Here is a 57264-nt window from a genome sequence, read left to right on the forward strand (position 1 = left end):
AAGTGACCCGTTTCTCTTCCAGGTCGGCGGCGGAGGCAAACGCCTTCTTGCTCATGAGCCATCACTCCTAAAATTCAATAATGACAAACCGATTCGCCATTGATCAATGACGCCATCTTATCGAGAAAATTCACCATTGACAAATCCATTCGTTTAGGTAAAAACCCTAGGACGTACCCGACCCTGGGTGCCCAGATGACAATCTACGCATGAAAAACCTCAAACACAACCCGTCGCGCGAGCCGGTCGAGGACTCGGAGGAGCGGACCTCGCGCGGCATCCAGAGCGTGGAAGTGGGCGGCCAGTTGCTCAAGGCACTGGCCAACACGGGGCGTCGCATGGCGCTGAAAGACTTGGCCCGCGCGGCCGAAATGACTCCGGCCAAAGCCCATCCTTACCTCGTGAGCTTTGGCAAGCTCGGCCTCATCGAGCAGGACCCGGTCAGCGGGCACTATGGCCTGGGGCCTCTGTCCATGCAACTGGGCTTGATCAGCTTGCAGCAGGTGGACCCGGTGCGGCTGGCGATCGCCGAATTGCCCGGACTCGCCCAACGCGTGGGCTGCACGGTGTCGGCGGCCGTCTGGGGGGCGCAAGGGCCGGTGATCATCCGGGTGGAAGAAGGCCCCACGCCCGTCTATGTGGCCATGCGCCACGGCATCCCGGCCTCGCTGCGGCACACCGGCACGGGCAAAATCTTCGCGGCCTACCGCCACCCGGCCGAAGTGGCCGCCGCCCTGGAACGCGAAGGGCTGCCCGCGGCGCTGGAGGAGCCGGCCTTCGCCGCCGAATTGGCCGACATCCGTCGGGGCGGCTTGTCGCGCGTGCGCGACGAACTGCTGCCCGGCATCAGCGCGATGGCCGTACCGGTGTTCGATGGGTTTGGCCGCTTGGCCCTGGCCATTGCCGCGATCGGCCCGAGCGCGTGGCTCGATCTGTCGGACGACAGCGCCCAGGCACGCGCCTTGCGGGAAACCGGGCAAAGCCTCTCGCAACGGTTGGGGGCCGCCAGCCCGCGACCGGGATGATGCGCCCGGGGCTCAGACGCCCCGAAATACCGGCTCGCGCCGCTGGGCAAACGCCGCCCTGCCCTCGGCAAAATCCGCGCTGGCTTGGGTCAATGCTTCGCGCCGGCGCCATTCGTCCAGCCGCGCCTCGCCCCAGGCGATTTCCTGCAAGGTCTGTTTCATGCCTTGCAAGGCCAGCGGCGCCAGGCGAACCAGACGCTCGGTCAGCGCCATCACCCGCGCGTCCAGCGCCTCGGGGGGCACCAGTTCATCCAGATAGCCGATCTCCAGCAAAGTCTGGTCATCGAGTTCCTCGGCCAGCAGAAACAGCCTTCGCGCCGCGCCCAGCCCCAGGCGCGCCACGAAACGGCGCAAACCGCTCGGGTAGTAGTGCAAGCCGAGGGCGGCGGCGGGCATGCGCAAGCGCATGCCTTGCACCCCGATGCGGAAGTCGCACGCCATGGCCAGGTCGGTGGCACCCCCATAGACACTGCCCGCAAGCGCGCAAACCGTGACCACGCGCAGGCGCGCCAAGGCATCAGGCACCTGTTCGAAAGCCAGGGTGCCTCCCGCATGTCCGCCGCGAAACTGCCCCAGGTGGTAGCCAGCGCTGAACACGGGCGAAGGCGGTGTGGTGCGGGCACGCAACACCAGCACGCGGACCGCCGGGTCCGCCTCCACGGCTTCGAAATGACGCAACAGGGCGAGCAAATCCTCATCGTGCAGGCGGTTGCGATGGACGGGGCGGTTCAAGGTGATGGTGGCCAGCGGACCAGCCACATCCAGCAGCGGCTCGCCAGACGGAGGCAAGGAGGAAGCAGGCAGCGATGACATGGGTGGCGATAGGGGGGTTCAGCGGTGTCCGGGCGGCCGGGTGAGCGCAAAGATCTTAACGCCCCATCCCCCAATCTTCAGCCCATGACCGCGCCAAATCAGGACGGCAGCAAGCAGCACATGCAAGCGCCGACGGCGGGGCGATATTAGCTTGGAGTCCCAATGTACCGTGCGCTGACCAAAGGCCTACTTGGCCATCGCTGACACCAACCTGACGTAAGCCCGGGTCAAGCGGGTAATATTCCGCCCTATGCCGGCCGCTCAACCCCCTTCTGCCCCCGCCCTGGCCTGGACCGATGCCTCCCCGGCGGTCAACGCGTCCTTTCTCGAAGGCCTCATCGGCTACAACGCCCGGCGTGCCGCGCTGGCCGTCATCGGCGTGTTTCTGGAACGCATGGCGCCTTTCGATCTTCGGGTCGTGGACTTTTCGGTGCTCACGCTGATCGCGCACAACCCCGGCATCACCTCGCGCCAGCTCAGCGCGGCGTTGGCCATTCTGCCCCCGAATCTGGTGGGGCTGGTGCGCCAGCTCGAAGAGCGCGGCCTCATCGAGAAACACCCACACCCGCACGACCGTCGGGCCCAGGGTCTGTACGTGACCGAAGCCGGCCGTTCGCTCCAAAGCGAAGCCCAGGCGGTGGTGGCCTCGCTTGAAACCGAAGCCATCACCCACCTCACCGAGGACGAGCGCCAGACCCTCATCCGCCTGCTGCGCAAGGTCTATCACTCCCAGCCCTGAGTGCCTTGTCGGCGGGCCGCTGCACCACGCCCAGTCCTATCTCCCCGGCTTTGCCAGAGCCAACGCCACCCCTTGAAACCCGCGGCGGCGCCCCCATTTCTCGTTTTTTGAAGCCCATCCATTCCACACCCAGCCATGCAACACGAGCAAGATCCGACCTACGCCAAGCCCGAACCGAACACTGCCGCCCCCTCGCCCGAAGAGGCTGAAGCGGCCGCAGCGGCCCAGGCGGCGGAGGCCTCCGCCAGCGTGGCCGACGAGCTCGCCGCCCTCAAGGCCCAGAACGCCGAGCTGGCCGAGCAATACCTGCGCGCCAAAGCCGAAGTGGAAAACATGCGCCGCCGCACCGAGGAAGAAATGGCCAAGGTGCGCAAGTTTGCCGTCGAAGGGCTGGCCGAAAGCCTGCTGCCCGTGCTCGACAGCCTCGAAGCCGGCCTGGCCGTGCAGGAAGCCACGCTGGAGCAAATCCGCGAAGGCGCCGAGGCCACGCTCAAGCAATTGCAAAGCGCCCTCAGCCGCCACAAGGTGCTGCCGATCGTGCCGGCCCCTGGCGACAAATTCGACCCCCACCAGCACCAGGCCATCAGCATGGTGCCTGCCGAGCAGGAGCCTCACACCATCGTCGCGGTGCTGCAAAAAGGCTACCTCATCAGCGAGCGCGTGCTGCGTCCGGCGTTGGTGACCGTCGCCGCCCCCAAGTGAGGCCATCCCCTTGAAAACCCGGCCGGCAGCCACACATCGGTATCAGTTCAACTTTTTTCAGATTTCCAAGAATTCTCAGGAGTAACACATGGGCAAGATCATCGGCATCGACCTGGGCACCACCAACTCGTGCGTGGCCGTCATGGAGGGCAACACCACCCGCGTCATCGAAAACAGCGAAGGCGCACGCACCACGCCGTCCATCATCGCTTATCAGGAAGACGGCGAAATCCTGGTGGGCGCCAGCGCCAAGCGCCAAGCCGTCACCAACCCCAAGAACACGCTGTACGCCGTCAAGCGCCTCATCGGCCGCAAGTTCACCGAAAAAGAAGTGCAGAAGGACATCGACCTGATGCCCTACAAGATCGTGGCCGCCGACAACGGCGACGCCTGGGTGGAAGTGCGCGGCCAAAAGCTCGCCCCGCCGCAGGTCAGCGCCGAAGTGCTGCGCAAAATGAAGAAGACCGCCGAGGATTACCTGGGCGAGCCGGTGACGGAGGCCGTCATCACCGTGCCGGCCTACTTCAACGACGCGCAGCGCCAAGCCACCAAGGACGCCGGCCGCATCGCCGGGCTGGAAGTCAAGCGCATCATCAACGAGCCGACCGCCGCGGCCCTGGCCTTTGGGCTGGACAAGGCCGGCAAGGGCGACCGCAAAATCGCCGTCTATGACCTGGGCGGCGGCACGTTCGACATCTCCATCATCGAAATCGCCGACGTCGATGGCGAAAAACAGTTCGAGGTGCTCTCCACCAACGGCGACACCTTCCTGGGCGGCGAAGATTTCGACCAGCGCATCATCGACTACATCATCGCCGAGTTCAAGAAAGAGCAAGGCGTGGACCTGACCAAGGACGTGCTGGCCCTGCAGCGACTGAAGGAAGCCGCCGAAAAGGCCAAGATCGAGCTGTCCAACAGCTCGCAGACCGACATCAACCTGCCCTACATCACCGCCGACGCCTCGGGCCCGAAGCACCTCAACATCAAGCTGACGCGCGCCAAGCTCGAAGCCCTGGTGGAAGACCTGATCGAGCGCACCATCGCGCCCTGCCGCACCGCTATCAAGGACGCGGGCATCTCCGTCAGCGACATCGACGACGTCATCCTCGTCGGCGGCATGACGCGCATGCCCAAGGTGCAGGAAAAGGTCAAGGAATTCTTCGGCAAGGAGCCGCGCAAAGACGTCAACCCCGACGAGGCCGTGGCCGTGGGCGCAGCCATCCAGGGCTCGGTGCTATCGGGTGACCGCAAGGACGTGCTGCTGCTCGACGTCACCCCGCTGTCGCTGGGCATCGAGACCATGGGCGGCGTGATGACCAAGATGATCAGCAAGAACACCACCATCCCGACCAAATACAGCCAGGTGTTCTCCACCGCCGACGACAACCAGCCCGCCGTGACCATCAAGGTCTATCAGGGCGAGCGCGAGATGGCCGCCGGCAACAAGCTGCTGGGCGAGTTCAACCTCGAAGGCATCCCTCCGGCACCGCGCGGCATCCCCCAAATCGAGGTGACCTTCGACATCGACGCCAACGGCATCCTGCACGTCAGCGCCAAGGACAAGGGCACCGGCAAGGAAAACAAGATCACCATCAAGGCCAACTCGGGCTTGACCGAGGAGGAAATCCAGCGCATGGTCAAAGACGCTGAGCTCAACGCCGCCGAGGACAAGAAGAAGGTCGAGCTGGTGCAGGCCCGCAACCAGGCCGACGCGCTGGTCAGCTCGGTGCGCAAGAGCCTCAAGGAATACGGCGACAAGCTCGACGCGGCCGAGAAAGACAAGATCGAAGCCGCCATCAAGGCGGTGGAAGACGCGGTCAAGGGCGACGACAAGGCCCTGATCGAAGCCAAGACCAACGAGCTCATGAGCGCCAGCCAGAAGCTCGGTGAGAAAATGTACGCCGACATGCAGGCCAGCCAGGCCGCAGCCGGAGCTGCCGGGGCCGATGCCGCGCAGCCCACCGGCGGCAGCCGCGCAGCCGATGACGACGTGGTGGACGCCGAGGTCAAGGAAGTCAAGCGCGACTGATGCCACGCCGCAGGCGCCGGCAGCCGGCGCCCGGCCCCTCCACCGCCGCGTCAGGGCACCGTGGTGACCTGGCGCGGCGTTTGCACTCCAACCGAGCACTGGTACCGATATGGCCAAACGAGACTTTTACGAGATCCTGGGCGTCGCCAGAAACGCCAGCGAGGACGAGATCAAAAAAGCCTATCGCAAGCTGGCGATGAAGTATCACCCTGACCGCAATCAGGGCGACAAGGCCAAGGAAGCCGAGGAAAAGTTCAAGGAAGCCAAGGAGGCTTACGAAATGCTGAGCGACCCGCAGAAGCGGGCCGCTTACGACCAATACGGCCATGCCGGGGTGGACCCGAACCTGCGCGGCGGCCCCGGCGGGCCCGAGGGTTTCGGCGGCTTCGCCGATGCCTTTGGCGACATCTTTGGCGACATTTTCGGGGGGCAGCGCGCCGGCCGTGGCCGGCAGGTCTATCGCGGCAGCGACCTGTCGTACGCCATGGAAATCACACTGGAAGAAGCCGCCAACGGCAAGGACGCGCAGATCCGCATCCCCAGTTGGGAAGACTGCGACACCTGCCACGGCAGCGGCGCCAAGCCCGGCACCAGCGTCAAAACCTGCCCCACCTGCAACGGCAACGGCGTGGTGCAGATGCGCCAAGGCTTCTTCAGCGTGCAGCAGACTTGCCCGCACTGCCACGGCAGCGGCAAGATCATCCCCGAGCCTTGCACCACCTGCAACGGCCAGGGCAAGCTCAAAAAGCACAAGACGCTGGAAATCAAGATCCCGGCAGGCATCGACGACGGCATGCGCATCCGCTCGGCCGGCAACGGCGAGCCCGGGCGCAACGGCGGGCCGGCCGGCGACCTGTATATCGAAATCCGCATCCGCAAGCACGACATCTTCGAGCGCGACGGCGACGACCTGCATTGCCAGGTGCCGGTGAGCATCACCACCGCCGCCCTGGGCGGGGAAATCGCCGTGCCCACCCTGCAAGGCAAGGCCACCATCGAAATCCCCGAAGGCACGCAGCACGGCAAAACCTTCCGCCTGCGCGGCCGCGGCATCAAGGGCATCCGCTCCAGCTACCCCGGCGACTTGTACTGCCACATCGTGGTGGAAACGCCGGTCAAGCTGACCGAGCACCAGCGCAAGCTCCTGCGCGAGCTCGATGAGTCGTTCCAGCGCGGCGGGCACCGCCACAGCCCGAACGACAAGGGCTGGTTCGAGAAGGCCAAGGCGTTTTTTTCGTGACAAGCTGTGGTGAAATGAACGCATGAGCGTTCAGATCACCTTTCTCGGCGGCGCCGGTACCGTGACCGGCTCCAAGTTCCTCGTGCAGCACGAGGGCCAGCGTCTGCTGGTCGATTGCGGTCTGTTCCAGGGCTACAAACAGCTGCGGCTGCGCAACCGCACGCCGCTGCCGTTCGAGCCCAACCATCTGCAGGCCGTCATCCTCACCCACGCCCACCTGGACCACAGCGGCTACTTGCCGTTGCTGGTCAAGGAAGGCTTCAAGGGCAAGGCCTGGTGCACCCCCGGCACCCGCGACCTGTGCCAAATTCTGCTGCCCGACAGCGGGCATTTGCAAGAAGAAGACGCGGCCTTCGCCAACCGGCACGGCTTTTCCAAGCACACCCCCGCCCTGCCGCTGTACACCGAGGAAGACGCGCTGCGCAGCCTCAAGCAACTCAAGGCCGTGGCGCCGCTGCGCGAATTCGAGCCGATTCGGGGCTGGAAGGCCCGCTTCTACGGCGCCGGCCACATCCTGGGGGCGTCGAGCGTGGCGCTGGAAGTCGGCGGCAAGCGGCTGCTGTTCTCGGGCGACCTGGGCCGCCCCGACGACCTCATCATGCTGCCGCCCGACCCGCCACCCGGCGCCGACGCGGTGATCGTCGAGTCCACCTACGGTGACCGCGAACACCCCCGCGACAACCTGATCGACGAGCTCGCCCCCCTGCTGGACAAGGTGGCCGCCCGCGGAGGCACGGCGGTGGTGCCGGTGTTTGCGGTGGGCCGGGCGCAGGCGTTGCTGCACGCCATCGCAGAACTGAAAAAACAGCGGCGCCTGCCTCCATCGCTGCCCGTGTACTTGGACAGTCCCATGGCCATCCACAGCACCGAAGCCTTCACGCGCCACCTGGGCGAACACCGGCTGAATGCCGCCGAGTGCAACGCCATGGCCAACGTCGCGAAAATGGTGCGCACGCCCGACGAGTCCAAGGCGATTGCCGCGCACCATGGCCCCAAAGTCATTCTGGCGGCCAGCGGCATGGCCACGGGCGGCCGGGTGTTGCACCATCTGGTGCAATACTTGGGGGATCACCGCCACATGGTCATCCTGACCGGCTACCAGGCGCCGGGCACGCGCGGCGCCACACTGGCCAAAGGCAGCGGCACGGTCCGCATCCACGGGCAAGACGTGGCCATCAAAGCCGAAGTGGCCCAGCTGCTGTCCTCCTCGGCCCATGCCGACGCAGGCCAGCTCATGCAATGGCTGCGCGCCATCCCGGGGCAGCCACACCGGGCCTTCGTGGTCCACGGCGACCCGGAGGCCGCCGACTGCCTGCGCCGCCGCATCGAAAACGAACTGCGCTGGCACGCCATGGTGCCGGAGCACGGCTCCACCTGGGCGGTGTGAAACTCAGCCGGCCCGCTTTGGGCCACAACGCCCCTGCAGAAAACGCCACAGGCGCTCGTCTTCGCTGAAGGCCACGTTGAAGCGTATCCAGGGGCTGGGCTGCAGGTCGGTGGTGAACAGGTGGCCGGGGCCGAGCAGGATGTCGTGCTCCGTGGCCTGATAGGCCAGTTCGGTGGCGTTGTCCACGCGCGGGTGCCGCGCCCACAGGAACATGCCGGCCTTGGGTTCGCAGAACAGCTCGAAGCCGTGCGCCTCCAGCTTTTCGGCCACGACCTGCTGGGCACGCGCCAGCCGCTCGCGCAGGCCACGCAGGTGCTTGCGCCAGCGCCCGTCGATCAATGCGCCATAGGTCAACCTTTCGGCAAATTCCGACGACGTGAGGCCCGAAATCATCTTGAGCTGGGCCAGGTCTTCGAGCACATCTGGGTGCGCCGCCACATAGCCCACGCGCAGGTTGGGCGACACCGTCTTGGAAAAGCTGCTAATGTACACCACCCGCTGGAGCTGGTCCAGGCTGGCGAGCGAGGGGCGCGGCTCCGGGTCCAGGTCGGCATAGATGTCGTTTTCCACCACGGTGAACTGGTGGCGCTCGGCCAGTTGCACCACGCGATGCAGATGCGCCAGGCTGACCACCGAGCCGGTGGGACTTTGCAGCCGTGGCTGGGTGAAGAACACCTTGGGCGCGTGCATGCGCGCCAGGTCTTCCAGCGCGGCCAGGTCGTAGCCGTTGGGCGTGCGCGGCACCCCCACCAGCCGCGCCCCCAGAAAACGCAGCGAAAACAACAGGTTCGGATAGCCCGGCTCGTCCACCAGCACCGTGTCGCCGGGCTGCACCAATCGCCGCGCCACCATGTCCATGGCCTGGCTGGAGCCGTTGGTCAGCAACACCTGCTCGGCATTGAGGGCGATTTCTTGCTCGGCCAGCATGTCGCGCACCAGCAGGCGCAGGGGCAACAACCCCTTGGGCTCGCCATAGCCGCCCAGGTCCACCGGGTCCGACGCCAGGCTGCGCAGGCTGCGACGCAACCCTTCTTCAAACAGCCAATCACCGGGCAGCCAGCCGCAGCCGGGTTTCAGGTCCAGGTTGCGGTTCTCGAACACGCGGCGCAGGTACCACATCGAATCGAAATGGTAATCCGCGCCGGCACGCCCGGCCACGCTGGCGGTCACCTCGCGGCGGCGCACGAAAAACCCCGAATGCGGGCGCGAAACGAAATAGCCCAGCGCCACCAGCCGGTCGTAGGCATCCACCACGGTGTACACGCTCACCCCGTGGGCATGCGCGAACTGGCGAATCGACGGGGCCTTGGCCCCCGGCCGCAACGCGCCCGACTCGATCAGGCCCCGGAACCCTTCCACGATCTGAGTGACGAGCGGGGTGGCATCTTGCGGGTCGAGCGTGAACATGTCAGGATGAGGGTTGTACTGTATCGGTCGGCCAGGCTGCACAGTGTGTCGGCCGCTGCCGCCTGTCTGTATATGTTAACGAGGTGCCTCCACCGCCTACAGTGCAGACTCGGCCCCGCGCACCCGCGCCTGGGCGCCCCATTTTCAGGAGCCTGACCATGCACCGCGACCCCCAACTCACCGAAGCCAAGACCAACGCCACGCTGATGGCCCGCCGCCGCGCCGCCCTGCCCGCCGGCCTGGGCCAGACTTACGAGGTCTTTGCCGACCATGCCGAAGGCGCCGAGATCTGGGACGTCGAAGGCCGCCGCTACATCGACTTTGCCGGCGGCATCGCCGTGCTCAACACCGGCCACCGCCACCCCAAGATCGTCGAGGCCGTCAAAGCCCAGCTCGACAAGGTGCACCACACCTGCTTCCAGGTGCTGGCCTACGAGCCCTATGTCGAGCTGGCCGAGCGCCTCATCGCCAAGGCGCCGGGCCACTTCGCCAAGAAAGCCTTCTTCCTGTCCACCGGGGCCGAGGCGGTGGAAAACGCCATCAAAATCGCGCGCGCCGCCACTCAGCGGCAAGCAGTGATTGCCTTCGGCGGTGGCTTCCACGGCCGTACCTTGCTGGGCATGGCGCTGACCGGCAAGGTGGCGCCGTACAAGGCGGGCTTTGGCCCCTTCCCGGCCGAGATCTACCACGCCGAATACCCCAACCCGCTGCACGGCATCAGCGTGGCCGACGCCCTGCGCTCGGTGGAGCACATCTTCAAATACGACGTGGAGCCGCAGCGCGTGGCCGCCATCATCCTGGAGCCGGTGCAAGGCGAAGGCGGCTTCTACGTGGCCCCGCGCGAATTCGCCCAGGCGCTGCGCACGCTGTGCGACCAGCACGGCATCGTGCTGATCGCCGACGAGGTGCAAACCGGCGCCGGCCGCACCGGCACCTGGCTGGCCTGCGAACAGTGGGGCGTGGCGCCCGACCTCATCACCATGGCCAAGAGCATGGCGGGGGGCTTCCCCCTGTCCGCGGTCATTGGCAAGGCCGAGATCATGGACAAGCCCCTGCCCGGCGGCCTGGGCGGCACCTACGCCGGCAACCCGCTGGCCTGTGCCGCCGCGCTGGCCGTGCTGGACGTGTTCGAGGAAGACAACCTGCTGGAGCGCTCCCGCGCCGTGGGCGAGCGCCTGACAGCCGGCTTGCGCGCCCTGGCGCAACAGCACCCCGAGATTCAGGACGTGCGCGGCCTGGGCGCGATGGTGGCCATCGAGCTGTTCGACAGCGGCGACCACAGCAAGCCCGCCGCTGAACTCACCAAGCGCATGTGCGCCGAAGCGCTCAAGCGCGGGCTGGTGCTGCTGTCGTGCGGCGTGTATGCCAACGTCATCCGCATCCTGGTGCCCCTGACCGCCAGCGATGCGCTGCTGGACGAGGGCCTGGCCATCATGGGCGAATCGCTGAAGGCGGCCAAGGGTTGACGGACGGGGCCATGCGCCCCTCAAGCCAGCGCAATGATCTGATTCAACACCCCGCAAACCTCCTGAAAAGCGGCCGCTGGCAGCCGCTTCATGGGGTGGGGGCTGGCTTGGCGTACCCGCCAATCAAAAGACTTGGGTTGGTGACACAGCACATAGCTGGTTTTACCGGCTTTCGGGCCACCGGCTTGCCCCGCCACCACCGCAAAGGGGTTGTCGGCGTTGTAGGCGGCGGTGGTCATGGGCAGCCCGATCACCAATGACGTACGCTCATTGAATGCCTTGGGCGACAGCACCAGGAAGGGATGCACATCACGCATTTCGCGCCCGGCCTGGGGGTTGCAATCTATCCAGATGATGTCTTGCCTGTCCGGGACCCATGGCGGCGCCGCGGCTCGGCGCGTCACCACTTTTCAGCCCCCACCGGGGCAGTGCGCATGGCTTCGCCGCCATGCCGCACCGGGTCAAACCGCTGCAAACGCGCCTCCAGCGACAATCTATCCGCGGGCAGAGGCTCAATCACCACCCTGCCCTGCTCCACACGGATGCGCACCTGCTGGTCGGCATGCAAATGCGCCGCCTTGGCGACCGCCTGCGGCAGGCGCACCCCCAAACTGTTCCCCCAGTGCTTGATCGACAAAACCGCTTCAGACATGACTGACCCTTTTGTTTATACAAAGTATAAACACTTACCGGATGTCGGTCAAATCCTTGTGCGGCCAGCCGCGAAAAACGCAGGCCACCAGTGGTCAATGGCTACCGCCGGCCCCCACCGCCTGTGCTTCGGCTTCTTGCGCCAAATACACCCAGTCCACAATGTCGTCGCTGGGTGTGTAGCCGGCCACCAGCTGCTGCAGCATCAGGCGGATCAGGCCCACATCGTTCGCATTCAGCGCCAGCTCCAGTGCGCGGAGTTTGCCCTCCAATTCGGCCCAGGGGATGAAATCCTCGTGGGCTTTCATGATGCGGGGGTGGGCCGTGGGCTGGGGATTGTCGCCAATCAGCAGCTCCTCGTAGAGCTTTTCGCCGGGGCGCAGTCCGGTGATGGCAATCTCGATGTCGCCTTCCGGGTTCTGCTCGTCTTTCACCGTCAGGCCCGAGAGTTCGACCATGCGCCGCGCCAGGTCCATGATCTTCACGGGCTGGCCCATGTCGAGCACGAACACATCACCGCCCTTGGCCATGGCGCCGGCCTGGATCACCAGTTGCGCCGCTTCCGGGATGGTCATGAAGTAGCGCGTGACTTCCGGGTGCGTGAGGGTGATAGGTCCACCATCGCGGATCTGCTGGCGGAATTTGGGCACCACCGAGCCGGATGAACCCAACACGTTGCCAAAGCGAACCATGCTGAACCTCGTGCTGCCCGTCACGCACATGCCGGCCTGGGTGGCGGCAAGGGCCTGCAGCGCCATTTCGGCCAGGCGTTTGCTGGCGCCCATCACGTTGGTGGGGCGCACGGCCTTGTCCGTGCTGATGAGCACAAAGTCGCTCACGCCGTTTTCTGCGGCGGCCTGGGCGGTGCGCAGCGTGCCCAACACGTTGTTCTTGATGCCCGCTGCCGGGTTGTGCTCCACCAGCGGCACGTGCTTGTAGGCGGCGGCGTGGTACACCGTGTCCGGGTGCCAGGTGGACATGATCTCGCGCATTCGGTCGTCGTCCTGCACCGAGGCCAGCAGGGGCACCAGCACCGGTGGCATGGCACCGTCCAGCCCAGCCAGCTTCTCTTCAAGTTCCTGGTGAATCGCGTACAGGGCAAATTCGCTCTGCTCAATCAGCAGCAGCTTGGCGGGGCCCACCGCCAGAATCTGGCGGCACAGCTCGCTGCCAATGGAGCCGCCCGCTCCGGTCACCAGCACCACTTTGCCGGTGATGTTTTTGGCCAGCAGGATGTGGTTGGGTGCCACCGGCTCGCGGCCGAGCAGGTCGTCGATATCCAGCTCGTGCAAGTCCGAAATGCTCACCTTGCCCTGGGCCAGGTCGGTCACGCTGGGCAAGGTGCGCACCGCTACGTGTGCGTTGCGAATCTGGCTCAGGATCTCGTTACGGCGGCGGCGCGAGACACTGGGCGTGGCCAACAACACAGTGCGCACGCCCTGCGTCTCAACCAGCCCCCGCAAGTCCATCGGGCTGTGTATCGGCAAACCATCCAGTACATGCCCATGCAGGCGATCGTCGTCATCCAAAAAGGCCACGACCCGCATCTCATGGCCGTGGGCCATCGCCTGTGCCAATTGCCGGCCTGCTTGTCCCGCACCGTAGATCACCGCCTTGGGCAAGTTCATTCGCTGAAAAATGTTCTGGTACAGGCCGCCCAACCAATAGCGCGCCAGCGCGCGCGAGGCGCCTACTGCCAACAGCAGAAGCAAGGGTTGGATGATGCCCACACTACGCGGCACACCAGGCAGCCCTATGGCCGTCACCACCGACGCATACAGCAGACCATACAGGGCAAAGGCCCGCAGCACCATCTGCATCGCCGCCGTGCCCGAGTAACGGAAGATCACCCGGTAAAACCCATGCGTGATGAACAGCGGCAAGGCGATGAGCCACGAGGCTGCTATCGCCCACATGGGCTGGAATAAGCCTTCGCCTGATAAACGCACCCACTCATCCAGACGCAGGTAAAACGCGATCCAAACGGTGATGACGATCAAGCAGGCATCCACGGCCAGCACGAACGCGCGCTTGGCAGGGCGTGGCAGGGCCAGCAAGGGAAGCGCCAGTTTTGTCAGCGGCATGTATTAGCTCCTCACGCGCTGATCGTCGGGCAACCAAGAGTCGGGCCTGCCGCCCCCCAACCACAAAACCGCCAACACCAACGGCAAATAGGCAGCCACCACAAACGCCACCGACCCGGCCGGCCATTGCACACACGCCCAGGCCCAAGGCGCGAGCCACAGCCCATTGATTGCAGCCACGAGCAAGGTCACCGCGCGATGCCCCGCCTTGCGGCCACCCTGCCACCGCCGGGACAAGCGTTGGTAGGCATGGCTGCGATGCGCTTCATACCAACGCTCCCCGCGCAGCATGCGGGTGAGTAGGGTAACGGTTGCATCGGTCACAAAAACAGCCGCCAGCACCAGCCAGGCCGCGTAACTCAACCAACCGGCTTGAACGGAAAGCAGCGCCAGCGCGAACACCATGAACGCCAGCCAGGTGCTGCCCACATCGCCCATGAAGATTTTGGCGGGCGGCCAATTAAGCAGCAAAAAGCCAACCGTTGCTGCTGCCACGCACAGCATCCACATCCAAACGGGACTGTGAACCGCCTGCGGCTCGGCCCACAGCACCAGCACCGCACCGGCCAGCAACATGAAGATAGCCTGCATCCCGGCAATGCCGTCGATACCGTCCATGAAATTGAACAGGTTGATCCACCACACGCCAGCCAGCAGCAACAGCCCAAACAGCACCCAGCCAGTCACCTGAAACGCCAGCCCATCGCTCAAGGCTAATCCTGGCAATTCACCCAGCGCAATCAGCCCCCCTGCGCAAACCACCACCTGCACGCCGAAGCGCACCCGAGCGGGCAGGTGCGCCATATCGTCGCGCAACCCCACGGCAGCCAGCACGGCAGCGAGCCCGAGCAACAACCCACCGACCATCCAGCCAGAGAGCAGCACCAAGGCGATACCGGCAAGGCTGCCAGCCACCACAATGCCCAGACCGCCGCCATTCGGGGTTGGGCAGTCATGCGATGAGCGGTGATTGGGCATTTGCACTAGGCGCAGCGCCTCGGCACGGCGAAGCACCCACGCCGCCACGCCCCAGGCCAGCAGGGCGGTCGTCGCGAGCAAGACCAACAGGGTCACCCACAGGCTCATCGCGGCAAATCCTCCGCTACCAGCGCAAAACCCCTGGGCTTGAAGCCAAAATCCCGTGCTGCCTCTGCGTGGTCGAACACCAGGTCCCGGTTCATGCGCTCGGCCATGGCCGCCGACCAGTGCCGATAACGCGGCAAGCGCCGCAGCACGGCTACCGCCAGGCGGAAGGCCCACAGCGGCACAGTCACCAAACGCGCCGGGCGGCCCAGCGCCGCAAACACGCGCGCCACCATCTCGCGGTAAGCCAGCGTTTCGCCACCCGATAGGTTATAGGCCCGGTTAGCCGCCCCGGGTGTCTGCAAAGCGGCCACGCAAGCCGCCGCCACATCCTCGGCATGGATGGGTTGGCGCAGGCCCTGTGCGGAACCGAGCAATGGAAAAAAACCAAAGCGGCGGATAAAGCGCGCCATCTCGCTGATGTTCTTGTCCCGCCCCTGGCCATAAATCAGCGTGGGCCGCAAAACCACCCACTCGATACCTCGGCCCTCAGCCCACGCCTGCACTCGCGCCTCCGCATCAATCAGCTTTGCCGCGATGGCGTTCTCTGCCGTATCGCCAGAGCCGACTTTCGTGAAACGGCTGGTGGAAGACAGCGCCACCACCCGCCGCGCGCCACTGGCCTCGATGAGGGAAAAATAATCCGGCAACACCCAGATGGGGGCAACGCAAATCCAGTGACTGATGGTGCTCGCAATGTCGGTGCCTATGGTGCCAGGCGCAGCTAGCTGCCTCCAGTCGACAGCGCCACCTTGATTCTCCACCCGTTTTTCACGACTGAAGGCGACAGCACCCCACCCCATCTCCTCCAGCTGCGCTAGGAGATAGCCACCAACGAGACTACTTGCCCCCAGGACGCCGACCTTCTGATCAGGCACGCACGCCTCCTCTGAGCGCACCCTTTATTTGCGCCAATGCCAACCGCGCAGCGAAGTACGTGGACACCAAGCCAAAGCGCAACCAGACACCCAATACAACCAGCCACCAAAGCGGACCCGGGTACTGCTTTCTGAAGAACTTGTTGTAGAAGCGAAGCATGCCGTGGTGCTTGTGCCACTCCACAAAAAACGGTCTACTCCGGCTACAAGCTCCCCACACGTGGATCACCCTGGCATCCGGGACGAAGACCACACGCCAATTGTTCAGCCGAAACCGCATGCACCAGTCCAGGTCCTCGCAGTGCAGAAAATAGCCTTCGTCCCACAGCCCTACATCCTCTACGGCCTCGCGCTTCACCAACATGCAGGCACCAGAAATGGCCTCCACGGGGGTGGGTGCAAGCGGTAGCGGCTCCTTGTGAAGCAAAAAATCAGAGAACAGGGAGGGAAACCACTTGCCCAGGTGCGACAAGCCGAAGGCCCGCATGAATGCACGCCTGGGCGTGGGAAAGACTCGGCGCCCACCCGGCTGCTCAGAGCCATCCGGGTTACACAGCAGCCCACCCACCATACCGATTGAAGAGTCGCTTTCCAGCACCTCCATCATGCGCCGCAAGCTACCCTCGGCAAGCACGCTGTCTGGGTTGAGGAACAACAGGGTGCTGGCATTGGAAGCGCGTGCCCCCATATTGCAAGCGGCAGCAAACCCCAGGTTCTGACCATTTCGAATAATGGTGACGCACGCATCGCTGATTGAGGCGGACAAATGGGCAAGGCTGTCGTCGTGCGAATCGTTGTCTACAACAAACACATGGCAAGCGCCTTCGGCTAAAACAGACTGCACGCAGTCGGCGAGCAGATTGCCAGCGTTGTAGTTGACAATGACTACGTCAGTGCTCACGTCGCGTACCATCCATCTGGTGTTCGAGGTGTTGTTTTGGAGTCATCAACTGGACGGCGTCACACAGATATCCGAACAAAGAAGCGGGCACTTTGGGGTCTTTCCAGACCACGCGATCGAAGTAGGCGTTGAACTCTCGCAGGTAGTTGATATGTTCCAGGGCAACGTCACCGGAAAGGTCGGCGACACACCGACCACCCTGCTTCCATATGCTTTTGAGCTGATCGAGCTGCACAGGGAAATCTGCCAGACCGAACGTGTGGACCGAAGCTGTCTTTGTGGCCGAAGAGCGCCAGCGCTCCAGGTGCTGGCGCAAGACCGCGTTGGTCTTGCGAAGCTGGCTGACATGGTTGCTTCTGGTGACCGAGCGACTGTGGATTCGTTGTTGGTACAAGGGTTGGGCCAGGTAATACAGCTTGTGAGCCTGTGCGATGCGCAGCGCGAGATCCCAGTCCTGAACGCCCGAATGCTTGTCGTCACAACCTCCCGCAGCCTGATAGACACTGCGACGTATGACCTTCAAATGCGATGCGACCATTCCATCCAGGAGGTCATCGGGGATCTGGTCTTGTGACTTGAACTTCAGCCGCTCGTATCCCCCGTAGCGGGCGACACGGAGGGTTTGACCCGTTTCATCGACGTCGATACGGTCAGTGAACAGATAGTCCACGTCAGGCTTGGACTGCAGTGTCGTCCAAACCAATTCCAGAGCGCCTGGAACGAGCGCATCATCGCAGTCGAGAAAGGCCACAAACTCGCCGCTGGCCATCTCAACGGCCAGATTCTGGACTCTGCTGATACCTACGTTACAAGGTTCTTTGTGAACAATCAGTCGGGGATGCTTGTCGCGCAGCTCATCCATCAGCAGCGAGACACGCGGGTCAGGTGAGCCGTCGTCAATACAAATGATCTCGAAGGCTACCTGCCCCTGTTCGGCCAAGGAGCCCAGGCAAGTCCGCAGATAACTGAAGTGGCCGTAGACTGGCACCACCACGCTAATCATCGGACGCTCCTGCAACGGCCTAAGAGAAGACAACGCTTCAAGAATAGCGCACGCCTCCTGCCGGGCCTGAAGGCTGGGGTCTTCGGCAGGCGCAGGCTCAAGTGAGACTTTTTCCGGATCGGAAGAGGCGGCCTGTCGGCTCGCAATTTCGGCCCGGTAGCTGGGGTTTGAGCGATAGCACTGCTCGAACCATGAAACGACCGATTCGAAGAAAAGGGGTTCTCGGTGCGCTACCTTTTCGTTGATTTTCAGTCCGGCTTGAAGCCAGGCCAGCCCCATGTTGACATAGGAGCGCCGCATGCTCGTTTCGTGTTGCCGGTAGATCGCCCAGTGGCCTTCAAGGTAAGCGATACGCGCTCCCGCGAGGGACAGGTGGGTCCAGAACAACCAGTCTTCCTTGGCTCGGGCGTGGGTGTCAAAGCGGAGCTCAGGTGTCAGCACGGTGCGACGGAACAAGCCGGCGTGAATGGGGATCACGAAACCGCGTTCCCAACGGTAAAGAAAATCCTGCTCACTTATTTCGAAGCGCGCAATGGCCTCCTCAGTCTTGGTGAACATTCCACGTGCTTCATCACACAACAGGTAGTTGCAGACGGAGACGTCCAGCTCCGGATTGATCTCGAGCTGAGCAACCTGGGCATCCAGCTTGCCAGGCGCGATGAGGTCGTCTGCGTCCAGAAACTGCACGTACTTGCCTCGTGCCAATGCAATGCCGGTGTTGCGCGCTCCGGAAAGCCCCTGATTAACCTGCCGATGGACACGGACGACGCCCGGAGCCAGCATTTCCGCGCGGGCCAGCTGGTCAGCGATGCTCGGATCGGTGCTGCCGTCATCCACCACCAGGATTTCCATCGGGCAGGTCCCTGCCGACAGCGCCGACATCACGCTTTGCTCCAGGTAGTGTCCCTGATTGAAGCAGGGGATGATGACCGTCACCAGGGGCGATGCACCCTCGTTGTACGTACCTGCCGCAGGGTCTGGTCTACCGGCGGGTGGCAGGTAATTGGGCAGCTCAGCCACCCCCTTCACAAAGCCAGACCATCCGTGGCGCTCTTGGATCAGCTTTTGCAGCTTGCTCGCGCGTAGGAGTGATTGGGCCGGATCGGAGGCGACTTGCTGCAAGGCCTGCTCATAGTCGGCCACACTGGGTTGCTCGGGCAGCGGATAACCGGTGGTCTCGTCGATGAGCTCAATGACACCGCCCACCGTGGGCGCAATCACCGGAATCCCCAGTGCCCCCACTTCCAGCAGGATATTGGGCATTCCTTCCCAGCGGGAAGTGAACACGAAGGCGTCAAACTCGTAGCGTTCCAGCCACTCGAGCGGCGACGTGAAAGGGCCTTCGTAGCTCAGGTTGGGCATTTCAGGCAAGGCCGCCTGATCATTCAGCACCACCTGCCCAAACACCCGGAAGTCGGCAAACTGGCAGCGACGCACGAGCTCCAGGAACAGGTCGACACGCTTTTCGGCGTCCAGACGACCGGCCCACAGAACCTGAGGCCGTCGCCTCGGTTGCGAGCTATCAACAGGAATCGTTTGGGACTGGCGCCTTTGCAGAGCGCCCACAGGGGATTCCGGCGAACCGTCGAGCAACACACGGCACGGCTGATAGAGAACAGCCATGCGTGCCGTCTCGGAGGCCGACAAGGCGTATTCCCGCGCTGCATCCTTCAGAAAACGCTGGTTGTCTGACAGAAGCCCTGCCAGGTGGGGCATACCTTTCTTGAGAAAGTAGGCGGCATAGCCGATCTTTGTGCGATGGTCAGGAGCGAACTGAAAAGCAAAGATGCTGGCGAACAGACGGGTGTATCGTTCCAGTTGCGACCCGTGGGCCAAGATCAGATGCCAGGCCACTTCGCTGTTGATGTTGTGGAAGGTGTGCGGTTGACCGGCCCTCAGCAAGTTGTGTAGCAAAGTCTGCTTGCGTTCGTAGCCAGATGGTACGGACAGGTACCTGTCCAGGACCACCAGCAACACCCCAGGCGGCAACGGCATACGGTCGCTGACCAGATCTTTGTCCGTGACCAGAAGAACCACGGATTGATCGGGACGAAGCTCCAACGCGGCTCGGCACAGGTGTAGTGCGGCCCATTCAGCCCCCCCGGTCGTCAGAAAGGGCAAGGCTATCCAGAGGCGGGGTGCACCATGCCGCTCTGCATGAGCTGCCATGTCCTGCAGGATGGCTGCCAGTGCGAGTTCAAGGTCATGGTCTCGAGCGGCGTTGTCGCCGCGTTTGCCGGGACGCAGCACAGCACCGAGGGATTTGAGGGAGATGTCCGCTGATTTGCCCGAAGTCAGGTCTGACAGGACTGGCTGCAGTCGAGCACGCAAGCGCCATTTGGTCTCTTGCGACAAGGGCAGTCGGTGATAAATCGCCTTAGCAAGTGACAGCAAAGACGTCCTGGACGGCTTCTTCATGAGCGGTGTCGCGTGAAGCGCTGGCGCAGCGCTGCGAAAACAGCGCCAAACTCGCCGCGAAACAGACGGCCCAGGGCACGAAGTCCTCGTGTCAGGCGCCAAGATCGAGAGGCCAAAATGACCGAAATCTGCGTTGACAACGTCTCCACCCGCCCATGCAATTCCGCGTTCTCACTTCTTGTCGCACCCAGATCGCGCTCGGCCACCTCAGCACGGGATTTAAGCCATAGATTGTCCTTCTCCGCTGAGCTCAACTTATCCTGAAGCGTTGGATGCCCCTTGTAAAAAAAGGACCAAGGCGCAGGCCCACTCTCGACACTTTCAAAACGCAGACAGTTCTCGATAGGATCAATACTCGAGAGATGTCGCTGCAACTTATCATTCCAAGTCGCACGCCGCTCCAAATTTGAGGTGTGATCAGCCAGTTTCGGATTTCGAAGAAACTCATCCAGCCCCTGCGACACCTGTAGCGCACGTGATTTTTGATCGTAAAACGAATTCGAACTGCGTAACCAACAAGGGATGCCCGCCAATTGCAACCAAAGTGTCACGTGATAGGAGCACGAATAGCCAAGCGCCAAATCTAATTTAATTTGCTTATTACTAGATGATTGATCGAACAAGAGGCCAACCAAATCGATTGTGCGATACTCGTGGAACGGAAAAAGATAATCCAACCGCTTGATGGTTTCGCTGGAATCAAACACATCTTGGCGGGAATCTCTGAACGCCTGAAAAACAGTGACTTCGTGCCTAGCGGCATCTTGAGAAGCTACGCTCGCCAACTCTCGGCCTAAGCCATCCGCCAAAGAGGTGTTGGCAGTGTAATCAGATGAATTGAGATGGAGCGCCAGCCCCTGACCTTGCCGAATCGACAGTCGATCACTCAAACCTTCAAGCGCCTCGGTCGCATCATCAAATGAAAAATCTGCGTCATAACCGCGCTCTGCAAGCAACCGTAGGCTCACCTCGTCACGAACCCCAAACAGCTTGGGGTGAAATGCCTTGATATGCTCTAAAACACGGGCCTCAAAAGGCGAGGTGATTTGCTGACCAGAAACCCAATAATTAATCTTTTGATCGAGTCTAAGAAAATGTTCAACTACAGATAAAACAAAGTCTCCCCACATTGAATTCAGAAAACCACCGCCGTAAAGACCAAGTCCTGCGACATTGCGAATTTCGGCAACCCGTGTCAGTTGTGGATCAGTGTCGACAAGAATTAAGGGGTAGCTCGAGACGAAAATAACCGCGTCAGTTTTGTAAGCTTCAGGCACAAACGAGGGGAAAGCTTGGCTGTTGATGGCATTTGCGGCCATGACAGAAACGGTCGCAAATCTACCTGTCTTTTTGATTGCTCTTAACGCATTGATGTGTTGAAGAACATCGCCGAAGTTGCCATAGCCGAAATCACCCCCTATGGAAATGATCTTTTGGGCATCTCCAGCAAGAATTTTCTGACTGGCGTCATCAGCATAAAAATAAAGGCTACTCATAGATTGACCTCCCTCAACATGCAAAGCCAGTTCAAATACATCGCTAACGCGTTGCCGAAACTTGGCTTCGCCATGCCGATCCGCGATCAATTGTCGCCCACGCTCGACTATTTCCACCGTGCGATCCCAGTCGCCATAGAGACGTCGTACCGCATCGACATACGCTTCGACCAGTGCGTTTTCATCAACCAGATCAGGCACCAGAAAACCGGTCTCACCCTCGATGACAGCCTCGCCAATGCCCCCGACATCTGGGGCGATCACGGGTAAACCAGCCCCCAAAACCTCGAGAATCACATTGGGGAGACCATCGAAAGCACTGGTGTAGATGAACGCATCGAAACGATCTATGGGCAGCGTTTGAAACCCGTCATAACTTCCGCGATAGATCACACCAGGAACATCGAACAAACGTTGCTGGTGGTAGTTATTTTCGATTTGCCCGTACACTTCGATAACAATTTCAGGGCAATCCTGACGTAGCGCTGTGGCGATTTTTCCAAGCAAATCAGGTCTCTTTTGAGCTGAAACTCTTGATGCCCAAAGCAAGCGCTTGTTGGGCAAGCGTTTGATTGACGGATGCTCTTGAGATGCGCAAAGAGCGTAAATGGTTTGATATTTTTCTTTGTGCGCACCCAATCGAGCCCAATCGGCCGCGACGATGCTGCCGCAGTCACTGATCAAAAGGTGAATATTGTTCAACTGGCGACGCAGAAAGGCGACAGCCCAAGGGCTATTGACGCGCTCATTGCGCCAGGCATACGAATCATCACAAAAGCGGTAATAGACGACCTTGTATGTTGAAGACAAGACAGAGCCAAAGCTATCCATTAAACGATGGGAAAAAGGGCTGGCCTTGATGTGCAAGCGCGCGCCTTCGGCTGCAACAGCCAAAAGCGCTCTTGCGATCATGGCGTCCCTTCCGGCATCGTCAAGCATGGGAAATGCATTAAATACATCAACAAAAACGGAGCCTTTGGGTAGCAAGCTCGCCCATTCATGCCTGCTCGCCGCCTGACCACTCAATACCAATAGTCGCCGGCAAGCGCCAAACTTCCATAACTCACCCAGGACTTGCAGGATGTATTTCTCTGCGCCACCCGGTTTAAGCCAGGGTAACAGCAAAACATCGGAAAAAGGCTGATCGCCAACTAACTGGTAGAACCTCTCCAGCTGGAATCCCCAGTGTTGAGAGTCCCAAGGCACAGGACAATAATTGCTTGCGGCTTCAATTCGGATGGGCTCGACTTCGGGATCTAATTGAGCTGCTTCAGTGACGTAGCCAACCAAAGTCTCCGATGCCAACATCTCATGCACAAATTTCCTTTCGTAAATCGCCTGCCTTTCACGCATAAACTTTTGCCAATCAGGGTTTCTCTTGCGCGCATCAGCCATGGCTGCAACAAAGGTTTTCGGTTCAAACAGGGCAGAGTGGGGAACCATTCTTGCCGATACCGCATTAGCCTGCTTTAACAGACTGTTGCTTCGTTGTCGATAAAATATAATGGTATTTTGTGCAACCAGGAATTCGAACCCAGAAGCAAACAGGCGGACATTGAAATCCCAATCCTCATAGGCAAAGCCTGTGGTAACTTTTAGGTCGCGATAGGACAGATGTTGAAACACATCTCGCTTGATAAAAATTCTGGAAACATAAGGGTGATGATAAGCAAAGTCAGCAGCGGTCAACCACTGATCGCTCACATAACGCGCGACATGGTATGATTCACCAAAGGCAACCAAGAAGTCGATAAACACAGCGATCTTTGAGTGTGGGTGATTTCGGGCGGTCTTGACGAGTTCAACGATTGAATTTCTGGATACTAGGTCATCCCCGTCGGAAGTCCAGACGAATTCGCCTTCAGCAAGATCAATTCCTGCATTACGTGCAAGCCCCAAAGATCCTACATCGATGGTAGTGGTTTTTATTTGTTCAAAAGCTTTTAGCGGGGTTCGATGAAAGACTTCCAGGGTGTCTTGATCTGGTCTGTCGAAGACAGCAATCAATTCGACATTGATTCCGGCATTTTTTGCCTCATTGGCGCAAGCGTCCAGTGAAAGCAAAGTTGGACGCAAATAGAGTGCTTCACGGTGCATGTTGAGCACCACACTGACATCAATCTTTCTCATTTACATGCAACCTCAAAAGGCATTTTGAACATAAACCACATCGGATTATCTGTATCAGCTAACACATCGAACACCATGGCCAATTCGTCCGCAAAGATAATCACGTTGTCACTGCGATCCCACTGGCTCACCTGATTGATGCGGAGCGCGACTGAATAGGACTGACCGCCACGCAAGAGCATTGTTGAGCTGAAAACAAAACGCACGGTTTGTCCTGCTTCGAAATTCAGACTCTTTCTGTATGTGTTAAAAAAACTCTCGCCAGTGAGTTCTTGTCCAAATTGATCTTTGATGAGGAATCCGAGACTCAGGTTATTTATCTGCCTGTGAATTTCGATCTCGAACTCCAGTGAAAATCTTTCGCCTTGATGGAGGTGATCTGTTACCTGCCCTTGTTGGTTTTTCAGCAACTTTGAACGGACGGAGACAACAGTCCCGTCAACAAGGTCTGCCGATATAGGTTGCTCTGCTTTTTCACTCCTGTGATCGAGCTCAGGCACATCTTGTTGGGTCGTAGTCGGCAGGCTGGTCGATTCTTCAGCAGCCACTACCTGTTTCATCGACTGCAAAACAATTCGGTTGTGCTCAATGAACACATCATTCATATAAGCGTTCGTCACGTCCGTGACGTTGCCCTGCATCTTCACCCGACCTTGCTCCAGCCAGATGGCCTCATCGCAGAGCGCGCGCACAGCGTCTATCGAGTGGCTGACGAACAAAACAGAGCAACCGCTTTCCATGAGCTGCCGCATGCGTGCCATGCTTTTGTGCTGAAACCAGGCATCACCCACGCTCAACGCTTCATCCACAATCAACAGATCGGGTTCTACGTTGACTGCTACGGAAAAGGCCAAGCGAGCAAACATGCCGCTGGAGTAGGTTTTTACTGGCTGGTAAACAAAATCTCCAATGTCTGCAAAGGCAAGAATATCGGCAAGTTTTGCATCAACTTCTTCTCGGCTGAGCCCGAGGATCTGGCCATTCAGGTAAATGTTTTCAATACCGGTGAACTCCGGGTTGAATCCGGACCCCAGTTCTAGAAGTGCTGCTACTCTGCCGCGCACTTCTACTGTGCCATCGCTAGGCGTCAGCGTCCCACAAATGATCTGGAGCAGAGTGGACTTGCCGGCCCCATTTTTTCCCAGAATGCCAACGACCTTGCCCTTGGGTACGGTGAAGGAAATATCCTGCAGGGCAACAAATTCTCTGTAGAACCTTCTACCTGTGCGAGCCAGCAGCATTTGCAGCAGTCTTCGGTGAGGTTTGTCGTAGATATAGTATCTTTTTGCCAGCCCCTTGACCGTAAGCGCAACTTCAGAGGACATCGGCAAACCCCTTGCGCGTTTTCTGGAACCAGGCAAAACCAAGCCAGGCGACGACGGCGGCTCCCGCTGTCCAGCGGGCCCAGGCGTTCCAGTCAATCAACTTTCCCCAGATCATGACGTTGCGGGTCTCCTCGACAATGTAGGTCAGCGGATTCATGTACATGAAGGCGTGGTATTGATCCGGCAGCGCTGCCACCGGATAAAATATGGGTGACATAAACATCAGTGCCATCGTGATCACTCCGATGATCTGGCCAACGTCGCGCAGGTAAACCCCCAGGGAGGCCAGAATCCAGGCCAGGCCCAACGTCATGAGGATCAATGGCACCAGCACGACGGGCAGTTGAATCACCGTCCAGGTGGGCAGACCAAAGAATATTGCGTAAAAAAGCAGCCATACCAGCAGGCTCACCAGCATGTGAAAGGCCGCTGCCCCAAAAGCCACGATGGGTAAGACCTCCAGCGGGAAGATCACTTTCTTGACATAATTGGCGTTGTTCAGGATCAGGCTGGGGGCCCGGTTGAGCACTTCCGAAAACAGGTTGTAGACCAGCAGTCCGGTGAACAGCACCAGAGCGAACTCCACCTTGGAATCCGAGCCGCCAAGCCAGCGTGCCCGGAAGACGACGCTGAACACAAAGGTGTACACGACCAGCAAGAAGACCGGGTTGAAGAAGGACCACAGCAAGCCCATGACCGAACCTCTGTAGCGGCCAACCACTTCTCGCTTGATGAGATTGAAGATCAGGCTCCGGTTGGTGTGAAAGGACCTCAGCAAGGCTGTCGGCCGCAAAGACTGTGCTGCGTGGGGGTTCATGAATAACCTCGTGGGTTGCGATCCTGCCAGCGCCAGTGGTCTTGACACATGGCGGCCAAGTCACGCTCGGCTTTCCAGCCCAATAGCTGAATCGCCAGGCGCGGGTCGGCATAACAAGCCGCCACATCGCCCGGTCTGCGCGGGCCGATGCGATAAGGGACAGGCTTGCCGCTGGCGGCTTCGAAAGCTTTGACGACATCGAGCACGCTGTAGCCCACGCCAGTGCCCAGGTTCACGGCTATGCACTGTGGTCGATCAAGCGCTTCAAGCGCTTTGAGGTGACCCGCCGCCAGATCGACCACATGGATGTAGTCGCGCACGCCAGTGCCATCCGGCGTGGGGTAGTCGTTGCCCCAGACGTTGAGAAATTCCCGCCGACCCACGGCCACTTGGGCCACATAGGGCATGAGGTTGTTGGGCGTGCCTTGTGGGTCTTCGCCGATCAGCCCGCTCTCGTGCGCGCCCACCGGGTTGAAGTAGCGCAGAATGGCCATGCGCCAATCGGGATGGGCGCGATACACATCCCGCAGCATATCTTCGATCACCAGCTTGCTGCGCCCATAGGGGTTGGTGGCCGATAGCGGGTGGTCTTCTGTTAGTGGCAAGCGTTGAGGCTCGCCATAGACGGTGGCGGAAGAGCTGAAGACCAGGGTAGAGACACCGCAGTTGTGCATGGCTGCAAGAAGGCGGTGGGTGCCGACGACATTGTTGTCGTAGTAGAGAAGCGGTTTTTCAACAGACTCGCCAACCGCCTTCAACCCGGCGAAATGAATGACGGCCTGACACTGGTGTTGCCGCAAGGCCGACTCGATGGCCGCCTGGTCGCGAATATCGCCCTGCACCAGCATGGGCTTGCGCCCAGTGATCTGTTCGACCCGATTGAGCACTTCGGGGTGGCTGTTGCTGAAGTTGTCGAAAACAACAACTTCGTGGCCGGCATGAAGCAGTTGGACGCAGGTGTGGGATCCGATGTAACCGGCACCGCCCGTTACAAAAATATTCATACCCACTCCCGACTTGGATCTCCGATAGCGCAGCTATCGCCATCTGTGTATTCGTTTCGAAGTTGACTCACCAACTCGCCTCCACTCATGCAATCATTCGCCACAGCTAATCAACTGTACGACCTGACAGGACAACCGTGAAGTCGTATTATGGCATTGAGCCCCCCACACTCCCCCACCACCCATACCCTGAACACCGCCAGCGCCGGCCGCTCGGCCACCTGCGGCTGCACCAGGTAGTACGCCCGCTGCGCTTTCAAGGGCTGCGGGCACGCCACCACCAACACGCCACTGGCCAGCTCCGCCTGCACCAGCAGGGTGGGCATCAGCGCCACGCCCAGGCCGGCCATGGCGGCGGCGGCTTGCATGGAAAAGAGTTCGTACCGGGGGCCAGCCATGGCGCGGGGGGCGTCCACGCCTTGGGCGTCGAACCACTGGCGCCAGGCCTCGGGCCGGGTGGACTGTTGCAGCAGCGGCCATTCGGCCAGCGCGGCCGGCTCGACGGGCTGGCCCCGGGGCAGCAGGCGCGGGCTGCACACCGGCAGCACGTCTTCGTCCATCAGGTGGGTGGCCTGGGTGCCGGCCCATTGCTGCAACTGCTGCGGGGTGCCGGCCCACAGGGCGGCGTCGATACCGGTGTCGGTGAACAGAAAGGGGCGGGTGCGGGTTTCCAGATGCACCAGCAAGTCGGGGTGTTGCGCGGCCAGCCGGGGCAGGCGGGGGATGAGCCAACGGGTGGCAAAGGTGGGCACGGTGGCCAGCGTGAGGCTATCGCCCTGGCCGCGGCGGCCCATCAAGTCCACGGCGTCGCGCTCCAGGGCATCGAGCCGTTGGCGCACCTGGCGGGCATAGTCGGCCCCGGCGGGGGTGAGCGCCATGCCGTGCTGGGTGCGCTTGAACAGCGGCACGCCCAGAAATGCCTCCAGCGCCGCCACCTGGCGCGAGACGGCGCCCTGCGTCAGGTTCAGCTCTTGCGCGGCGCGGGTGAAGCTCTGGTGGCGGGCGGCAGCTTCGAAGCAGTTCAGGGCTTGGGTGGAGGGAAGCTTGCGCCTCATGGCTTGCCTCATCGGTGGCGAGAGTCAACGCCCACAGACTAGCACGGCATTCATCAAAAAAACTCATATCTGAAGGAAAATTTTTCGTTTGCCAATCAGCTGGCCGGGCCTTAGCATGGCTGTGTCCGTCAATTTTTCATATGCAAGGCACACCCATGGCATCAAAAGCACGCTTTTCCTGGTCCGACCCTTTCCTGCTGGACGATCAACTCACCGACGACGAGCGCCAGGTGCGCGACGCCGCCCACGCCTACTGCCAGGAGCGCCTGCTGCCCCGCGTGCAGGAAGCCTTCCGCCACGAGAAGACCGACCGGGCCATCTTCAACGAGATGGGTGAACTGGGCCTGCTGGGCCCGACCATCCCCGAACAGTACGGCGGCGCGGGCCTGAACTATGTCTGCTATGGCCTGGTGGCGCGCGAGGTGGAGCGGGTGGACAGCGGCTACCGCAGCATGATGAGCGTGCAAAGCTCGCTGGTGATGGTGCCGATCTACGAATTCGGCACCGAGGCGCAAAAGCAGAAATACCTGCCCAAGCTGGCCACGGGCGAATGGGTGGGCTGCTTTGGCCTGACGGAGCCCAACCACGGCTCTGACCCCGGCAGCATGATCACCCGGGCCAGGAAGGTGCCGGGCGGCTATGCCTTGAGCGGCGCCAAGATGTGGATCACCAACTCGCCCATCGCAGATGTGTTCGTCGTCTGGGCCAAGGACGATGAGGGGCAGATTCGCGGCTTCATTCTGGAAAAGGGTTGGAAGGGCCTGAGCGCCCCGGCCGTGCACGGCAAGGTGGGCCTGCGGGCGTCCATCACCGGCGAAATCGTGATGGACGAGGTGTTCTGCCCCGAAGAAAACGCCTTCCCCGAGATTCGCGGCCTCAAAGGCCCCTTCACCTGCCTCAACAGCGCGCGCTACGGCATCGCGTGGGGAGCACTGGGCGCGGCGGAGGACTGCTACCTCCGCGCCCGCCAGTATGTGCTGGACCGCCAGCAGTTTGGCCGCCCGTTGGCCGCCAACCAGCTCATCCAGAAAAAGCTGGCCGACATGCTGACCGAAATCAGCCTGGGCCTGCAAGGCTGCCTGCGCCTGGGGCGGCTGAAGGATGAGGGCAAGGCCGCGGTGGAAATCACCTCCATCCTCAAGCGCAACAGCTGCGGCAAGGCGCTGGACATTGCCCGCATGGCCCGCGACATGATGGGCGGCAACGGCATCAGCGACGAATTCGGCGTGGCCCGCCACCTGGTGAACCTGGAGGTGGTCAACACCTACGAAGGCACGCACGACATCCACGCCCTCATCCTGGGCCGCGCCATCACCGGCATTGCCGCGTTCTCGAACTGATTTGCTGCCCATCCATGGCCTTGCCCGACTTTCGCCCCCCTGCCCCACCCCCGCGCCCGCTGGAAGGCGTGAAGGTGCTGGACCTGTCGCGCGTGCTGGCCGGCCCCTGGGCCGGGCAGATCCTGGCCGACTACGGCGCCGACGTGCTGAAGGTGGAGCGCCCCGGCAGCGGCGACGACACCCGCGCCTGGGGCCCACCGTGGTGGGGCGAAGGCGACAACCGCGTGGCCGCCTACTTCCTCTGCGCCAACCGGGGCAAGCGCTCGGTGGCCATCGACATCGCCAGCCCCGAAGGCATCCAGCAGGTGCGCGAACTGGCCCGCGAGGCCGATGTGCTGATCGAGAACTACAAGGTCGGCCAACTGGCCAAGTATGGGCTGGACGCCCCCAGCCTGCAGGCCCTCAACCCGGCTCTGATCTACTGCTCCATCACCGGCTACGGGCAGACCGGGCCGCTGGCGCACAAGGCGGGGTACGACTTCGCCATCCAGGCCGAAGGCGGGTTGATGAGCATCACCGGCAACCCCGGCGAGGAGCCGCAGAAGGTGGGCGTGGCCGTGACCGACCTGATGACCGGGGTGTACGCGGCCACGGCCATCCTGGCCGCGCTGCACGAGCGCCAGCGCACCGGCAAGGGCCGGGTGATCGACGCGGCGCTGTTCGACGTGCAGGTGGCCATGCTGGCCAACCAGGCCAGCAACCAATTGATCGGCCAGACGCGCCCCACCCGCATGGGCAACGCTCACCCCAACATCGTGCCCTACCAGGTGTTCCCCACCCGCGACGGGCACATGGTGCTGGCCGTGGGCAACGATGGGCAGTTCACCCGCTTCTGCGAGGTGGCCGGCCACCCCGCCGTGGCCCGCGACGCGCGCTTTGCCACCAACCCCGCCCGCGTGGAGCACCGCCAGACGCTGGTGCCCCTGATCACCGGCTGGACGCTGGCGCGCGACACCGCCGACTGGGTGCGCCTGCTCGACCAGGCTGGCGTGCCCTGCGCCCCCATCCTGGAGGTGGCGCAAGTGATGGAACACCCCCACGTGGCCGCGCGTGGCATGACGCTGCCCGCCCACCACGGCCACCCACCCATGGTGGCCCACCCCGTGCTGTTCGACGGCCAACGCCCCACCGCCCAACGCCCCCCGCCTGCTTTGGGCAAGGACGCGGCGGTGTGGTTGGAAGCTGCGCGGCCCCGCGGTTGACCCCCTCTCTGGCGATTCCACTCGGCAAGCCGTATCATCGTCTGTACCGGTTCGGGAGGCTGCACAGTCCTTTCTGTTGCAGCCTTATCTGTACATGGCCCGCTGAGGCTGCCCGCCATTACAGTCAGTTTCACCCATTCAACAACCAACGAGACAACCGACCATGGACATGAAGGCTTCCCCCCTGGCCCTGCTCAAAGACCCAACACTGCTCAAAACCGATGCCTTGATCAACGGCCAGTGGGCCGCTGGCGGCAGCCGCTTTGCCGTGCACGACCCCGCCACCGGCCAGCACTTGGCCGACGTGGCCAACCTGGGCCCAGCGGATGCCGAAGCCGCCATTGCGGCCGCCGACGCCGCCTGGGGCGCCTGGAAAGCCAAGACCGCCAAGGAGCGCAGCAACATCCTGCGCAAGTGGTACGAGTTGCTGATGGCCAATCAGGACGACCTGGGCCGCCTGATGACGGCCGAGCAAGGCAAGCCCCTGCCTGAAGCCAAGGGCGAAGTGGCCTATGGCGCCAGCTTCGTGGAGTGGTTTGCCGAGGAGGCCAAGCGCGTCAATGGCGAGACGCTGCCGCAGTTCGACAACAACCGCCGGCTGCTGGTGCTCAAGCAGCCCATCGGCGTGTGCGCCGCCATCACGCCGTGGAACTTCCCGCTGGCCATGATCACCCGCAAGGTGGCCCCTGCCCTGGCCGCCGGTTGCCCCGTGGTCATCAAGCCCGCCGAGCAGACGCCCCTGACGGCCTTGGCCGCTGCTGAGCTGGCCTTGCGTGCCGGCATTCCGGCCGGCGTGCTCAACGTCATCACCGCCGACAGCGCCAACTCCGTGGCCGTGGGCAAGGTGTTGTGCGCCAGCCCCGTGGTGCGGCATTTGAGCTTCACCGGCTCCACCGAAGTGGGCCGCATCCTGATGGCCCAGTGCGCGCCCACGATCAAAAAGCTCTCGCTAGAACTGGGTGGCAATGCCCCCTTCATCGTGTTCGACGATGCCGACATCGACTCGGCCGTGGAAGGGGCTTTTGCCAGCAAATACCGCAACGCCGGCCAGACCTGCGTGTGCTCCAACCGTATTTACGTGCAAGCCGGGGTGTACGAGGAGTTCGTGCAGAAATTCGCCGCCAAAGTGGCCACAGCCAAAGTGGGCAACGGCTTTGAGGAGGGGGTCAACCAAGGGCCGCTGATCGAAGAGACGGCACTGCAAAAGGTGGAGCGCCACGTGCAAGACGCCGTGGCCAAGGGCGGCCGCGTGCTGGTCGGCGGTCACCGCTTGCAAGGCCAGTTCTTTGCCCCCACCGTGGTGGCCGACGCCCATGCCGACATGCTCTGCGCCCGTGAGGAGACCTTCGGTCCCTTCGCGCCGGTGTTCAAGTTTGAGACCGAGGCCGAGGCCATCGCCGCGGCCAATGACACCGAGTTCGGCCTGGCGAGCTACTTTTACAGCCGTGACGTGGGCCGGATCTTCCGTGTCAGCGAAGCGCTGGAATACGGCATGGTCGGCGTGAACGTGGGCATACTGGCCACTGAGCACGTGCCCTTCGGCGGGGTGAAGCAGTCTGGCCTCGGCCGCGAAGGCAGCCACTATGGCATGGACGATTACGTGGAAATCAAATACGTCTGCGTGGGCGACGTGCTGAAGTAAATCCTATCCAGGCACCCGCCGCCTGCAACGATGCCAAGGGCTCCGTCATGCGGAGCCCTTTGTCTTTACACTCAGCCGCAACGCCATACCATCCCCACCTCCATGCCGCTGCTGTTGAACCGCTTGCTCCTTGGACTTTGGGCTTTCGTGGGCTGCTGCCTGCCCGGCCTGGCTGCGGCCTCACCGCCCGCCGAACGCCCTGTGACCGCGCTGGTGCTCTCGGGCGGTGGGGCGCGGGGCTTTGCCCACGTGGGTGTACTCAAAGCCCTGGAAGAAGCCCGTGTGCCGGTGGACATGGTGGTGGGCACCTCCATGGGCGCCATCATCGGCGGCCTGTATGCCAGCGGCATGAGCCCGGCCGAACTGGAGCGGGAAATTCTGGCGGTGGACTGGAACGCGCTGTTCTCTGCAAGGGTGCCGCGGCCCACGCTGTCGCAGCGGCAGAAGGAGGAGGACTTCAACTTCTCCGCCGTGCTGCAGTTGGGCTTTCGCGATGGCCAATTCGTGCTGCCCAGCGGGGCCGTCTCCAGCCGTTCGCTGGAGCTGCTGCTGCGCCGCTACACCCTGCATACGCGCGACCTGGCCGACTTCGACGAACTGCCGATCCCGTTTCGGGCCGTGGCCACCGACATGGTCAGCGGCGAAGCGGTGCTGCTACGCCAGGGCGATCTGGCCGCGGCGTTGCGGGCCAGCATGTCCGTGCCCGGGGTGTTTGCCCCGCTGGAGTGGGAAGGCCGGCTGCTGGGCGATGGGGGGCTGGTAAACAACCTGCCGGTGGATGTGGCGCGGCAGATGGGCGCCGACCGCATCATCGCCGTCAACATCGGCACCCCGCTGGCCAACCGTGACAGCCTCGACAGCGTGATTGGCATCACGCTGCAGATGATCAACATCCTGACGGAACAGAACGTGCAGCGGGCCACTGCCCTGCTCACCCACGACGATCTGCTGCTGCAGCCCCAACTGGGCAACCTCACTTCGGCCAGCTTCGACCAGGCCGAGGAACTGGTGCGCCTGGGCCTGCGCTATGGGGAAAGCGTGGCGGCCTCACTGGAGCGCTTCGCGCTGCCCGCCGACGACTACCAGGCTTGGCAGGCCCAGCGGCGCCTGCGCCATGCCGCTTTGCTGGACAGTCTGCCACAATCGCTGGCTTTCGTGCAGATTGAAGGCGCCCCCCCCCAACAGGCCCAAAGGCTGCAACGGCGCTTGGACGTACAGCCTGGCACGCCCCTGGCCGCCGACGCCGTGGAATCCGACATCAAACGCCTGCTGGCGCTGGATGAAACCCGCCGCATCGACTACCGGCTGCAACGCGAGCCGGCCTCCGGACAAGAAGGGTTGATCTACACCCTCAGCGACAACCCGGCCGGCCTGCATCAGTTTCGCATCGGGCTGGACTTGAGAACCGACTTCCAGGGGCTGGGCGACTTCAACCTGCGCTTGAGCCACACCCGGCGCGACCTCACCACACTCGGTGCGCAACTGCGCAGCCGCTTGGAGCTGGGCGCCACCGTGAGCGCGGGCACCGAATGGTTCCAGCCCCTGGGCCACGACCGCCAGTGGTTCAGCAGCCTCTATGCCGAGCACGAACTGCGCAAGATCGAATGGTTCGACAGCGACGGCGATCCCTTTGCGCTGTTTCGCCGGCGCACCAGCCGCATTGGCCTGGATTTGGGCTGGCACCTCGGGCGCACCAACCATGCCGGCGACCTTCGCATCGGCGTGCTGGGGGCGCGCCGGCAGTCGCTGCCCGATTATGTGAACGACACGGCAGGCTTTTCGCTGACCCCCATCCATTGGACAGAAGCCGCCATGCGGCTGGCCTGGGTGGCGGACCAGCTCGACCGGGCCCACTTCCCCACCAGCGGCTACCGCTACACGCTCGACCTGCAGCAAGGCCACTACCGGGTGCTGGCGCAAAAAACCGATTTCGTGCGCTGGAACCTCACCGCCCAGCAGGTATACAGCCACGGCCCCCACACCTGGAACGCCTACATGCGGCTGGCCAGTTCGAGTGCCGTGGCAGCAGGCGCCGTGGATGAATATGCCCTGGGCGGGTTCCACAACCTTTCGGGCTACCGACTGGGCCAACTGGCAGGCAACCGGCTGGCGCTGCTGCGGCTGGGCTACTACCAGCGGCTGCCGTACCAGCCAGGACTGGTGCGCAGCCTGTTTGCGGGCGGCAGCCTGGAAGCCGGCACCGCCTGGACGGACGGCGCGCTGGCGCCACCCGGATCGGCGCAGCGCCGTTGGCGCCTGGGCTCCAGCCTCTACATCGGGGCCGATACCGGCATTGGGCCTTTGTACTTGGGCATCGTGCACGCGCCGCGGGGCTATACCGGGCTGTACTTCGTGCTCGGCCGCCCTTGAGCGCTCGACGGCATGAGGCTCAAGCGCCTGACCCGATCCAAGCCGCCTGAAGCTGCTACACTACGCAGCTGCAAAGACAGGCGGCTGTCGTTCAATGGTAGGACCTGAGCTTCCCAAGCTCAAGACGTGGGTTCGATTCCCATCAGCCGCTCCAGGCGCTTCAGCGCACCGGCTGGATATTGCCGCATTGCGCACCCAACCACTTCCCCGTCTGCGTCATCTGCAAGCGTTCAGGCTTGCCATCGACCGTGGTATGCACCACAGATTGGGCGGTGTACCCCGTATCCCCTTGGAACCGGACTTCAGACTCCCCGCGCATGGGCGCATCGCCCTTGCACTGAAAAGCCACCTTCATGCTGCTGGCTGATCGCTGGAGCACCTGCTGGGTGCAACTGCCGTCGGGCATGGCGATATCGAGTTTTTTGGCTTGCTCGGCAGTGAGGCACACCTTGATGGTCTGCCCGCTGGCATCGATGCCCATGCCTTGGGCGGCCATCATGGTTTCCATCTGGCGGCGCTGCTCGGGAGGCAGGCTTTCCAACTGGCGGCGCATCTCGGCGGCCATGCGTTCGATGGTTCCACTGTCGCTTTTGGTGACAACATGGTGCTCCCAAAGACCCGGCTTCATGGCCTGGGCATGGCCTGCGGCAGCGGCGCAAGCCAGCAGCCCCGCTGCTGCCAGGCGGTGTGTGCGTTTCATGCGTTTCCCTCGCGTCTGACGGACAACAGTGTCAAGTATGCGCCCGTCAGACGGGAATGTCACCTGTTGGCCGCAGGATGGGTGCCGAACCCGCCTCCACCAGGGGTATGGATTTCAAACACATCGCCCGGTTGCATGTCGGCCTGGCCGATGTGCGCCAGCGTTTCTACCGAACCGTCGGCGCGGATGACCCGATTGATACCCGGCGCGCCGGGCTGTCCACCGTCCATGCCGAAGGCCGGATGCACCCGGCCGTTGGACAGGATGCTCGCCGTCATGGGCTCCAGGAAGCGAATGCGCCGCACACCCCCATCGCCCCCCTTCCAGCGACCGGCCCCGCCCGAGCCGTGGCGGATTTCGTAGCTTTCCAGCCGCACCGGGAAGCGGAATTCCAGCACCTCGGGGTCGGTCAGGCGCGAGTTGGTCATGTGGGTCTGCACCACCGCTGTGCCGTCGAAGCCACCCACCAGCCGCCCGTGCGCGTCGAACTCGCCACCAGCGCCGCTGCCGCCCGAAATGGTTTCGTAATACTGGTGCTGGGCGTTGCCGAAGGTGAAGTTGTTCATGGTGGGCTGGGCACCGGCCATGACGCCCAGTGCGCCAAAGAGCGCGTTGGTGATGCAGGTGGAGGTTTCGACATTGCCCGCCACCACCGAGGCCGGCGGATTCGGATTGAGCATGCAGCCTTCGGGGATGATCACCTGCAAGGGCTTCAGGCAGCCGGCATTCAGTGGGATGTCGTCGTCCACCAGGGTGCGGAACACGTACAGCACCGCCGCCATGCACACGGCTTTGGGGGCGTTGAAGTTGTTGGTCTGCTGCTCGCTGGTGCCGGTGAAGTCGATCACGGCGCTGCGGCTGGCCGCGTCGATGCGCACCGCCACGCGGATCTGCGCGCCGTTGTCCAGCGGCAGGGTGAATTGACCGTTTTTCAGGCGCGTGGCCAGCCGGTCGATGGCGCGGCGCACCGCTTCCTCGGCGTTGTCCTGCACGTGGCGCATGTAGGCCTGCACCACGTCCAGCCCGAACTGCTCCACCATTTTGCGCAGTTCCTGCACGCCTTTTTCGTTGGCGGCGATCTGCGCTTTCAGGTCGGCCAGGTTTTGCTGCGGATTGCGGCTCGGGTAGGGTCCACTGCCCAGCAATGCCAGCAATTCGGCCTCGCGCAACGTGCCGCCGCCACGCCCGTCGCCTTGGACGAGCAGGAAGTTGTCGATCTGCACGCCCTCTTCCTCGATGCGGGTGGAAAAGGGCGGCATGGAGCCCGGGGTGGTGCCGCCGATGTCGGCGTGATGGCCGCGCGAGCCCACGTAGAAGGTGGGCTCTGCCACATCACCCACGTACACGGGGGTGATCACGGTCACGTCGGGCAGGTGGGTGCCGCCGTGGTAGGGGTCGTTGAGCACGTACACGTCGCCAGGCCTCATGCGCCCCCGGTTCTCGCGGATCACGGTCTGGATGCTTTCGCCCATGCTGCCCAGGTGTACCGGCATGTGAGGGGCATTGGCGATCAGGTGGCCTTCGGCGTCGAACAACGCGCAGGAAAAGTCCAACCGTTCCTTGATGTTCACCGAGTAGGCCGTGTTCTGCAGTTGCAACCCCATCTGTTCGGCGATGTTCATGAACAGGTTGTTGAACACCTCCAGCAGCACCGGATCCACCTGGGTGCCGGCGGCAAAGCGTTGCGCACGCGGCACGGTGCGCACCAATTCGAGGTGGTCGAGCGCGGTGAGCGTGGCCTGCCAGCCGGGTTCCACGACGGTGGTGGCGTTTTTTTCGGCGATGATGGCCGGGCCGGGAATCACGTCGCCGGGGCGCAGGTCTTCACGCACCACCAGGGCAGCGTCGTGCCAGGCGTCGGCGCCGTCCACCCCTTCGGTATAGACGCGCACGGTGGCCCGGCGTGGCGTCTCCCGCGCCGGGGCAAGTGGCCGGGCCTGCTCGGCCGGCGCCTCACCACCGATCACCGCCTCGACCGATACCGCTTCCACCACCAAGGGCTTGCCCTTCATGACGAAGGCAAAGCGCTGGCGATATGCCTGCTCGAAGCCCGCGACGATGGTGGCCAAGTCGCCAAACGGCACCACCAGCGCCGAGTCGCTGCCGGCGTAGCGCACATGCACCCGGCGGTGCACCACCACCTGCCCTCGCCCCACTTGCTGGCGCTGCAATTCATCGGTGGCGGCTGCCGCCAGCGCATCGAGTTGGGCGGCGATGCCGGCGAGCGCCCCCGCCTCCAGCGGGACTTCCACCGCCTGCTCGCGCATCACGCTCTGGTCGGCCAGGCCCATGCCGTAGGCGCTGAGCACGCCTGCCAGCGGATGCACGAACACCTTCGTCATGCCCAGCGCGTCGGCCACCAGGCAGGCGTGCTGACCACCGGCACCGCCAAAGCATTGCAGGGTGTAGCGCGTCACGTCATAACCGCGCGCCACCGAGATTTTCTTGATGGCGTTGGCCATTTGCTGCACAGCGATGCGGATGAAACCCTGGGCGCAGGCTTCGGGGCTCAGTCCGGTCTGCGCCCCCAGTTCGGCAAAGCGCCGGCGCACCACGTCGGCATCCAAAGGCTGGTCGGCCTGGGGGCCGAAGGTGCGCGGGAAGTGATCGGGCTGCAGCTTGCCCACCATCACATTGGCATCGGTCACGGCCAGCGGACCGCCACGGCGGTAGCAGGCCGGGCCGGGGTTGGCGCCTGCGCTCTCGGGTCCCACACGGAAACGGGCGCCATCGAACTGCAGCAGCGAGCCCCCGCCGGCCGCCACGGTGTGGATGCTCATCATGGGCGCACGCATGCGCACACCGGCCACCTGGGTTTCGAACTCGCGTTCGAAAGCACCCGCGTAGTGGCTCACGTCGGTGGAGGTGCCCCCCATGTCGAAGCCGATGACCTTGCCATGCCCGGCCAGGCTGGCGGTACGCGCCATGCCCACGATGCCCCCTGCCGGGCCGGAGAGGATGGCGTCCTTGCCCTGGAAGGCGTGGGCATCGGTCAACCCACCGGAGGACTGCATGAAAAACAGACGCACACCCGGCATCTCGGCCGCCACCTGGTCCACATAACGGCGCAGGATGGGCGAGAGGTAGGCGTCCACCACCGTCGTGTCCCCCCGGCTGACGAATTTCATCATCGGGCTGGTGCCGTGGCTGGTGCTGATCTGCGTGAAGCCCACTTCGCGCGCCAGTTCGGCGGCACGGGCCTCGTGCGCGGTGTAGCGGTAGCCGTGCATGAACACGATGGCCACGCTGCGCAGGCCGGCGTCGTAGGCGGCCCACAGGCGTTCGCGCAGGTGGAGCTCGTCCAGCGGCTCGATGACCTCGCCTTGGGCGCTCATGCGCTCCTGCGCCTCGATCACGCGCTCGTACAACAGCTCGGGCAGCACGATGTGGCGGTCGAACAGGCGCGGCCGGTTCTGGTACGCGATGCGCAGCGCGTCACGAAAGCCCCGCGTGGTCACCAGCAGCGTGGGCTCGCCCTTGCGCTCCAGCAGCGCGTTGGTGGCCACGGTGGTGCCCATTTTCACGCACTCCACCTGCTCAGGCGTGATGGGTTGGCCGGGCTGCAGGCCCAGCAGGTGGCGAATGCCGGCCACCGCCGCGTCGCGGTATTGCTCGGGGTTCTCGCTCAGCAGCTTGTGCGTGGTGAGGCTGCCGTCGGGCCGCCGTGCCACGATGTCGGTGAAGGTGCCGCCGCGGTCGATCCAGAATTGCCAGCGAGCGTCAAGGGTCTGGGTGGGTGTGGTTTGCATGATGGACTTGAAAAGAGTTACATGGAGGCCGCCGCCCGGGCCGCCTGGTCATACACGCCGGAGAGCACGCGCAGCAGCCGTGCCAGTTCACCGATGTCACGGTTGAGCGCATCATCCGCCTTGAGCGCGTTGATGAGGCAGGCCTCGCGGATCGCCCGGTAACGCTCCACATAGGCCTTGCCGGTGTCGGTGGCGGCATAGGTGACTTCCTTGCCGTTCTTGCTCGACGCCACCACCCCCAACCCTTGCAGCTTCTTGAGCGAGTAGTTGATGAGGTGGGTGTCCTCCACGTTCATGATGAAGCAAATATCGGCCAGCCGCTTGTCGCGGGCGCGATGCGTCACATGGTGCAGCACCAGCACGTCCAGCGGCGTGAGATCCTTCAGACCAGCCGCACTCATGCAATGGACGATCCAGCGGTGGAACGCATTGCCGGCGACGATCAGGCCAAACTCGAACTCGCTCATCTCGGCGCTCTGCGGGGAAACGAGGTGGGCCGAAGACACGATGCGCGGCTTGTCGAGGCTGCCGGCCGCACCAGGCTGGCCTGCGGCACGTGAACGGGGCATGGGCACTTCTCCTGTGCAGGATGACGACGCCGTAGTCTAAGAATTTTTCCAACAAATTGCCAACAATTTATTGACATTTAGGGAAAACACGCATGACACTTTGCACAGGCCACGCGCACAATGGCAACGCCTTGTCGGGCGCCCAGCGCTCTGGCCGGACAGCGGGCCTGGCCCGTCCTTTGCTACGTGTTTCCCGATCTCAACCTTTTGCACCGATTGGAGTCATCACATGAAGCGTCGCCTGTTCACCCTCACCCTGGCCGCCAGTGCACTGGCCTTTGGCAGCCTGGCTCAAGCCCAGACCCGCTGGGACCTCCCCTCGGCCTACCCGGCCTCGAACTTTCACACCGTCAACCTCAACCAGTTCGCGGCCGATATCGATCAAGCCACCGGTGGCAAGCTGAAAATCACGGTACATGCCAATGCCTCGCTGTTCAAGGCGCCGGAGATCAAGCGCGCGGTACAAGGGGGGCAAGCCCAGATCGGTGAAATCCTGCTGGCGGCTTACCAGAACGAGTGGGAGATTTTCGGTGCCGACGGTATCCCCTTCCTGGCCACCGGCTATGACGACGCCTTCCGGCTGTACCAAGCGCAAAAGCCCATTCTGGCCAAAAAGCTCGATGAGCAAGGCATGATGCTGTTGTATGCCGTGGCCTGGCCGCCCCAGGGCATCTACAGCAAGAAGCCGCTGAACAGCGCCGCCGACCTGCGCGGCAGCAAGTGGCGCGCCTACAGCCCGTCCACCACCCGCATCGCCCAACTGGTGGGCGCCCAGCCGGTCACGGTCCAGGCCGCCGAACTGTCGCAGGCGCTGGCCACGGGCGTGGTCGAGGCCAACATGACCTCCGGCGCCACGGGTGTGGACAGCAAGCTCTACGAGCACCTCAAGTACTACTACGACGTGCAGGCCTGGCTGCCCAAGAACGCGGTGATCGTGAACAAACGGGCCTTCAACGCCCTCGACAAGGCAACCCAGGACGCCGTGCTCAAGGCCGCCGCCGATGCCGAGAAGCGCGGCTGGGAAGCCTCGCGCAAGGTCAACACCGACACCCTGGCCACGCTCAAGGCCAACGGCATGGAGGTGCTGCCCCCATCGGCCCAGCTCAAGGCCGACATGGAAAAAGTCGGTGAGACCATGCTCAAGGAATGGCTGGAGAAGGCCGGACCCGAAGGCCAGGCCCTGATGATCGCCTTCCGCAAGTAAACCCGCCATGCGCCGCCTGCTCGACGCCCTGTACCTGAGCGCCGCCTGGCTGGCGGCGCTTTTCATGATCGGCGTGCTGCTGATGGTTCTGCTGTCCATCGCCAGCCGCCTGTTCCACTTCTACGTGCCCGGCACCGATGCCTACGCGGGCTACGCGATGGCCGGCGCCGGCTTCCTCGCGCTGGCGCACACGCTCAAGCGCAACGAACACATCCGCGTCACGCTCATCATTGGCAAGCTACAAGGGCGAGCCCGCCGCGTGCTGGAACTGTGGTCACTGAGCATCGCGGTATTGCTGTCGGGCCTGTTTGCCTTCTATGCCGCTCGGCTGGCCTGGCAGTCCCATCTGTTCAACGATATTTCCACTTCGAGCGACGCCACGCCCCTGTGGATACCCCAGATCACCATGGTGATTGGCACGACCGTGCTGTTCATTGCCTTCCTCGACGAGTGGGTGCTGGAATGGCGCGGCCAGCGCCGCCCTGCGCCCAGCCAGGCCGGAGACCCGCCCCATGAATGAGGCCATCCTCACTTTTGCCCTGATCGTCGCGCTGTTTGCCCTGCTGGGCAGTGGCGTGTGGATCGGCCTCACGCTGGCGGGCGTGGCCTGGATCGGCATGGAACTCTTTTCCTCCCGACCGGCCGGCGACGCCATGGCCATCACCATCTGGGGGGCCTCCAGCAGCTGGACGCTCACGGCCTTGCCGCTGTTCATCTGGATGGGGGAAATCCTGTTCCGCACCAAGCTTTCGGAAAGCATGTTCAAGGGGCTGGCCCCCTGGGTGAACCCGCTGCCGGGGCGCCTGCTGCACACCAATGTGGTGGGCTGCACCATCTTTGCCGCCGTTTCGGGCTCCTCGGCCGCCACCTGCGCCACCGTGGGCAAGATGAGCATCCCCGAGCTGAGCCAGCGCAACTACCCGGCCGACAAGATCATCGGCTCCCTGGGTGGCGCCAGCACGCTGGGCCTGCTGATCCCGCCGTCCATCATCATGATCGTCTATGGCGTGGCGGCAGAGGTGTCGATTGCCAAGCTGTTCATGGCCGGGGTGCTCCCGGGGCTGCTGCTGGGTGGGCTGTTCAGTGGCTACCTCATGGTCTGGGCCTTGCTCAACCCCGACAAGGTCCCCCGCGCCGAAGCCGCTACCACCATTGGCCGCAAGCTGTGGGAATCGCGTCACCTGCTGCCGGTGGTCCTGCTGATCGGCGGCGTGATCGGCTCCATTTACAGCGGCGTGGCCACGGCCACCGAAGCCGCTGCCGTCGGTGTGGTGGGGGCGCTCATTTTGTCGGCCACCCAAGGCTCGCTGAATTGGCGCAGCTTCCGCGATTCACTGCTCGGCGCCACCCGCCTGTACTGCATGATCGCGCTCATCCTGGCGGGCGCAGCCTTCCTCACCCTGTCGATGGGTTACATCGGTCTGCCGCGCCAACTGGCCGAGTTCGTCACCGGGCTGGGCCTGTCCAGCGGCATGCTCATTCTGGCGATTGCGCTGTTCTACATCCTGCTGGGCTGCTTTCTCGACGGCATTTCCATGATCGTGCTGACCATGGGCGTCATCCTGCCGACCATCAGCGGTGCCGGCATCGACCTCATCTGGTTCGGGATCTTTGTGGTCATCGTGGTGGAGATGGCGCAGATCACGCCGCCCGTGGGTTTCAACCTGTTCGTGCTCCAGGGCATGACAGGGCGCGAGATCACCTACATCGCCAAGGTCACCGCCCCCTACTTCGCGCTCATGGCGCTGGCGCTGCTGTTGCTGTGGTGGTTCCCGGGCATTGCCACCTGGCTGCCTTCGCGCATGTGACGCGCTGACACGAGTGCCTGCCCTCCCAGGCATTTCCCGCCTGCCACGGCCCGGCATCCACTAAGATGCCGGGCTCACTACGCCAAGAAGGGAACCCGTGTTCAAGCATGTGATGATCTACCGCATCGGCGCCGGCTGGTCGGCCCCGGTGGAGCAGATGGAAGAAGCGCTGGCCGCCATGCCATTCGAGCCCTGCGGCGCCACGCAAGACCAATCGATGGGCTGGGTGCCGCCCCGCGGCCAGGCGCATGGCGCCCTGGTAGAACTCGTGGGGGGACACCGCATCCTGCGCTTCCAGATCGAGACCAAGGCCGTGCCTGGCTCGGTCATCAAGCGCCACCTCGACGAGCGCGTGGCCCAAATCGAAGCCCAGGAAGGCCGCAAGCCAGGCCGCAAGGAAAGCCGCGAGCTGCGCGACGAAATCGTGCAGACGCTGCTGCCAATGGCCTTTGCCAAAACGGCCAGCGTGATGGTCTGGATGGACTTGCAGGCCGGCCGCCTGATCCTGGACACCAGCAGCCAGGCCCGCGCCGACGCCGTCATCACCGCCCTGGTCAAAGGGCTGGACGGCTTGCAGCTCAGCCCGTTCAACACCCAGATGTCACCCCAAGCCGCCATGACGGCCTGGCTCAGCGGCAGCGCCGACGACTGGCCCGCCCACTTTGCCCCCGGCCGGGAGGTGGAATTGAAGTCGTCCGACGAGCTCAAATCGGTCGTCAAGTTCACCCGCCATCACCTGGATGAGGAACAGATGCGGCTGCACATCAGCCAGGGCAAGCTGCCGACGAAACTCGCGCTCGACTGGGATGGCCGTGTGAGCTTCGTGCTCACGGAAAGCACGGTGCTGAGCAAGATCGCCTTCCTGGACGGTGTGTTCGAAGACAACGCCAGCGCCGAAGACGAAGGCGGCTTCGATGCCGACGCGGCCATTGCCACCGGCGAATTGAGCGCCCTCATCAACGACCTGACGGCCGCCCTGGGTGGCGAACTGCTCTGACGGCGGGTTACACTGCGGCCATGCTCACCGTCGTCGCCATCTGCCTGGGGGCCTGCATCGGCGCCTTGAGTCGCTGGCAGCTCAGTGTCTGGCTCAACCCCGGCCAACTGCTGCCTTGGGGCACACTGACCGCCAACTGGATCGGTGCCTACGCCGTGGGCGTGGCGGTGGTGTTCTTCCAGCAGCACAGCGGGCTCGACCCCACCTGGCGTCTGGCCATCGTCACCGGGCTGCTGGGTGCACTCACCACCTTTTCCACCTTTTCGGTCGAGACGGTGGCCATGCTGCAGAGCGGCCGGGTGAACCTGGCCCTGCTCAACGGGGGCCTGCATCTGTTTGGCTCCCTGACGCTGACGTGGTTGGGCATACTGAGCGCACAATGGTGGTGGTCAAGCCGGCCCTGAGCGGTTAAAATACTTAGGTTGCGGCCCTCTCGCCGTTGCAACCTCTGTTGCATGACTCGCCCTTGACCCTTCCGGGTCATCAGCCCCCTGAAGCGCCTGCCGGTACTTCCGAGGCGTCAGCTTCAATGGCGTGGCGGGCGTTTTTTTTCGTGTGGTTCCCGCTGGCGGCCCATGCCTGCTGCGTGGCATTGGCGTTGCGGCACTAGCCCCGCAGGCCATTGGACCACCCTGTCAACCCCATGCCACTGCCCGCACGACTGGGCAGTGCGCAAACCTTTTTAAAGGAAAGACCCTTGGCCAAAGAAGATCTCATCGAAATGCAGGGCAAGGTGGATGAAGTGTTGCCCGACTCGCGCTACCGCGTCACGCTGGACAACGGCCACACCCTGGTGGCCTACTCGGCCGGCAAGATGAAAAAACACCACATCCGCATCTTGGCAGGCGACAAGGTGTCGCTCGAACTCTCGCCTTACGACCTGACCAAAGGCCGCATCACCTTCCGCCACATCGAGCAGCGCACTGGCGCCGCAGCACCCGCACGCCGAAGCGTCCGCTGAGCCGCACCTCGCCAGGCCCGCTTCTGGGGCGGCCTGGTTTGAGAAAAATCAAAACCATGAGGGTTTCATGGCTGTACATTCACACCCCCAGGAGTATGAATGTCAGGACGCAAGCCATGAAATCCGCCGATCCCCAACGCCGTCGACTGCTGGGCAGTCTGGCCGCCATGCCGCTGGCGGCCTCCCTCAGCGGCGCCAGTCTGCCCGCGCAGGCCCGCACGAAAACCAACGCCCGCATCGTGATCGTGGGCAGTGGGCTGGCGGGCATTGCCGTGGCCAACCGCTTGAGCAAAGGGCTCGATGGCGCACGCATCACCATCGTCGATGGACGCGAAGCGCACTACTACCAGCCGGGATGGACCCTGGTGGCCAGTGGCGTGTGGCCAGCCAGCAAGGTGGTGGACCGCAACGACCGCTACCACCCTGCCGGGGTGGAATGGGTGAAAGACTTTGTGGCCGAGTTCGACCCTGCCGCCAATGCCGTGGTCACCCGCAGCGGGCAGCGCATCGGTTATGACTTTCTGGTGGTGGCCACCGGGGTACAACTCAACTACGGTGCCATCGAAGGCATGGACGTGGCCGCCATCGGGCAAAACGGCCTGGGCTCGGTGTACGCCAGCGTGGATGCCGCAGCCGCCACCTGGTCGGCCATGGACGCTTTCCGTGGCACCGGCGGCCGAGCCGTCATGACGCTGCCGGCCACGCCGCTGAAATGCGCCGGCGCCCCCCTCAAGATGACCTTCATGCTGGCCGACCGACTGCGGCAGGCCGGCACGCTGGCCAACAGCCAAATCACCTTCTATTCCGGCATCGGCGCGGTGTTTGGCGTCAAAGCCGTCAACGACAGCATCCTCCAGCGCTGGAGCGATCTGGGCATCGGCGTGGAATACAACGAGCGGCTCACCGGCATCGACATCGGCAGCCGGCGCGCCACCTTCACCTCGCCCGAAGGGGAAAGCCGCACCGTGGATTACGACTTTATCCACGTGGTGCCCCCCATGAGCGCGCCGGACGTGGTGCGCCAAAGCGATCTGGCCTGGAAAGAAGGTCCCTTTGCCGCTGGCGGCTGGCTGGAGGTGGACGAGCAGACTTTGCGCCATCGCCGCTACCCGAATGTGTTCGGACTGGGCGATGTCAACGGCACTCGCCGCGGCAAGACCGCCGCCACCGTCAAGAAAAGCGCCCCGATGGTGGCCACCAATCTGATCGACGTGATCAACGGGCGGGAGCCGAGCCAGCAATTCGACGGCTACACCTCCTGCCCGCTGATTCTGCGGGAAGGTTCGGCCATGTTGATCGAGTTCGACTACGAAGGCCGGCTCACCCCCACGCTGCCGATGATCGACCCCATGCAGGAAAGCTACTTTGCCTGGGTGATGAAGCACCGCATGCTCAAGCCGGCTTACATCGCCGTGCTCAAAGGCCGCGCCTGACACCAGGAGAGACGCATGTACGAAATCTGGCTTGGACTCAACATCATTTACGAAATCCTGCGCCCCGCGTTCGGGTTTCTCGCCATCGGGGCGCTGGCGTGGCTCGCCCTGCTGGTGGCGGTGTGGCGCTCGCCCGGCGCCCAATGGCGGCGCGCGCTGCCTTCCACCCTCATCCTCGGGGTGTTTGCGGCCATCGTCGTGTTTGTGCTGGCGCCGGCATTGACGGCCTCCAGCCTGAGCGAACTGAAATATTGGGTGGACTGGGCCTTCTTGGGCAGCAGCGCACTGGGGGCTGGGGCCGTGGTGGCCGTGGCTGCCTGGCCGCTGCTGGCTTGGCTGGCACGCCGCGCCTGAGCGCCCGGGGCTGGCCACGCAGCCCCAGGATCAACCGCCACCGCGCTGCAGCACCAGATCAAAGCGCCGCATGAATTGGGCACGCTGCTCGGCGCTCAAGCCCTCGAACCGAAACGCCACCGCCAGGCGCGGCAGCCGGATCGAGCCCATCACGCGGTCTGGCAATGGCTGCCAGCACAGCCGCAACCTGCCATCCGGCCAGCGCACCACGGCGGCCGAGTCGCTGAGCCGCTCCCAGAGGCATGGGCCGATGGCCTGCGGCAGGCGGTCCAGCCACTCGCTCACGCTGCTGGCCATTTCGCGCTCGAACGCCTCGGCGTAAACCGATTGCACCGCTTCAGCCGCCTGCAATCGGGGGCCAAATGGCCAGCACATCGCCTTCGGCGAGCGCACGGCCCGATCGTTCCTGGGGCGGGACGAAATGCCCATTGACCAGCACCAGATGCACCAGCTTCGGAGGCAGGTTGTGGCGCTCGATCACCGCCTGCACAGTGGTGCCGGCTTCCAGATCGAGCTCGACCTGATTGAAGCGGGCGTCTGCAGGCAGGTAGTCGCCCAGGGTGGCAAACAGTTTGAGGGTGACTCGCATCGGGGCATCAACGGCGCCGGGCATCGGCCGGGCCGCTCCAGCGCCCCTGAGCCTGTGCCGTGGCCAGATAAGCTTTCATGAGTTGAGTCGGATCTTGCAGCAGGCGGTCTTTCCACGGACCCAGCCGCACGCGCCCTTCCACCAGGCCGCGCATCACGCCGATGTGCTCGGTCCAGCCCACGCTGTTGCAGCCGACCATGACGTCGCCATCGAACTGTAGGCTGAGCACCCGGTGCCGTTCGGGGTCGTGCCGCTCGACCGATTCGCCGCCAGGCACCCCCTCCCAGTTGCCAAAGCTCGCCGAGATCAGGCCCAGCGTGTCGAGCACGTTGATCTGCGTCACGCCCTTGAGTTCGGCGGGCTTGCCGGCCATGTTCATGGCCGCCACATAGGCCTGATCGGCCGCGTTGGGCTGGATGGCGCTGACGATGGCCTTGCCGCTGACCTTGTCGAAGGCCTCGGCGCAGTCGCCAGCGGCGTAGATGCCGGGCACATTGGTCTGCATGTGCTCGTCGGTGAGCACGCCCAGCAGGCAGGTCACGCCCGAGCCCTCCAGAAAGCCGATGGCCGGGCGCACGCCCGTGGCGCTGATGACCAAATCCACCTCCAGCGCCTCGCCGTTGGACAGGCGCACCCGCAAGGCCTCGCCAGCAGCGCGCTCGATCGCCTCCACCTTGGTGCCGGTGAACACCCGCACGCCCTGCGCTTCGCACCAGGCCCGGATCATGCCGCCGGCCGCCGGCCCCATCATCCGCGGCACCATGCGGTCGCCCATCTCGACCACGGTCAGGGTCACCCCTCGCTGCTTCAGCGCCTCCATGATGATGCAGCCGATGAATCCGGCCCCCATCTGCAGCACGCGGGCCCCGGGGCGGGCCAGCCGCATGATGGCGCGCGCGTCCTCCAGCGTCCAGCAGGGGTGCACCCCCGGCAGGTCCATGCCGGGAATCGGCGGACGGACCGGGTGCGAGCCCGTGGCAATGAGCAGCCGGTCGAAGCCAAGTGTCTGCCCATCGTCCAGCGTGACGGTGCGGGCCGCGGCATCGAGCCGGGTGGCTCGGCCGCGAACGATGTCGATGCGGTGCCGCGCGAAATGGTCGGGTGACTTGCGCAGGTAAGTCCCGGGCTCATCGATGTGGCCGATGAGCAGGTAGGGAATGGCCATGCGCGAATACGGCGGCTGCGGCTCATCGCCCACCAGGGTGATGCGGTCGTTGGGCGCGTGCTTGCGGATCGTCTCGGCCGCGATCACCCCGGCCGGGCCGGCGCCCAGGATCAGGTGATGCATCATGGGCTTACAGACCCAGGCGGGCCTTGGTGGCAGCGGTGGGCCGGCCTTCGGCATCCCAGCCGCGGACTTCGTAGTACTTCGGCAGCATCTCAGGCAGCTTGCTCACCGACCCCTTGCCCGGCCCGGTCTTGGCCGCCTCGGTCAAAAGGCGCTGGGGCAAGGTGTCATCGGCTTTGGTGAAGCCGGCGGCGTTGTTGAATTCCCGCTCCATGTTCCAGATGCGTTCACCAATCAGGTTGAGCTGCTCCATGGTGAACTCATCGCCACAAGCCGCCTGCAGCTGCGGGGCCACATCGGCCAGCGTCCAGGCGAAGCTGGTGAAGATGCAGATGCCGGCCGAGTCGAAGGCCGCGGTCGCGTCCTGAAAGGCCTTGACCAGTTCCGGCTTGCCTTCGGAAGCGGTGGGCTCGGTCTTGACCGGAATGCCCAGCACCTCCGAAGCAATGGTGTAGCCGCGCAGGTGGCAGGCCCCCCGATTGCTGGTGGCGTACGCCAAGCCAATGCCCTGCGCCACACGCCCATCGTAGGCCGGGAACTCCTGCCCTTTGACGCTCATGGACAGTTCTGGGTGCCCGTACTTGGCGGTCAGCCGCTTGGAGCCCAGGCCGATCTCCTTGCCAAAACCCACGCCATTGGCCGTCATGTCGGCCAGCTCGCACAGCGCCCGGGCCGAGCCGAACGGCGCCTCGATGCCGATCTGCTCCTTGGTCAGCACGCCCATTTCATAGAGCTCCATGACGGCGCCTACGGTGGCGCCAAAGCTGATCGGGTCCATGCCCTGCTCGTTGCAGATGAGGTTGGCATACTGCAGGGCCTCCAGATCGTTGACGCCGTTGGCCGCGCCCAGCGCCCAGGCCGCCTCGTACTCCAATCCGCCGCTGGCCCCCCAGTACTGGGGTTTGTTCTGCACGCTGAAATGGGTCTCGTCGATCTTGCTGACGCGCCCGCAGGCAATGGTGCAGCCGAAGCAGGCCTGGTTGGTGACCAGGTGCTTCTTGCCATCGCTGGCACGGGGGGTGAGCATGGCCTCGGCCGAAATGTCCTTGGCGCCTTCGAACTGCACGTCGCGGTGGTTGCGGGTGGGCAGCAGGCCCACTTCGTTGATCACGTTCATCAGCACCTGGGTGCCGTAGGCGGGCAAGCCTTGGCCGGTCACGGCGTTGTCGGCCAACACTTTTTTGGCGGCTTTGGTGGCGGCCATGAAAGCTTTGGGGTCGCGCACATTGCCCACGCCCTTGGTCCCCCGCACCGCAATCGCCTTGAGGTTCTTGCTGCCCATGACGGTGCCCACGCCCGAACGCCCGGCCGCGCGGTGCAAGTCGTTGACCACGGCCGCATAGAGCACCCCGTTTTCACCGGCCTTGCCAATGCTGGAGATGCGCAGCAGCGGGTCTTGCAGGCTGGTTTTGAGGATTTCCTCGGTGTCCCAGACCGACTTGCCCCAGAGGTGCGCGGCATCGCGCAGCTCGGCCACATCGTCGTTGACGTACAGATACACCGGCTGGGGCGATTTGCCTTCGAAGATGATCATGTCCCAGCCCGCCATCTTGAGCTCGGCACCCCAGTAGCCGCCGGAGTTGGAGCAGGCAATGGCCCCGGTCAGCGGCCCTTTGGTGGTGACGGTGTAGCGCCCACCGGTAGAGGCCATGGTGCCGGTCAATGGACCGGTGGCCCAGATGATCTTGTTGTCGGGCGACAGCGGATCGACCTTGGGATCGATTTCGCTGGTGAGGTATTTGGCCGCCAAGCCACGCGAGCCCAGATAGGCGCGGGCCCACTCCATGTTCAGCGGCTCAGGGGTGACGGTGCCGGCCGTCAGATTGACGCGCAGGATTTTTCCAGCCCAAGACATGTCTTTCTCCTTCCGTATCAAGCGGCCGCGGCCTGGTTGCCCAGTTTGTCGGCCCACTGCTTCATGCGGTCCAGGCCGGTCCAGTTGGCGTCGATGAAGGTGATGGCGCCGGTCGGGCAGGCATCGGCGCAGGCCGGCTCGCCGCCGCACAGGTCGCACTTCTGCACCTTGCCGGTTTCCTGCACATAGTTGACGGTGCCGAACGGGCAGGCGATGGTGCAGACCTTGCAGCCCACGCAGGTGGTTTCATTGACCACCTTGGCACCGGTGAGCTTGTCCACCGTGATGGCCTCCACCGGACACGCATGCAGGCACCAGGCTTCGTCACACTGGGTGCAGGTGTAGGGCACCTTCTTGCCCGTGTGGTGGAAGTCGAACACCTTGATGCGCGACTTGGAGGTGGCATAGGTGCCATAGTTCTCGAAAGAGCAGGCCATTTCGCACTGCAAGCAGCCGGTGCATTTGTCCGGGTTGATGTGCAGGACTTTCTGCATGTGTGTCTCCTGTTGTTGGGTAACGACGCGCGTGCGCCTTGCCTAGAAACGGGGATGCCCTTGCATTGTTGGGGTCTTGCGGCGTGGGCCGGATCCGGGTAATCCCTAGTCGGGCTTGCCCGCCTCGACTTATTCTCAAAATGAAACACTGGTGTAATGGGAGGCATGATGCAGGAACTCTCTCAGGCTGGCGGGTCCGAAGCGCATCGGCTGCGTCAGATCGAGCACGCGCGCCAATCGCTGTTGCAAGAGCAGGCGCCCGCCGTGGCCGGATACCTCCCCGGCTGGGTGGAGCGCTCGTGGCGCCGCTGCCTGGCGCGCGGCCTGCAACCCCGCCAGCGCGTGGTGTTCGAGGCCGTTTCGGCCACCGCCATGCGGCAGGCGCTGGACGCCAGCCAACCCCTGCTGCAAGCCGCCGCGCCCGTGATCCGTTCACTGGCCCGGGCCATGGCGCAGACACGCTATTTCGCCATCCTGACCAACGCCGACGGGGTGGTGATCCACGTCAACGGCCCGATCGATCGGCAGGACCCACGCGCCACGGCCATCGCGCGGGTGGGGGTGGATTTGTCAGAAGCCGCCGTGGGCACGACGGCCATCGGCACCACCCTGGCCGAGCAGCAGCCGGTGTGGCTGCACCGGGGCGAGCATTTCTTCGAAGACACCTCGGTGTACAGCTGCGCCGGCGCGCCACTCATCGGCCCCAATGGGCGCTGCATCGGCATGCTGGACCTGACGGGCATCGACGTGCCGGAGCGCCCCGCGCTCAAGCATCTGGTCACCCAATCGGCGCGCAGCATCGAAAATGCGCTCACGCTGGCGCAGCCACACCACCTGTTGCTGCGTCTGCAATGGCCCGGCCGACTGATTGGCGAGGACGGCGATGGCCTGCTGACGGTGGACGCCGACGGCCTGATCACCGGCGCCAACCGCCACGCCATGGAAATGCTGACCCTGCCAGCAGGTGGCGGTTGGCCGCACTGCGATGACGTGTTTGCCGTGCCTTCGGCCAGCTTGTTCGACGCCGCACGCAAGCGCCGTGGCGTGCTGGAGTTGCCCCTATGGTCGGGGTTGCGGATGCAGGTGTGGCCGCTCAGCGCCGTGGAGGCGGCCCCATCGGGGGGGCCACCCACCCCGCATGGTCACGCCGTGCCGCTGCGCGAAGTGGAAACCGCCATGATCCGCAAGGCGGTCGAGGATGCGGGCGGCAACGTCGCCGAGGCCGCCCGGGCGCTGGGCATCAGCCGAGCCACGGTGTATCGCCGGCTGGAACGTCGCTGATGGCCGCGCTTTCTCCTGTGCCGGCCGCGGCCGATCGCTCACCCCTTGCGAGCGCTCAAGACCCCGGGGCGATGGCCACAGGCACGAACACGGTCTGCCCGTCGATACGAAAACGGGCAATCGCGCGCTGCCCCTGGGTGCCGGTCAACCAATCGACAAAGGCCCGGGCTTCGGCCTGCCGCACATGGGGGTGCCGCGCCGGATCGACCCGCAACACGCTGTACGGATTGAGCAAGCGCTCATCCCCCTCCACGAGCACCTCCAGCCCCTGGCGGTTGCGAAAACTCATCCAGGTGGCGCGGTCGGTCAGCACATAGGCGTTGCCCGCCGCGGCGATGTTGAGCGCCTGCCCCATGCCACAGCCGCAAGCGCGGTACCAGCGCCCCGCCGGCCTGCCTGAGCCACCCCAGTGCCAAAACCGCTCCTCGGCCGCGTGGGTGCCGCTGCGGTCGCCACGGGAAACGAACGGCGCCTGGGCCGCGGCCACCCGTTGCAGGGCCTGCACGATGTCAGCGCCACGCGCGCCTGCGGGGTCGGCACGCGGGCCGACGAGCAGGTAATCGTTGCGCATCACTTCACGGCGGTCCAAGGCAAAGCCCTCGGCCACCAAGCGGGCCTCGCCTTGCGGATCGTGGACCAGCAGCACGTCGGCGTCACCGCGGCGTGCCATGTCCAGCGCCTGCCCGGTGCCCAGCGCCACGACCTTGACATCGATCCCGGTGGCCTGCCGAAACTGGGGCAGCAAATACCGCAGCAGGCCGGATTGTTCGGTGGACGTGGTCGATGCCAGCACCAGCGTCTGGGCATGCGCCACTGCGCCCAGCCACAGCAACCACCCGAGAAGCAGCCCCCTGCAACACCACGAATGCGTCAGACGCATCAGCCCACCTCCCCACGCACGAACGCCAGGGCCTGCGGGCTGGTCTGCGCGAGTATGGCTTCGTCAAAAAACCGCTCCACCGGCAAATCGGCCAACAAGCGGCCACCCTCCAAATAAAGCACGCGCTGCGCCAGCCGCTTGACCTGCCCCAGGTTGTGGCTGGCAAAGACGAGGGTCGCGCCGGGTTCGCTGGCAAACACGGCCATGAGCTGTTCAATTTCGCGTTTGGCGTGAGGGTCCAGGCTGGCCGTGGGCTCATCGAGCAGCCACACCTGAGGCCGCAATGCCCAGGCACGGGCAAACGCCAACCGCTGCTGCTGCCCTCCAGACAGGGCCCGCGCCGAGCGGTCTGCCCACGCCTGCAGCCCCACCCGCTCCAAAGCGGCCCAGGCAGGCTGCCGGGTGGCCCGCCAAGGCAGCCCCGCGAGCCACAGGCCGAGCCTGATGTTGTTCAGCGCGCTGCACCTCAGCAAAAAAGGGCGCTGAAACAGCATGGCCTGTCGCCTGCCGGCTTCCACAACACCCGCCTGCCCGCGCGAAGCGGCCTCCACCCGCCCAGCCGCCACGGGCACCAGGCGGTGAAGCGCGCGCAGCAAGGTGCTCTTTCCACTGCCATTGGGGCCGATGACGGCCACCCGCTCACCGGCATGGATGCGCAGTGTCACGCCCTGCAACGCCTGCACCTGGGCCCGGCCACCGAGCCGCACGTCCACGCCTTGCCAGTCGAACACCACCGTCATGCCCCAGCTCCGTGCAAGGGCCGCTCAGCGGCAAACGCGCTGTCCGCCCGCTCCCGCCAGCGGCGCAGCGCCGTGACCAAGGCATTGAGGCCCAACACCACGGCCAGCAGCACAATGCCCAACCCCAGCGCCATGGGCAGGTCGCCCTTGCTGGTTTCCAAGGCGATGGCTGTGGTCATCACGCGGGTATGGCCTTCGATGTTGCCCCCCACCACCATGACGGCCCCCACCTCCGAAATGGCGCGGCCGAAAGCGGCCAGCCAGACGGTCAGCAAGGCGTGCCGCTCGTCCCAGGCCAGCAGGGCCGCTCGGCTGGCCGTGCCCGCCCCCAAAGACGCCAATTGCTCACCGTGCAACCGCTCGGCATCTTCGACCACCTGCCGGGTCAGGGCTGCGGCCACCGGCAACACCAGACAGGTTTGCGCCAACACCATGGCCTGAAAGCTGAACAGCCACCCCAGAAAGCCCAGCGGGCCAGAGCGCGACAGCAGCAGATACACCATCAGCCCCACCACCACGGCAGGCACAGCCAGCGCCGTATTGAGCAGGGTGATGAACACATGCCGCCCCCGAAAGCGCGCCACGCCCAGCCAGGCGCCGGCGATCATGCCCAACGCACCGCCCAACAAAGTGGCCAGCCCACTGACGGCCAACGACCGACCCACCACCGACCACAGTTCCGGGTCCAGAGAGGCTATCAGGCGCAGGGCGGTCAGGGTGCTGGGCGTGATCGTGTCCATCAGGCCATGCATCCTAGCAGAACCGCGCCAGGCCAGGGCTCAGAAGGCGATCTTCTCGGCTTCCAGATAGGCCAGGCTGACGTATTTGCCGATGTTGCTGTCAAAGCCCTGCATGGTGCGGGCGTGACGGGCCACCCGCGGGTCCTTGAGCACGTTGGCGCGCGCCACCTCCACGCCCTGCCCGTCTTCCACCGCCTTGAGGGCAGGCTCGTAAATGCCGGCCATGAACTCGCCGTAATCGCGCAGCAAGGTCCGGCTCGGGCGACCGTGCCCCGGCACCCAGAGCTGGTCGCCAGCGGCCTGCTGCAAGGCTTCGTAGTATTTGAACGTGCCCACATAAGAGCCGTCGTCCATGTTGGCGATGCGGTTGTTCATGGCCACATCCCCCACATAAGTGACACGGTCGGGCAGCACTTCCACACACAGGTCAGACGGCGTGTGGGCGGTGCCGTAGTGGTGCATCCGCAACGTCACCTGCCCAAAGCGGAAGGTCTGCCCATGCTCGACCACCCGGTTGGGCGCCACCACTTTCGTGCCCATCGTTGCCTGGTTGGTCCAGCGCTCCATGAGGCTGCGCCACAGATTGCCTTCAGCGCCACGAATTTGCTCGATGTTGTGCGCCAGGGAGTAAATCGGCAAATCCGGGCCGTACGCATTGACGAAAGCGTGGTTGCCCAACCAGTGATCGCCGTGATAGTGGCTGATGAAAATCGCCACCACCGGCTGCGGGGTGACCTTGCGGATCATGCGAATCGCCATCTCTCCGATTTGCAAAGACCCCCCGCTGTCGAGCACCACCACCCCCGCCCCGGTGACCACAAACACCACATTGGCCATCATGCCCTGGTTTTCCGGCGTGGGGAAGCCGTCCTTGGCATAGATCATCCAGACGTGTTCGGAGAGTCGCTCAGGCTCGATGTCAGGCACGGGCGGGCCCTCGATGAAATCTTGCAACTGCTGCGCAAAGAGCCGCACCTCGGGCATGGCTGCCAGCCCGGCTACCGCGGCCGCGCCGCCTGCGGCCGTCACCAGCCAGCGCCGGCGACTCCAGCCAGCCGCCTGCACCCGCGCCTGCGCTTCGTCTTTCATGCTCACATCCTCCGACAGGCGGCTCGGCCGCCAAAACATCCAAATATTTTTAATGGCTGATTCTTATTCTCCGCGAGCGGGTGCAAGCTGTCAAAACACCGCGCGGTCAGGCCCGGTACGGGATGGCCCTGGCAGAAGGGAAACGGCACACCATCAGACAGGCGGCGCCGCGACGCGGCGGGCGATCTCAGCCACCAGTTGGCGCGCCAAGGCCAGCTTGGGGCCATGCGGCACGGCGCGGCAGCCGTGCTCGTCCACCAGTAGCAAGGCATTGTGGTCCTGCCCGAAGGTGGTCGGCCCGATGTTGCCCACCAGCAAAGGTACGCCTTTGCGCAGCCGCTTGGCCTGGGCATGGGTTTCCAGATCGTGACTTTCGGCGGCAAAGCCCACACAGAACAATTCGCCTCGGCGTGCGCGGTCACTGGCGGCCACCCCAGCCAGGATGTCGGGGTTTTCCACGAAGCTCAGAGTTGGAGGCAGGCCAGAGCCGTCTTTCTTGATTTTCTGTGCGCTGGCCTGAGCCGGCCGCCAGTCGGCCACCGCGGCCGCGGCCACGAACACGGACGCCCGATCCACCTCGGCCTGCACGGCGGCCTGCATCTGCAAGGCCGACTCCACTTGCACCCGCCTGACCCCCCAGGGGGTGGGCAGATGCACCGGCCCGCACACCAGCGTCACTTCGGCACCGGCTTCATGCGCGGCACGCGCAATCGCAAAGCCCATCTTGCCCGATGAGTGGTTGGTGATGCCCCGCACGGGATCGATGGCCTCGAAAGTCGGCCCGGCGGTCACGAGCACCCGATGGCCCATCAGCACTTTGGGTTGAAAATGCGCCACCAGCAAATCCAGCAGTTGATCGGGCTCCAGCATCCGGCCATCACCGACTTCACCGCAAGCCTGGTCCCCCTGCCCCACTGGCAGCACCACGGCCCCATCGGCCTGCAGCTGGGACACGTTGCGCTGCGTGGCGGGGTGGGCCCACATCTCCCGGTTCATGGCGGGGGCCAGGAGCAGGGGTACCCGCTCCAGCGGGCGAGCCAGAGACAGCAGGCTCAACACCTCGTCGGCCCGCCCTTGCGCCAGCTTGGCCATCAGATCGGCGCTGGCCGGCGCAATCAGGATGGCGTCGGCCTCACGCCCCAGGTTGATGTGCGGCATGTGGTTGGACGCGCGGGCATCCCATTGGCTGGTCACCACCGGCCGGCCGCTGAGGGCCTGCATGGTCACCGGGGTGATGAACTGCGTGGCCGCCTCGGTCATCACCACCTGTACCGAAGCCCCTGCCTTGGTCAACAGCCGGCACAGCTCGGCGGACTTGTAGCACGCAATGCCCCCCGAGAGGCCCAGGACGATGTGTTTGCCGGCAAGGTCGTTCATCATGGGCGGGAATGTAACACCCGCCAGCCGCTTCAGCGCAAGGGATAAGCCTCTTTGGGGCGGTCGTTGGGACTGGCCCAGGCCAGGCGGGTGTTTTCATTCAACGGCATGCCCACCCGCACATTGGACGGCGGGATGGGCTGCTCGAACCATTTGGACCACAAACGCGCCATCTCACCGGATCGCATCATCTGCTTGATGGATTCGTCAACGGCTTGCTTGAAGGCTTCGTCACCCTTTCGCAGCATGATGGCAATGGGCTCCAACGACAAGGCTTCTCCCACGATCTTGAAATCGGCAGGGTTACGGGATCGGGCGATGTTGCCGGCGAGGATGGCGCTGTCCATGATGAAGGCATCGGCCCGGCCGGATTCGAGCATGGCAAAGCATTCGCCGTGGTCACGGCACTGCAACTCGGTAAAGCCGAGCCCCAGATCCCTCTGGCGCCGCCGCAACACCTGCACCGACGTGCTGCCCACCGTGGTAACGACAGTCTTGCCATTCAAATGCGCCACCGACTGGATGCCCGAATCCGCCCGCACGGCTATGCGCACCTCTTCGACCATCGTCGTGACGGAAAACGCCACATCGCGCTGGCGCGCCAAGTTGTTCGTGGTGGAGCCGCACTCCAAGTCCACTGTGCCATTTTGCACCATGGTGATGCGGTTGGAGGCGCTGACCAACTGATACCGGATGTCCAGCCGGGGCAGTTCGAGCTTGCGCTGAATGTCTTGCAGCACCCGCTCGCACACCTCCACCTGGAATCCGGCATAACGGCCGTTGCCCAACGCATAGGAAATGGCGCCCGAGCTGTCGCGTACACCCATGACCACCGCGCCCGCGTCACGGATGCGTTGTAGGGTGTCCGCTGGCTGCGCCCAGGACACCGACGCCAAGCACATGCCCCACAGGGCGATCCAGATCGTTTTCATGTCCACTCCGGGCCCGC

49 protein-coding genes and 1 tRNA gene (1 of these 50 cut by a window edge) are annotated in these 57264 nt (G+C 63.6%); 21 read left to right on the top strand and 29 right to left on the bottom strand.

From position 1 onward, the window contains the following. Nucleotides 1-55, bottom strand: the 5' portion of a protein-coding gene (locus DFR43_RS01995; protein WP_133595697.1) for an MBL fold metallo-hydrolase. Its footprint begins 902 nt before the window's first position; 55 of the gene's 957 nt are visible here — the first part of the coding sequence; its start codon is at nt 53-55; the stop codon falls past the left edge of the window. A 154-nt stretch (nt 56-209) separates the two neighbouring features. Here DFR43_RS01995 and DFR43_RS02000 point away from each other — a divergent pair, with 154 nt between their 5' ends. Continuing rightward, nucleotides 210-1025, top strand: coding sequence for an IclR family transcriptional regulator (locus tag DFR43_RS02000; protein WP_133595698.1), 816 nt, complete (start codon nt 210-212; stop codon nt 1023-1025). A gap of 12 nt (nt 1026-1037) precedes the next feature. Here DFR43_RS02000 and DFR43_RS02005 read toward each other — a convergent pair whose 3' ends face one another. Then, the gene (locus tag DFR43_RS02005; protein WP_133595699.1) at nt 1038-1838 is read right to left on the bottom strand and encodes an enoyl-CoA hydratase/isomerase family protein; all 801 of its coding nucleotides are present in this window, start codon (nt 1836-1838) and stop codon (nt 1038-1040) included. Between the two features lie 250 nt (nt 1839-2088). Here DFR43_RS02005 and DFR43_RS02010 point away from each other — a divergent pair, with 250 nt between their 5' ends. The 5 genes from DFR43_RS02010 (at nt 2089) to DFR43_RS02030 (ending at nt 7935) form a co-directional block, all read left to right on the top strand. Then, nucleotides 2089-2577 (top strand): MarR family winged helix-turn-helix transcriptional regulator, encoded by a 489-nt coding sequence (locus DFR43_RS02010; RefSeq protein WP_133595700.1) that lies wholly within the window; start codon nt 2089-2091, stop codon nt 2575-2577. Nucleotides 2578-2712: 135 nt separating this feature from the next. Further along, nucleotides 2713-3279: a nucleotide exchange factor GrpE gene (gene grpE, locus DFR43_RS02015; RefSeq protein ID WP_133595701.1), complete on the top strand. Its 567-nt coding sequence runs from the start codon at nt 2713-2715 to the stop codon at nt 3277-3279. Nucleotides 3280-3367: 88 nt separating this feature from the next. Then, entirely contained in the window at nt 3368-5308 is a 1941-nt protein-coding gene (dnaK, locus tag DFR43_RS02020) for a molecular chaperone DnaK (RefSeq protein WP_133595702.1), read from the top strand. A gap of 109 nt (nt 5309-5417) precedes the next feature. Next, a complete protein-coding gene (dnaJ, locus tag DFR43_RS02025) occupies nt 5418-6548 on the top strand; it encodes a molecular chaperone DnaJ (protein ID WP_133595703.1) in 1131 nt (376 codons plus the stop codon). Nucleotides 6549-6570: 22 nt separating this feature from the next. After that, nucleotides 6571-7935 (top strand): MBL fold metallo-hydrolase, encoded by a 1365-nt coding sequence (locus DFR43_RS02030; protein ID WP_133595704.1) that lies wholly within the window; start codon nt 6571-6573, stop codon nt 7933-7935. 3 nt (nt 7936-7938) lie between these two features. Here DFR43_RS02030 and DFR43_RS02035 read toward each other — a convergent pair whose 3' ends face one another. After that, nucleotides 7939-9342, bottom strand: a complete 1404-nt coding sequence (locus tag DFR43_RS02035) for an aminotransferase-like domain-containing protein (RefSeq protein WP_133595705.1) — start codon at nt 9340-9342, stop codon at nt 7939-7941. Nucleotides 9343-9500: 158 nt separating this feature from the next. Between DFR43_RS02035 and gabT the strand changes: the two genes are divergently transcribed. After that, nucleotides 9501-10808, top strand: a complete 1308-nt coding sequence (gene gabT, locus DFR43_RS02040; RefSeq protein WP_133595706.1) for a 4-aminobutyrate--2-oxoglutarate transaminase — start codon at nt 9501-9503, stop codon at nt 10806-10808. A gap of 20 nt (nt 10809-10828) precedes the next feature. Here the strand turns inward: gabT and DFR43_RS02045 are convergent, their stop codons facing one another. The 12 genes from DFR43_RS02045 to DFR43_RS02100 all read right to left on the bottom strand — a co-directional run bounded on the left by DFR43_RS02045 (nt 10829) and on the right by DFR43_RS02100 (nt 27653). Further along, a complete protein-coding gene (locus DFR43_RS02045) occupies nt 10829-11215 on the bottom strand; it encodes a type II toxin-antitoxin system PemK/MazF family toxin (protein ID WP_133595707.1) in 387 nt (128 codons plus the stop codon). Beyond that, on the bottom strand, nt 11209-11460 hold the full coding sequence (locus DFR43_RS02050; RefSeq protein ID WP_133595708.1) for an AbrB/MazE/SpoVT family DNA-binding domain-containing protein: 252 nt from the start codon (nt 11458-11460) through the stop codon (nt 11209-11211). The genes DFR43_RS02045 and DFR43_RS02050 overlap by 7 nt, the downstream gene beginning before the upstream one ends. 94 nt (nt 11461-11554) lie before the next feature. Then, a complete protein-coding gene (locus DFR43_RS02055; protein ID WP_133595709.1) occupies nt 11555-13543 on the bottom strand; it encodes a polysaccharide biosynthesis protein in 1989 nt (662 codons plus the stop codon). A 3-nt stretch (nt 13544-13546) separates the two neighbouring features. Further along, complete coding sequence (locus DFR43_RS02060; protein ID WP_133595710.1) at nt 13547-14629, bottom strand: MraY family glycosyltransferase; 1083 nt, start codon at nt 14627-14629, stop codon at nt 13547-13549. Continuing rightward, on the bottom strand, nt 14626-15504 hold the full coding sequence (locus DFR43_RS02065) for an NAD(P)H-binding protein (protein ID WP_133595711.1): 879 nt from the start codon (nt 15502-15504) through the stop codon (nt 14626-14628). Before DFR43_RS02065 ends, DFR43_RS02060 begins: the two co-directional genes overlap by 4 nt. Further along, nucleotides 15497-16405 (bottom strand): glycosyltransferase family 2 protein, encoded by a 909-nt coding sequence (locus DFR43_RS02070; protein WP_211338582.1) that lies wholly within the window; start codon nt 16403-16405, stop codon nt 15497-15499. The genes DFR43_RS02065 and DFR43_RS02070 overlap by 8 nt, the downstream gene beginning before the upstream one ends. Further along, nucleotides 16395-19826 carry a glycosyltransferase gene (locus DFR43_RS02075; protein WP_133595713.1) on the bottom strand — a complete coding sequence of 1144 codons (3432 nt, stop codon included), beginning with the start codon at nt 19824-19826 and terminating at the stop codon, nt 16395-16397. Before DFR43_RS02075 ends, DFR43_RS02070 begins: the two co-directional genes overlap by 11 nt. Next, entirely contained in the window at nt 19823-23452 is a 3630-nt protein-coding gene (locus DFR43_RS02080) for a glycosyltransferase (protein WP_133595714.1), read from the bottom strand. The genes DFR43_RS02075 and DFR43_RS02080 overlap by 4 nt, the downstream gene beginning before the upstream one ends. Next, entirely contained in the window at nt 23449-24777 is a 1329-nt protein-coding gene (locus DFR43_RS02085; RefSeq protein ID WP_133595715.1) for an ABC transporter ATP-binding protein, read from the bottom strand. Before DFR43_RS02085 ends, DFR43_RS02080 begins: the two co-directional genes overlap by 4 nt. After that, nucleotides 24767-25594 carry an ABC transporter permease gene (locus tag DFR43_RS02090; RefSeq protein ID WP_133595716.1) on the bottom strand — a complete coding sequence of 276 codons (828 nt, stop codon included), beginning with the start codon at nt 25592-25594 and terminating at the stop codon, nt 24767-24769. The genes DFR43_RS02085 and DFR43_RS02090 overlap by 11 nt, the downstream gene beginning before the upstream one ends. Then, nucleotides 25591-26598 (bottom strand): UDP-glucose 4-epimerase GalE, encoded by a 1008-nt coding sequence (gene galE, locus DFR43_RS02095; protein WP_133595717.1) that lies wholly within the window; start codon nt 26596-26598, stop codon nt 25591-25593. Before galE ends, DFR43_RS02090 begins: the two co-directional genes overlap by 4 nt. A gap of 110 nt (nt 26599-26708) precedes the next feature. Beyond that, on the bottom strand, nt 26709-27653 hold the full coding sequence (locus DFR43_RS02100) for a LysR substrate-binding domain-containing protein (RefSeq protein ID WP_133595718.1): 945 nt from the start codon (nt 27651-27653) through the stop codon (nt 26709-26711). 155 nt (nt 27654-27808) lie between these two features. On the opposite strand from DFR43_RS02100, the gene DFR43_RS02105 reads away from it, so the two are divergent. From DFR43_RS02105 to DFR43_RS02125, 5 genes are all read left to right on the top strand, one after another. After that, a complete protein-coding gene (locus DFR43_RS02105) occupies nt 27809-28993 on the top strand; it encodes an acyl-CoA dehydrogenase (RefSeq protein WP_133595719.1) in 1185 nt (394 codons plus the stop codon). 14 nt (nt 28994-29007) lie between these two features. Beyond that, nucleotides 29008-30195 carry a CaiB/BaiF CoA transferase family protein gene (locus DFR43_RS02110; protein ID WP_133595720.1) on the top strand — a complete coding sequence of 396 codons (1188 nt, stop codon included), beginning with the start codon at nt 29008-29010 and terminating at the stop codon, nt 30193-30195. A gap of 163 nt (nt 30196-30358) precedes the next feature. Then, on the top strand, nt 30359-31837 hold the full coding sequence (locus DFR43_RS02115) for an NAD-dependent succinate-semialdehyde dehydrogenase (protein ID WP_133595721.1): 1479 nt from the start codon (nt 30359-30361) through the stop codon (nt 31835-31837). 102 nt (nt 31838-31939) lie between these two features. Continuing rightward, entirely contained in the window at nt 31940-34207 is a 2268-nt protein-coding gene (locus tag DFR43_RS02120) for a patatin-like phospholipase family protein (protein ID WP_133595722.1), read from the top strand. 80 nt (nt 34208-34287) lie between these two features. Beyond that, nucleotides 34288-34361 (top strand) — tRNA-Gly (locus tag DFR43_RS02125). A 6-nt stretch (nt 34362-34367) separates the two neighbouring features. On the opposite strand, the gene DFR43_RS02130 is transcribed toward DFR43_RS02125, so the two are convergent. From DFR43_RS02130 to DFR43_RS02140, 3 genes are read right to left on the bottom strand one after another with little or no spacing between them, the layout of a single operon-like run. Beyond that, nucleotides 34368-34907, bottom strand: a complete 540-nt coding sequence (locus tag DFR43_RS02130) for a DUF3617 domain-containing protein (protein WP_133595723.1) — start codon at nt 34905-34907, stop codon at nt 34368-34370. A 59-nt stretch (nt 34908-34966) separates the two neighbouring features. Continuing rightward, nucleotides 34967-38656 carry a hydantoinase B/oxoprolinase family protein gene (locus DFR43_RS02135; protein ID WP_133595724.1) on the bottom strand — a complete coding sequence of 1230 codons (3690 nt, stop codon included), beginning with the start codon at nt 38654-38656 and terminating at the stop codon, nt 34967-34969. Between the two features lie 17 nt (nt 38657-38673). Further along, nucleotides 38674-39225, bottom strand: a complete 552-nt coding sequence (locus tag DFR43_RS02140) for a winged helix DNA-binding protein (RefSeq protein ID WP_133595725.1) — start codon at nt 39223-39225, stop codon at nt 38674-38676. Between the two features lie 229 nt (nt 39226-39454). Between DFR43_RS02140 and DFR43_RS02145 the strand changes: the two genes are divergently transcribed. From DFR43_RS02145 to DFR43_RS02180, 8 genes are all read left to right on the top strand, one after another. Beyond that, entirely contained in the window at nt 39455-40429 is a 975-nt protein-coding gene (locus tag DFR43_RS02145; RefSeq protein ID WP_133595726.1) for a TRAP transporter substrate-binding protein, read from the top strand. A gap of 7 nt (nt 40430-40436) precedes the next feature. After that, nucleotides 40437-40949 carry a TRAP transporter small permease gene (locus DFR43_RS02150; RefSeq protein ID WP_133595727.1) on the top strand — a complete coding sequence of 171 codons (513 nt, stop codon included), beginning with the start codon at nt 40437-40439 and terminating at the stop codon, nt 40947-40949. Next, complete coding sequence (locus DFR43_RS02155) at nt 40942-42237, top strand: TRAP transporter large permease (protein WP_133595728.1); 1296 nt, start codon at nt 40942-40944, stop codon at nt 42235-42237. Before DFR43_RS02150 ends, DFR43_RS02155 begins: the two co-directional genes overlap by 8 nt. A 97-nt stretch (nt 42238-42334) precedes the next feature. Next, entirely contained in the window at nt 42335-43234 is a 900-nt protein-coding gene (locus tag DFR43_RS02160) for a recombination-associated protein RdgC (RefSeq protein ID WP_245988801.1), read from the top strand. A 20-nt stretch (nt 43235-43254) separates the two neighbouring features. Continuing rightward, nucleotides 43255-43638, top strand: a complete 384-nt coding sequence (gene crcB / locus DFR43_RS02165) for a fluoride efflux transporter CrcB (RefSeq protein WP_133595729.1) — start codon at nt 43255-43257, stop codon at nt 43636-43638. A gap of 293 nt (nt 43639-43931) precedes the next feature. Then, entirely contained in the window at nt 43932-44195 is a 264-nt protein-coding gene (gene infA, locus DFR43_RS02170) for a translation initiation factor IF-1 (RefSeq protein WP_133595730.1), read from the top strand. 116 nt (nt 44196-44311) lie between these two features. Next, entirely contained in the window at nt 44312-45628 is a 1317-nt protein-coding gene (locus tag DFR43_RS02175) for an NAD(P)/FAD-dependent oxidoreductase (protein ID WP_211338583.1), read from the top strand. 15 nt (nt 45629-45643) lie between these two features. Beyond that, complete coding sequence (locus tag DFR43_RS02180; RefSeq protein WP_133595731.1) at nt 45644-45982, top strand: hypothetical protein; 339 nt, start codon at nt 45644-45646, stop codon at nt 45980-45982. 30 nt (nt 45983-46012) lie between these two features. Here DFR43_RS02180 and DFR43_RS02185 read toward each other — a convergent pair whose 3' ends face one another. From DFR43_RS02185 to DFR43_RS02205, 5 genes are read right to left on the bottom strand one after another with little or no spacing between them, the layout of a single operon-like run. After that, the gene (locus DFR43_RS02185; RefSeq protein WP_245988802.1) at nt 46013-46315 is read right to left on the bottom strand and encodes a hypothetical protein; all 303 of its coding nucleotides are present in this window, start codon (nt 46313-46315) and stop codon (nt 46013-46015) included. A gap of 4 nt (nt 46316-46319) precedes the next feature. Beyond that, nucleotides 46320-46571, bottom strand: a complete 252-nt coding sequence (gene thiS / locus DFR43_RS02190; RefSeq protein WP_133595861.1) for a sulfur carrier protein ThiS — start codon at nt 46569-46571, stop codon at nt 46320-46322. A 7-nt stretch (nt 46572-46578) separates the two neighbouring features. Further along, nucleotides 46579-47859 carry an NAD(P)/FAD-dependent oxidoreductase gene (locus DFR43_RS02195; protein WP_133595862.1) on the bottom strand — a complete coding sequence of 427 codons (1281 nt, stop codon included), beginning with the start codon at nt 47857-47859 and terminating at the stop codon, nt 46579-46581. Between the two features lie 7 nt (nt 47860-47866). Next, complete coding sequence (locus DFR43_RS02200; protein WP_133595733.1) at nt 47867-49714, bottom strand: aldehyde ferredoxin oxidoreductase family protein; 1848 nt, start codon at nt 49712-49714, stop codon at nt 47867-47869. Nucleotides 49715-49731: 17 nt separating this feature from the next. Then, complete coding sequence (locus DFR43_RS02205) at nt 49732-50208, bottom strand: 4Fe-4S dicluster domain-containing protein (RefSeq protein ID WP_133595734.1); 477 nt, start codon at nt 50206-50208, stop codon at nt 49732-49734. Nucleotides 50209-50376: 168 nt separating this feature from the next. Here DFR43_RS02205 and DFR43_RS02210 point away from each other — a divergent pair, with 168 nt between their 5' ends. Further along, entirely contained in the window at nt 50377-51489 is a 1113-nt protein-coding gene (locus DFR43_RS02210; protein ID WP_245988803.1) for a helix-turn-helix domain-containing protein, read from the top strand. Between the two features lie 55 nt (nt 51490-51544). Here DFR43_RS02210 and DFR43_RS02215 read toward each other — a convergent pair whose 3' ends face one another. The 6 genes from DFR43_RS02215 to DFR43_RS02240 form a co-directional block, all read right to left on the bottom strand. After that, nucleotides 51545-52369, bottom strand: a complete 825-nt coding sequence (locus DFR43_RS02215) for an ABC transporter substrate-binding protein (RefSeq protein WP_133595736.1) — start codon at nt 52367-52369, stop codon at nt 51545-51547. After that, nucleotides 52369-53109, bottom strand: coding sequence for an ATP-binding cassette domain-containing protein (locus tag DFR43_RS02220; RefSeq protein ID WP_133595737.1), 741 nt, complete (start codon nt 53107-53109; stop codon nt 52369-52371). The genes DFR43_RS02215 and DFR43_RS02220 overlap by 1 nt, the downstream gene beginning before the upstream one ends. After that, nucleotides 53106-53849: an ABC transporter permease gene (locus DFR43_RS02225; RefSeq protein WP_133595738.1), complete on the bottom strand. Its 744-nt coding sequence runs from the start codon at nt 53847-53849 to the stop codon at nt 53106-53108. The genes DFR43_RS02220 and DFR43_RS02225 overlap by 4 nt, the downstream gene beginning before the upstream one ends. 39 nt (nt 53850-53888) lie before the next feature. Next, a complete protein-coding gene (locus DFR43_RS02230) occupies nt 53889-54938 on the bottom strand; it encodes an MBL fold metallo-hydrolase (RefSeq protein WP_133595739.1) in 1050 nt (349 codons plus the stop codon). A 153-nt stretch (nt 54939-55091) separates the two neighbouring features. Beyond that, nucleotides 55092-56315 (bottom strand): bifunctional phosphopantothenoylcysteine decarboxylase/phosphopantothenate--cysteine ligase CoaBC, encoded by a 1224-nt coding sequence (coaBC, locus tag DFR43_RS02235; protein ID WP_133595863.1) that lies wholly within the window; start codon nt 56313-56315, stop codon nt 55092-55094. 32 nt (nt 56316-56347) lie between these two features. Then, complete coding sequence (locus DFR43_RS02240; RefSeq protein ID WP_133595740.1) at nt 56348-57247, bottom strand: amino acid ABC transporter substrate-binding protein; 900 nt, start codon at nt 57245-57247, stop codon at nt 56348-56350. Nucleotides 57248-57264: the final 17 nt, after the last annotated feature.

Source organism: Tepidicella xavieri (assembly GCF_004363315.1).
Lineage (GTDB): Bacteria > Pseudomonadota > Gammaproteobacteria > Burkholderiales > Burkholderiaceae_C > Tepidicella > Tepidicella xavieri.

Bases quoted from the DNA above. Each gene is read 5' to 3' on its own strand.
- DFR43_RS02215 (WP_133595736.1), bottom strand. From the start codon at position 52,369: ATGCGTCTGACGCATTCGTGGTGTTGCAGGGGGCTGCTTCTCGGGTGG.
- DFR43_RS02075 (WP_133595713.1), bottom strand. From the start codon at position 19,826: ATGAAGAAGCCGTCCAGGACGTCTTTGCTGTCACTTGCTAAGGCGATT.
- DFR43_RS02200 (WP_133595733.1), bottom strand. From the start codon at position 49,714: ATGTCTTGGGCTGGAAAAATCCTGCGCGTCAATCTGACGGCCGGCACC.
- DFR43_RS02195 (WP_133595862.1), bottom strand. From the start codon at position 47,859: ATGCATCACCTGATCCTGGGCGCCGGCCCGGCCGGGGTGATCGCGGCC.
- dnaK (WP_133595702.1), top strand. From the start codon at position 3,368: ATGGGCAAGATCATCGGCATCGACCTGGGCACCACCAACTCGTGCGTG.
- DFR43_RS02230 (WP_133595739.1), bottom strand. From the start codon at position 54,938: ATGAAAGACGAAGCGCAGGCGCGGGTGCAGGCGGCTGGCTGGAGTCGC.
- DFR43_RS02105 (WP_133595719.1), top strand. From the start codon at position 27,809: ATGGCATCAAAAGCACGCTTTTCCTGGTCCGACCCTTTCCTGCTGGAC.
- DFR43_RS02240 (WP_133595740.1), bottom strand. From the start codon at position 57,247: ATGAAAACGATCTGGATCGCCCTGTGGGGCATGTGCTTGGCGTCGGTG.
- DFR43_RS02030 (WP_133595704.1), top strand. From the start codon at position 6,571: ATGAGCGTTCAGATCACCTTTCTCGGCGGCGCCGGTACCGTGACCGGC.
- DFR43_RS02035 (WP_133595705.1), bottom strand. From the start codon at position 9,342: ATGTTCACGCTCGACCCGCAAGATGCCACCCCGCTCGTCACTCAGATC.
- DFR43_RS02115 (WP_133595721.1), top strand. From the start codon at position 30,359: ATGGACATGAAGGCTTCCCCCCTGGCCCTGCTCAAAGACCCAACACTG.
- DFR43_RS02060 (WP_133595710.1), bottom strand. From the start codon at position 14,629: ATGAGCCTGTGGGTGACCCTGTTGGTCTTGCTCGCGACGACCGCCCTG.
- DFR43_RS02145 (WP_133595726.1), top strand. From the start codon at position 39,455: ATGAAGCGTCGCCTGTTCACCCTCACCCTGGCCGCCAGTGCACTGGCC.
- DFR43_RS02150 (WP_133595727.1), top strand. From the start codon at position 40,437: ATGCGCCGCCTGCTCGACGCCCTGTACCTGAGCGCCGCCTGGCTGGCG.
- thiS (WP_133595861.1), bottom strand. From the start codon at position 46,571: ATGCGAGTCACCCTCAAACTGTTTGCCACCCTGGGCGACTACCTGCCT.
- grpE (WP_133595701.1), top strand. From the start codon at position 2,713: ATGCAACACGAGCAAGATCCGACCTACGCCAAGCCCGAACCGAACACT.
- DFR43_RS02000 (WP_133595698.1), top strand. From the start codon at position 210: ATGAAAAACCTCAAACACAACCCGTCGCGCGAGCCGGTCGAGGACTCG.
- DFR43_RS02110 (WP_133595720.1), top strand. From the start codon at position 29,008: ATGGCCTTGCCCGACTTTCGCCCCCCTGCCCCACCCCCGCGCCCGCTG.
- DFR43_RS02205 (WP_133595734.1), bottom strand. From the start codon at position 50,208: ATGCAGAAAGTCCTGCACATCAACCCGGACAAATGCACCGGCTGCTTG.
- DFR43_RS02010 (WP_133595700.1), top strand. From the start codon at position 2,089: ATGCCGGCCGCTCAACCCCCTTCTGCCCCCGCCCTGGCCTGGACCGAT.
- galE (WP_133595717.1), bottom strand. From the start codon at position 26,598: ATGAATATTTTTGTAACGGGCGGTGCCGGTTACATCGGATCCCACACC.
- DFR43_RS02210 (WP_245988803.1), top strand. From the start codon at position 50,377: ATGCAGGAACTCTCTCAGGCTGGCGGGTCCGAAGCGCATCGGCTGCGT.
- DFR43_RS02080 (WP_133595714.1), bottom strand. From the start codon at position 23,452: ATGAGAAAGATTGATGTCAGTGTGGTGCTCAACATGCACCGTGAAGCA.
- DFR43_RS02175 (WP_211338583.1), top strand. From the start codon at position 44,312: ATGAAATCCGCCGATCCCCAACGCCGTCGACTGCTGGGCAGTCTGGCC.
- DFR43_RS02050 (WP_133595708.1), bottom strand. From the start codon at position 11,460: ATGTCTGAAGCGGTTTTGTCGATCAAGCACTGGGGGAACAGTTTGGGG.
- DFR43_RS02085 (WP_133595715.1), bottom strand. From the start codon at position 24,777: ATGTCCTCTGAAGTTGCGCTTACGGTCAAGGGGCTGGCAAAAAGATAC.
- dnaJ (WP_133595703.1), top strand. From the start codon at position 5,418: ATGGCCAAACGAGACTTTTACGAGATCCTGGGCGTCGCCAGAAACGCC.
- DFR43_RS02155 (WP_133595728.1), top strand. From the start codon at position 40,942: ATGAATGAGGCCATCCTCACTTTTGCCCTGATCGTCGCGCTGTTTGCC.
- gabT (WP_133595706.1), top strand. From the start codon at position 9,501: ATGCACCGCGACCCCCAACTCACCGAAGCCAAGACCAACGCCACGCTG.
- DFR43_RS02135 (WP_133595724.1), bottom strand. From the start codon at position 38,656: ATGCAAACCACACCCACCCAGACCCTTGACGCTCGCTGGCAATTCTGG.
- crcB (WP_133595729.1), top strand. From the start codon at position 43,255: ATGCTCACCGTCGTCGCCATCTGCCTGGGGGCCTGCATCGGCGCCTTG.
- DFR43_RS02220 (WP_133595737.1), bottom strand. From the start codon at position 53,109: ATGACGGTGGTGTTCGACTGGCAAGGCGTGGACGTGCGGCTCGGTGGC.
- DFR43_RS02005 (WP_133595699.1), bottom strand. From the start codon at position 1,838: ATGTCATCGCTGCCTGCTTCCTCCTTGCCTCCGTCTGGCGAGCCGCTG.
- DFR43_RS02130 (WP_133595723.1), bottom strand. From the start codon at position 34,907: ATGAAACGCACACACCGCCTGGCAGCAGCGGGGCTGCTGGCTTGCGCC.
- DFR43_RS02225 (WP_133595738.1), bottom strand. From the start codon at position 53,849: ATGGACACGATCACGCCCAGCACCCTGACCGCCCTGCGCCTGATAGCC.
- DFR43_RS02100 (WP_133595718.1), bottom strand. From the start codon at position 27,653: ATGAGGCGCAAGCTTCCCTCCACCCAAGCCCTGAACTGCTTCGAAGCT.
- DFR43_RS02140 (WP_133595725.1), bottom strand. From the start codon at position 39,225: ATGCCCCGTTCACGTGCCGCAGGCCAGCCTGGTGCGGCCGGCAGCCTC.
- DFR43_RS02180 (WP_133595731.1), top strand. From the start codon at position 45,644: ATGTACGAAATCTGGCTTGGACTCAACATCATTTACGAAATCCTGCGC.
- DFR43_RS02055 (WP_133595709.1), bottom strand. From the start codon at position 13,543: ATGCCGCTGACAAAACTGGCGCTTCCCTTGCTGGCCCTGCCACGCCCT.
- DFR43_RS02090 (WP_133595716.1), bottom strand. From the start codon at position 25,594: ATGAACCCCCACGCAGCACAGTCTTTGCGGCCGACAGCCTTGCTGAGG.
- coaBC (WP_133595863.1), bottom strand. From the start codon at position 56,315: ATGAACGACCTTGCCGGCAAACACATCGTCCTGGGCCTCTCGGGGGGC.
- DFR43_RS02120 (WP_133595722.1), top strand. From the start codon at position 31,940: ATGCCGCTGCTGTTGAACCGCTTGCTCCTTGGACTTTGGGCTTTCGTG.